General features: G+C 67.3%; 50 protein-coding genes (1 of these 50 running past the window's edge). 29 read left to right on the top strand and 21 right to left on the bottom strand.

Translation table 11 applies throughout. The annotated features are described in order from the left end of the window. Positions 1 to 165: 165 nt before the first annotated feature. The 5 genes from ACTOWY_RS22435 (at position 166) to ACTOWY_RS22415 (ending at position 9,313) form a co-directional block, all read left to right on the top strand. Positions 166 to 795 carry a hypothetical protein gene (locus ACTOWY_RS22435; protein WP_441311622.1) on the top strand — a complete coding sequence of 210 codons (630 nt, stop codon included), beginning with the start codon at positions 166 to 168 and terminating at the stop codon, positions 793 to 795. A gap of 46 nt (positions 796 to 841) precedes the next feature. After that, positions 842 to 2,104 carry an IS21 family transposase gene (gene istA, locus ACTOWY_RS22430; RefSeq protein WP_441311621.1) on the top strand — a complete coding sequence of 421 codons (1,263 nt, stop codon included), beginning with the start codon at positions 842 to 844 and terminating at the stop codon, positions 2,102 to 2,104. Then, a complete protein-coding gene (gene istB, locus ACTOWY_RS22425; protein ID WP_441311620.1) occupies positions 2,104 to 2,916 on the top strand; it encodes an IS21-like element helper ATPase IstB in 813 nt (270 codons plus the stop codon). Before istA ends, istB begins: the two co-directional genes overlap by 1 nt. A gap of 93 nt (positions 2,917 to 3,009) precedes the next feature. Beyond that, on the top strand, positions 3,010 to 8,634 hold the full coding sequence (locus ACTOWY_RS22420) for a hypothetical protein (RefSeq protein WP_441311619.1): 5,625 nt from the start codon (positions 3,010 to 3,012) through the stop codon (positions 8,632 to 8,634). Further along, positions 8,612 to 9,313 (top strand): hypothetical protein, encoded by a 702-nt coding sequence (locus ACTOWY_RS22415; protein ID WP_441311618.1) that lies wholly within the window; start codon positions 8,612 to 8,614, stop codon positions 9,311 to 9,313. The genes ACTOWY_RS22420 and ACTOWY_RS22415 overlap by 23 nt, the downstream gene beginning before the upstream one ends. A gap of 768 nt (positions 9,314 to 10,081) precedes the next feature. On the opposite strand, the gene ACTOWY_RS22410 is transcribed toward ACTOWY_RS22415, so the two are convergent. Beyond that, positions 10,082 to 11,731 carry a hypothetical protein gene (locus tag ACTOWY_RS22410; RefSeq protein WP_441311617.1) on the bottom strand — a complete coding sequence of 550 codons (1,650 nt, stop codon included), beginning with the start codon at positions 11,729 to 11,731 and terminating at the stop codon, positions 10,082 to 10,084. A gap of 266 nt (positions 11,732 to 11,997) precedes the next feature. Between ACTOWY_RS22410 and ACTOWY_RS22405 the strand changes: the two genes are divergently transcribed. The 4 genes from ACTOWY_RS22405 to ACTOWY_RS22390 all read left to right on the top strand — a co-directional run bounded on the left by ACTOWY_RS22405 (position 11,998) and on the right by ACTOWY_RS22390 (position 15,540). After that, positions 11,998 to 12,624, top strand: coding sequence for a hypothetical protein (locus ACTOWY_RS22405; protein WP_441311616.1), 627 nt, complete (start codon positions 11,998 to 12,000; stop codon positions 12,622 to 12,624). Next, positions 12,621 to 14,366 (top strand): hypothetical protein, encoded by a 1,746-nt coding sequence (locus ACTOWY_RS22400; RefSeq protein ID WP_441311615.1) that lies wholly within the window; start codon positions 12,621 to 12,623, stop codon positions 14,364 to 14,366. The genes ACTOWY_RS22405 and ACTOWY_RS22400 overlap by 4 nt, the downstream gene beginning before the upstream one ends. Before the next feature lie 125 nt (positions 14,367 to 14,491). Next, positions 14,492 to 14,821 carry a hypothetical protein gene (locus tag ACTOWY_RS22395; protein WP_441311614.1) on the top strand — a complete coding sequence of 110 codons (330 nt, stop codon included), beginning with the start codon at positions 14,492 to 14,494 and terminating at the stop codon, positions 14,819 to 14,821. Continuing rightward, positions 14,818 to 15,540, top strand: a complete 723-nt coding sequence (locus ACTOWY_RS22390) for a hypothetical protein (RefSeq protein WP_441311613.1) — start codon at positions 14,818 to 14,820, stop codon at positions 15,538 to 15,540. The genes ACTOWY_RS22395 and ACTOWY_RS22390 overlap by 4 nt, the downstream gene beginning before the upstream one ends. A 67-nt stretch (positions 15,541 to 15,607) precedes the next feature. Here ACTOWY_RS22390 and ACTOWY_RS22385 read toward each other — a convergent pair whose 3' ends face one another. From ACTOWY_RS22385 to ACTOWY_RS22370, 4 genes are all read right to left on the bottom strand, one after another. After that, entirely contained in the window at positions 15,608 to 17,236 is a 1,629-nt protein-coding gene (locus ACTOWY_RS22385) for a DNA polymerase (protein ID WP_441311612.1), read from the bottom strand. A 178-nt stretch (positions 17,237 to 17,414) separates the two neighbouring features. Beyond that, positions 17,415 to 18,500 carry a hypothetical protein gene (locus ACTOWY_RS22380; protein WP_441311611.1) on the bottom strand — a complete coding sequence of 362 codons (1,086 nt, stop codon included), beginning with the start codon at positions 18,498 to 18,500 and terminating at the stop codon, positions 17,415 to 17,417. Positions 18,501 to 18,807: 307 nt separating this feature from the next. After that, entirely contained in the window at positions 18,808 to 19,158 is a 351-nt protein-coding gene (locus tag ACTOWY_RS22375) for a hypothetical protein (protein WP_441311610.1), read from the bottom strand. Between the two features lie 79 nt (positions 19,159 to 19,237). Further along, the gene (locus tag ACTOWY_RS22370) at positions 19,238 to 19,492 is read right to left on the bottom strand and encodes a hypothetical protein (protein ID WP_441311609.1); all 255 of its coding nucleotides are present in this window, start codon (positions 19,490 to 19,492) and stop codon (positions 19,238 to 19,240) included. 87 nt (positions 19,493 to 19,579) lie between these two features. Here ACTOWY_RS22370 and ACTOWY_RS22365 point away from each other — a divergent pair, with 87 nt between their 5' ends. Next, the gene (locus ACTOWY_RS22365) at positions 19,580 to 19,879 is read left to right on the top strand and encodes a hypothetical protein (RefSeq protein ID WP_441311608.1); all 300 of its coding nucleotides are present in this window, start codon (positions 19,580 to 19,582) and stop codon (positions 19,877 to 19,879) included. A gap of 44 nt (positions 19,880 to 19,923) precedes the next feature. Continuing rightward, complete coding sequence (locus ACTOWY_RS22360) at positions 19,924 to 20,559, top strand: hypothetical protein (protein WP_441311607.1); 636 nt, start codon at positions 19,924 to 19,926, stop codon at positions 20,557 to 20,559. A gap of 23 nt (positions 20,560 to 20,582) precedes the next feature. On the opposite strand, the gene ACTOWY_RS22355 is transcribed toward ACTOWY_RS22360, so the two are convergent. The 9 genes from ACTOWY_RS22355 to ACTOWY_RS22315 all read right to left on the bottom strand — a co-directional run bounded on the left by ACTOWY_RS22355 (position 20,583) and on the right by ACTOWY_RS22315 (position 26,706). Then, positions 20,583 to 21,344, bottom strand: a complete 762-nt coding sequence (locus tag ACTOWY_RS22355; protein ID WP_441311606.1) for an ESX secretion-associated protein EspG — start codon at positions 21,342 to 21,344, stop codon at positions 20,583 to 20,585. Next, a complete protein-coding gene (locus tag ACTOWY_RS22350) occupies positions 21,341 to 22,522 on the bottom strand; it encodes a PPE domain-containing protein (RefSeq protein ID WP_441311605.1) in 1,182 nt (393 codons plus the stop codon). The genes ACTOWY_RS22355 and ACTOWY_RS22350 overlap by 4 nt, the downstream gene beginning before the upstream one ends. A 26-nt stretch (positions 22,523 to 22,548) precedes the next feature. Then, positions 22,549 to 23,139 carry a DUF3558 domain-containing protein gene (locus tag ACTOWY_RS22345; RefSeq protein ID WP_441311604.1) on the bottom strand — a complete coding sequence of 197 codons (591 nt, stop codon included), beginning with the start codon at positions 23,137 to 23,139 and terminating at the stop codon, positions 22,549 to 22,551. Then, on the bottom strand, positions 23,132 to 23,509 hold the full coding sequence (locus tag ACTOWY_RS22340) for a hypothetical protein (RefSeq protein ID WP_441311603.1): 378 nt from the start codon (positions 23,507 to 23,509) through the stop codon (positions 23,132 to 23,134). Before ACTOWY_RS22340 ends, ACTOWY_RS22345 begins: the two co-directional genes overlap by 8 nt. A gap of 100 nt (positions 23,510 to 23,609) precedes the next feature. Next, entirely contained in the window at positions 23,610 to 23,903 is a 294-nt protein-coding gene (locus tag ACTOWY_RS22335) for a hypothetical protein (protein ID WP_441311602.1), read from the bottom strand. A gap of 164 nt (positions 23,904 to 24,067) precedes the next feature. Beyond that, complete coding sequence (locus tag ACTOWY_RS22330) at positions 24,068 to 24,481, bottom strand: hypothetical protein (protein ID WP_441311601.1); 414 nt, start codon at positions 24,479 to 24,481, stop codon at positions 24,068 to 24,070. After that, positions 24,478 to 25,308, bottom strand: coding sequence for a hypothetical protein (locus tag ACTOWY_RS22325; RefSeq protein ID WP_441311600.1), 831 nt, complete (start codon positions 25,306 to 25,308; stop codon positions 24,478 to 24,480). Before ACTOWY_RS22325 ends, ACTOWY_RS22330 begins: the two co-directional genes overlap by 4 nt. After that, positions 25,305 to 25,754: an RNA polymerase-binding protein RbpA gene (locus ACTOWY_RS22320; RefSeq protein ID WP_441311599.1), complete on the bottom strand. Its 450-nt coding sequence runs from the start codon at positions 25,752 to 25,754 to the stop codon at positions 25,305 to 25,307. The genes ACTOWY_RS22325 and ACTOWY_RS22320 overlap by 4 nt, the downstream gene beginning before the upstream one ends. A gap of 283 nt (positions 25,755 to 26,037) precedes the next feature. Next, entirely contained in the window at positions 26,038 to 26,706 is a 669-nt protein-coding gene (locus ACTOWY_RS22315; protein ID WP_441311598.1) for a hypothetical protein, read from the bottom strand. Positions 26,707 to 27,510: 804 nt separating this feature from the next. Here ACTOWY_RS22315 and ACTOWY_RS22310 point away from each other — a divergent pair. Together ACTOWY_RS22310 and ACTOWY_RS22305 are read left to right on the top strand one after the other, a co-directional pair. Further along, on the top strand, positions 27,511 to 28,368 hold the full coding sequence (locus ACTOWY_RS22310) for a helix-turn-helix domain-containing protein (protein WP_441311597.1): 858 nt from the start codon (positions 27,511 to 27,513) through the stop codon (positions 28,366 to 28,368). Next, on the top strand, positions 28,365 to 28,550 hold the full coding sequence (locus ACTOWY_RS22305; protein ID WP_441311596.1) for a DUF397 domain-containing protein: 186 nt from the start codon (positions 28,365 to 28,367) through the stop codon (positions 28,548 to 28,550). The genes ACTOWY_RS22310 and ACTOWY_RS22305 overlap by 4 nt, the downstream gene beginning before the upstream one ends. 76 nt (positions 28,551 to 28,626) lie before the next feature. Here ACTOWY_RS22305 and ACTOWY_RS22300 read toward each other — a convergent pair whose 3' ends face one another. The 3 genes from ACTOWY_RS22300 to ACTOWY_RS22290 all read right to left on the bottom strand — a co-directional run bounded on the left by ACTOWY_RS22300 (position 28,627) and on the right by ACTOWY_RS22290 (position 31,361). Continuing rightward, positions 28,627 to 28,890, bottom strand: coding sequence for a DUF397 domain-containing protein (locus ACTOWY_RS22300; protein WP_441311595.1), 264 nt, complete (start codon positions 28,888 to 28,890; stop codon positions 28,627 to 28,629). 112 nt (positions 28,891 to 29,002) lie between these two features. Continuing rightward, the gene (locus tag ACTOWY_RS22295) at positions 29,003 to 29,833 is read right to left on the bottom strand and encodes an NYN domain-containing protein (RefSeq protein ID WP_441311594.1); all 831 of its coding nucleotides are present in this window, start codon (positions 29,831 to 29,833) and stop codon (positions 29,003 to 29,005) included. A gap of 442 nt (positions 29,834 to 30,275) precedes the next feature. Next, positions 30,276 to 31,361 carry a hypothetical protein gene (locus ACTOWY_RS22290; RefSeq protein ID WP_441311593.1) on the bottom strand — a complete coding sequence of 362 codons (1,086 nt, stop codon included), beginning with the start codon at positions 31,359 to 31,361 and terminating at the stop codon, positions 30,276 to 30,278. Positions 31,362 to 31,447: 86 nt separating this feature from the next. Between ACTOWY_RS22290 and ACTOWY_RS22285 the strand changes: the two genes are divergently transcribed. The 9 genes from ACTOWY_RS22285 (at position 31,448) to ACTOWY_RS22245 (ending at position 41,792) form a co-directional block, all read left to right on the top strand. Then, entirely contained in the window at positions 31,448 to 32,188 is a 741-nt protein-coding gene (locus ACTOWY_RS22285) for a ParA family protein (protein ID WP_441311592.1), read from the top strand. Then, entirely contained in the window at positions 32,185 to 33,198 is a 1,014-nt protein-coding gene (locus ACTOWY_RS22280) for a ParB/RepB/Spo0J family partition protein (RefSeq protein ID WP_441311591.1), read from the top strand. The genes ACTOWY_RS22285 and ACTOWY_RS22280 overlap by 4 nt, the downstream gene beginning before the upstream one ends. A gap of 334 nt (positions 33,199 to 33,532) precedes the next feature. Further along, complete coding sequence (locus tag ACTOWY_RS22275) at positions 33,533 to 34,312, top strand: Crp/Fnr family transcriptional regulator (RefSeq protein ID WP_441311590.1); 780 nt, start codon at positions 33,533 to 33,535, stop codon at positions 34,310 to 34,312. Between the two features lie 125 nt (positions 34,313 to 34,437). Next, positions 34,438 to 35,151 (top strand): Crp/Fnr family transcriptional regulator, encoded by a 714-nt coding sequence (locus ACTOWY_RS22270; protein WP_441311589.1) that lies wholly within the window; start codon positions 34,438 to 34,440, stop codon positions 35,149 to 35,151. A 162-nt stretch (positions 35,152 to 35,313) separates the two neighbouring features. After that, positions 35,314 to 35,889: a hypothetical protein gene (locus ACTOWY_RS22265; RefSeq protein WP_441311588.1), complete on the top strand. Its 576-nt coding sequence runs from the start codon at positions 35,314 to 35,316 to the stop codon at positions 35,887 to 35,889. Positions 35,890 to 35,960: 71 nt separating this feature from the next. Continuing rightward, positions 35,961 to 37,223 carry a hypothetical protein gene (locus ACTOWY_RS22260; protein WP_441311587.1) on the top strand — a complete coding sequence of 421 codons (1,263 nt, stop codon included), beginning with the start codon at positions 35,961 to 35,963 and terminating at the stop codon, positions 37,221 to 37,223. Between the two features lie 50 nt (positions 37,224 to 37,273). Next, positions 37,274 to 37,450, top strand: a complete 177-nt coding sequence (locus ACTOWY_RS22255; protein WP_441311586.1) for a hypothetical protein — start codon at positions 37,274 to 37,276, stop codon at positions 37,448 to 37,450. Next, positions 37,447 to 38,010 (top strand): hypothetical protein, encoded by a 564-nt coding sequence (locus ACTOWY_RS22250; protein ID WP_441311585.1) that lies wholly within the window; start codon positions 37,447 to 37,449, stop codon positions 38,008 to 38,010. Before ACTOWY_RS22255 ends, ACTOWY_RS22250 begins: the two co-directional genes overlap by 4 nt. 11 nt (positions 38,011 to 38,021) lie before the next feature. Continuing rightward, on the top strand, positions 38,022 to 41,792 hold the full coding sequence (locus ACTOWY_RS22245; protein ID WP_441311584.1) for a serine-rich protein: 3,771 nt from the start codon (positions 38,022 to 38,024) through the stop codon (positions 41,790 to 41,792). A 97-nt stretch (positions 41,793 to 41,889) separates the two neighbouring features. On the opposite strand, the gene ACTOWY_RS22240 is transcribed toward ACTOWY_RS22245, so the two are convergent. The 3 genes from ACTOWY_RS22240 to ACTOWY_RS22230 form a co-directional block, all read right to left on the bottom strand. Beyond that, on the bottom strand, positions 41,890 to 42,381 hold the full coding sequence (locus tag ACTOWY_RS22240) for a hypothetical protein (protein ID WP_441311583.1): 492 nt from the start codon (positions 42,379 to 42,381) through the stop codon (positions 41,890 to 41,892). A 160-nt stretch (positions 42,382 to 42,541) separates the two neighbouring features. Then, on the bottom strand, positions 42,542 to 43,084 hold the full coding sequence (locus ACTOWY_RS22235; RefSeq protein WP_441311582.1) for a hypothetical protein: 543 nt from the start codon (positions 43,082 to 43,084) through the stop codon (positions 42,542 to 42,544). Continuing rightward, the gene (locus ACTOWY_RS22230) at positions 43,081 to 46,848 is read right to left on the bottom strand and encodes an ALF repeat-containing protein (protein ID WP_441311581.1); all 3,768 of its coding nucleotides are present in this window, start codon (positions 46,846 to 46,848) and stop codon (positions 43,081 to 43,083) included. The genes ACTOWY_RS22235 and ACTOWY_RS22230 overlap by 4 nt, the downstream gene beginning before the upstream one ends. 182 nt (positions 46,849 to 47,030) lie before the next feature. On the opposite strand from ACTOWY_RS22230, the gene ACTOWY_RS22225 reads away from it, so the two are divergent. From ACTOWY_RS22225 to ACTOWY_RS22195, 7 genes are all read left to right on the top strand, one after another. Next, entirely contained in the window at positions 47,031 to 47,495 is a 465-nt protein-coding gene (locus ACTOWY_RS22225) for a hypothetical protein (RefSeq protein WP_441311580.1), read from the top strand. A 62-nt stretch (positions 47,496 to 47,557) separates the two neighbouring features. Further along, on the top strand, positions 47,558 to 49,249 hold the full coding sequence (locus ACTOWY_RS22220; RefSeq protein WP_441311579.1) for an AbfB domain-containing protein: 1,692 nt from the start codon (positions 47,558 to 47,560) through the stop codon (positions 49,247 to 49,249). Between the two features lie 132 nt (positions 49,250 to 49,381). After that, positions 49,382 to 49,837 (top strand): hypothetical protein, encoded by a 456-nt coding sequence (locus ACTOWY_RS22215; protein WP_441311578.1) that lies wholly within the window; start codon positions 49,382 to 49,384, stop codon positions 49,835 to 49,837. 1,169 nt (positions 49,838 to 51,006) lie between these two features. Then, the gene (locus ACTOWY_RS22210) at positions 51,007 to 51,807 is read left to right on the top strand and encodes a hypothetical protein (protein WP_441311577.1); all 801 of its coding nucleotides are present in this window, start codon (positions 51,007 to 51,009) and stop codon (positions 51,805 to 51,807) included. 128 nt (positions 51,808 to 51,935) lie between these two features. Next, on the top strand, positions 51,936 to 54,179 hold the full coding sequence (locus ACTOWY_RS22205; protein ID WP_441311762.1) for an ATP-binding protein: 2,244 nt from the start codon (positions 51,936 to 51,938) through the stop codon (positions 54,177 to 54,179). A 227-nt stretch (positions 54,180 to 54,406) separates the two neighbouring features. Then, positions 54,407 to 55,735: an AAA family ATPase gene (locus ACTOWY_RS22200; RefSeq protein ID WP_441311576.1), complete on the top strand. Its 1,329-nt coding sequence runs from the start codon at positions 54,407 to 54,409 to the stop codon at positions 55,733 to 55,735. After that, positions 55,732 to 57,129 carry a hypothetical protein gene (locus tag ACTOWY_RS22195; RefSeq protein ID WP_441311575.1) on the top strand — a complete coding sequence of 466 codons (1,398 nt, stop codon included), beginning with the start codon at positions 55,732 to 55,734 and terminating at the stop codon, positions 57,127 to 57,129. Before ACTOWY_RS22200 ends, ACTOWY_RS22195 begins: the two co-directional genes overlap by 4 nt. 84 nt (positions 57,130 to 57,213) lie before the next feature. Here the strand turns inward: ACTOWY_RS22195 and ACTOWY_RS22190 are convergent, their stop codons facing one another. Continuing rightward, positions 57,214 to 57,671, bottom strand: partial view of a hypothetical protein gene (locus ACTOWY_RS22190; RefSeq protein WP_441311574.1) — the 3' portion only. The gene runs 133 nt beyond the window's last position; the window shows 458 of its 591 coding nt (coding positions 134–591); its start codon lies off the right edge, out of view; its stop codon occupies positions 57,214 to 57,216.

Below are 57,671 nucleotides of genomic sequence, written 5' to 3'. Positions count from 1 at the left end.
CGCCCCGGCGGTGTGGCGGCGCACCACAGTCGACGAGCACACCCCGATCACCCAGGCACCACGCGGCCCACCTCAGACTGCCTGCGCGCCTCCCCGTCGGCGGCACCTCCGGTTGTAGTCTGCCCTGCACAGCTATGGGGCGCGTTTGCGAGAGGTCAGGCACAGATGGGGGCGTCGGAGTCAAACGCCGGGGATGATTTCCACTTCTGGTGGGCAGCCCGTCGAGCGCTGCAGTTGATCGCGCCAGGAGCCCATCTCAAACGGGTTGTTGTCGAGGGACTGGCCGCCGTTGACGACCCCGACGACCAGTACGAGATCGTCGACGTTGGGGAGTACTTCGGCGGCGGGGACTTCGACTCCGCCGACTCTGTCATTTTGTCGCAGCTCAAGTACAGCACCCGTGAACCCACCAAAGTCTGGACGAAGGCTCGCCTCACTGAGAAGCGCAGCCGCCGCTCCAGTGGTGCGGCGTCCGCAAAGTCTCCGAGGTCGCTGATCGCCGACCTGGCAAACACCTACAAATTGCTGGTGGACGAGCACGACCATGATGCAGTGTCGGACAAGGTGCGCATCCGGCTGGTAAGTAACCAGCCCGTGGACCGGCTCGTGGTGGAGACCGTCACCGCCGCGGCCAGTTGGGTACGGAGCAAGAATGGCGCAACCCTTCGGCTGGCCCACCTGCGCTCGGCGTTGTCGAGCGCCCACGTCGAGGTGATTGACGCGTTCCACAAGGCTGTCGGTCAACGTCTGAACAGCGCCCAATTCTGCGGCCTGTCGACAACTCCGCAAGACTGACCCCCAGGCAACTCGGGGAACTTGACCCCGCAACGATGCTAGGCGGGTGTTACAAGTGGAAAACTGGGCGGAAATCCGCCGCTTGCATCGGGCCGAAGGAATCCCGATCAAGGAGATCGCGAGAAGGCTCGGAGTAGCGCGCAACACCGTTCGGGCCGCACTGCGATCGGACCAGCCGCCAAAGTACGAACGAGCACCAGGCGGCCGTGTCACGGATGCATACGAGTCGGCGATCCGCGCATTATTGACAGAGTACCCGAGAATGCCGGGAACCGTCATCGCAGAGCGCATCAGCTGGCCCTACACGATGAACCCACTGCGGGAGTGCCTCCGGCGGATCCGACCGGAGTATCTCGGCGTGGACCCAGTAGACCGGGTGCACTATGAACCCGGCCAGATCGCCCAGTGTGATCTGTGGTTCCCCGAGACAAAGATTCCGGTCGCGGCGGGCCAAGACCGGGTGCTGCCCGTTCTGGTCATGACGCTGGGCTATTCGAGATTCCTGAGCGCGGTGATGCTGCCCTCTCGCCTGGGCGGGGATCTCCTGTCAGGAATGTGGACACTGATCTCCACTATCGGCCGAGTCCCCAAAACGCTCGTCTGGGATCGCGAGTCGGCGATCGGCGGGACCGGACGAGTCACCGCGCCGGCGGCGGCTTTCGCTGGAACACTCGCGACACGCATCAAACTGGCGCCACCGCGGGATCCGGAATTCAAGGGGATGGTCGAACGGGCAAACGGCTACCTGGAAACATCGTTCCTTCCCGGCCGCAGATTCACTTCACCTGCCGATTTCAACCAGCAACTGGCTGAATGGCTCGTCCGCGCGAACACCCGCACGGTCCGGTCCATTCACGCCCGGCCGGTTGACCTGCTGGAGACCGACTATCTGGCGATGATTCCGCTACCTCCGGTCGATCCACCGATCGGATTGAACAACCGGGTCCGACTGGCACGGGACTACTACGTCCGGGTGGACACCTGCGACTACTCGGTGGACCCGCGGTTGATCGGCCGGTTCGTTGACGTGACCGCCTCACCGGACCAGGTGGTGGTGTTCTGCGATGGCCAGGTCGCCGCACGGCATCACCGGTCCTGGGCCAAGCAGGAGGTCGTCACCGACCCCGAACATGTCGAGCTCGCCCGGCATCTGCGCCGGGACCTGGCCCAGCGAAGCCACCACCAGGCCAACGCCCCGGCCGGGCGACAGCACCCCGATGGACATGTCGTCCAGCTGCGCGCTCTGCCCGACTACGACGCCTTGTTCGGTGTCGACTTCACCGCACCATCAACGAAAGCGAGTGAATAATGACAGAGACCATCACGGCACGGCCCATTTCGGGATCGGGGGAAGGAATAGGGTCGATGCTGGCCTACCTGACTCGTGTGCTGAAAGTCCCGACGATCGCAGCCTGCTGGGAAGACCTCGCTGGACAGGCGCGGGATGAGAACTGGTCGCACGAGGAATACCTTGCCGCACTGCTGCAGCGGCAGGTCGCGGACCGGGAATCCAAGGGAACGGTCATGCGGATCCGCACCGCACATTTTCCGCAGGTGAAGACCCTGGAGGACTTCAATCTGGATCATCTGCCGTCGTTGCGCCGTGACCTCCTGGCTCATCTGGCCACGGGAATGTTCGTCGCGAAGGCAGAGAACGTGATCCTGTTGGGGCCACCCGGCCTCGGCAAGACACACCTGGCGATCGGCTTGGGTGTTAAAGCCGCACAGGCTGGCTACTCGGTGTTGTTCGACACCGCAAGTAACTGGATCGCCCGACTGACCGCCGCACATAGTGGCGGCCGACTTGATGACGAACTCAAGCGGATCCGTCGTTACAAGCTGATCATTATCGATGAAGTCGGCTACATTCCATTCGACCAAGACGCGGCCAACCTGTTCTTCCAGTTGATCGCGTCGCGTTACGAGCAGGGATCGGTGATGGTGACCTCGAACTTGCCATTCGGGCGTTGGGGAGAGACGTTCTCCGATGACGTGGTCGCCGCCGCGATGATCGACCGGCTCGTGCACCACGCCGAGGTTCTCACGCTGACTGGTGATTCCTATCGAACCCGTCAACGGCGGGAGTTGCTGTCCAAGGAAAATCGGGCTGCCAACAACTGAAGGCTACTCCAGGGGGTCAAAGTTGAGAAGTTGCCTGGGGGTTGAAGTTGCGGAGTTGTTGACAGCGGCCTCTTCGCAGTTCTTGACTTCTCGGTGAACGGCGCACACAACCGAGAGGCGCAGGCGCGTTCCGTCCGCGCCGGTGCCGCTGGCCTGACGCCGGATCGAGGCCAGGACACGGCCCTGCGCCTGTTCAACCTCGTTCGCCAACAAGCACTCCCCGGAGCTGACCGCGAAGGAATCACCGCGTCCACCGTGCTTGCCGAACTGGGCGTCGGTGACCCGAGCGCTCTCTACCCCGCACCCACCAGGCTCGCCGCGCTGCACGACCCGCTGCCCGCACCAGGAGCCCGTGTCGTCGCCGAGACTGCATTGAGCAACCTAGGCCGCATCGTCGTCGCACACGGCGCGGCCGGGGTCGGCAAGACGACGGCGCTGCGACAGCTCGACGCCCACCTTCCCTCCGGCTCGGTGACGCTGCTGTACGACTGTTACGGCGGTGGCGACTACCTCAGCTCGGGGATGGAAAGGCACACCCCACGCCGATTCGTGGTGCAGGTGGTCAACGCCTTGGCACAGCAGTGCGGAACCTCGTTGCTGCTTCACCCGCCCGCACACGAGGAGGATCTGTGGCGGCGGCTCTCCACCACCCTGGCCGAGGCGGTGGCGGCCCTTGACCCGGCTGCGGTCCTGGTCTTGGCCGTCGACGCCGCCGACAACAGCGCCGTAGCGGCCCACGAGCGGCACAGCACCAGTTTCCTTCCCGGCCTGCTGGGCCTATGCCTGCCGCCCCGGGTGGCCGTGGTCCTGTCTGCTCGGTGCCACCGCGTGGAGATGCTGGGCGCAGTGGACGCACCCGAGGTGGCGGTCACCCCATTCGACGCGGAGACCTCTGCTGCCCACCTCCGCCGCCACCGGCCGGAGGTTTCCGAGGCCGAGGCAGTGACGTTCCACCAGGAAACTGACGGAAATCCTCGTACCCAGTTCTACGCACTGGAGCAGGCGCAGTCGAACGGGTGGGATACGGCTAGGCTGCTCGCCGCTTGCGAACGCACCCCGGAGCCCCTGTTCGCCGACGTCGTGGCCTCCGCTCTCAAGGGCAGTGGCGCCGATGCCGATGGGCGGCGCTGGTTGGCTGCACTGCTTGCCCTGTCTAGGCCGGTCGATACGCAGGCGCTCGCTCAAGCCCTTGGAGTGGCTCCTGCCGCCGTGTCTGCGTTCGCCGGCGGGCTCACTCCCGGGGTAAGGGTCGTCAACGGTGCCATCCAGTTCCGCGACGAGGACTTCGAGACCTATGTACGTGACAAGGTGCCCGCTGCGGACATCGTGACCGCACACAGCAGGCTCTCAGACCTGTTCCTGGACATCCGCGCCGCGGATCCTGATGCTGCCGCCCACGTTGCCGACCACCTGTTCAGTGCGAACCGCCACGACGAACTGCTGCAGTTGTTCCTGGCTGAGACGTCGCCGAGTGGCATCCTGGACGGCCTGCGTCGCGAGGAGGTCCAGGACCGCCGCTTGGACCTGGCGCTGCTTGCGGTTGCAGCTGTCGACGGCCGAGCTGCCGCGGTCCAGGTTGCGGCTCGGGCGTGCGACATCGCATCCCGAACGCACACCCTGTCCCGGCTGGTCGAGACCCAGCTGGACCTCGTCGCCCAATACGCCGACATCGACCTGCTCCGCACCCACGCGCTCAAGCAGAGCCACCTCTCGTGGCTGGGCCCCGTTCATATGCGCCTCGCCGCGGCCCTGTCCAGAAACCCGGACCGGCACTCCGCTGCCCGCGACGAACTCGATCACGCCGACGCCTGGGTTCGGCGGTGGTCGACCCGGGGGGACGACGACCACTGGGACCTCGAAGCCGATGATGTTGCTGCCGTCGCCGAGGCGTACTTCCGGCTCGACGGCCCCGACGCCACGCTGACCTGGGTACGCCGCTGGCGTCCGATGTCCTTCGCGCTCGATGTCGCAGCACATCTCGCAGCCCGCGTCACCGGTGACCTTGGCCCGGACACCGCGCAGTCGGCACTTCGGAAAGCCCGGATTCCCACCCGCGCTCAAGCACCCTTCCTGGCGTACTCGGCATCGCCATCTGCGGAACCGGCCAAGGATTGGGTCGACGCTGTAGTCTCGACGCTCCTCGCCACCCCTCTTGGCGAACGGCGGTCGTGGCAGCCGCGCATGCTGGATGTGGCCGTCCGATACGGCGATCGACAGCTGGCGCAGAGGCTCGCGAACCACTGGAGCGGCTCCCTGTCCGAGTCCCTATGGGAGTTCAACTCCTCAGCTGCGGACAACGTCAGCGCTCTGCGATGTCACGCCGTCGCAGCCACCCTGGCCAACCACGCTCTCGACGTCGACGCGCTGGCTCCCCACTCGCTGCGTACTTCCGACGGCGACAACGGTCCCACTGATCACTCGCTGGCGCACCGCCGCAACGAATGGCTCGGCAGGATCCGGCCGCTCGCCGACATGACGGTTCTGGCCACACGAGCTGCCTTGGGCGATCCCGTTTCGGACGATGTGTTCGCACATGTGCGGGACGGACTTGCTACAAGAAACGCCACCGCCGCGCATCGATGGTTCAAGTACGACCGGTCATTCCGCGCGTGGGCCGCACTCGCCGCCGAGGCTGTGGCAGACGCCGGCTCTCCGGATCACCTGCTCGACAGTCTTGCCGACGCCGCATCGGATCTGCTCCGTGACGGCGCGCCTGGGTTGTGGCTCGACCTCGCTGAGATGCTGGTGGCACGACCGGGGCACGCCGCCCGAGCCATTGACTTGTGCGTGCGTGCTTCGGAGGCCGAACGAAGCGGTGACCGGTCTGCCCCCGATCGGCTGGATTTGCTGATCCGCGCGACCGCCATCGCCGGGACAGCGGCGCCAGAGATCGGCTACCACCTGTTCGCACACGCTGTCGATGTTGCGACGGGCATCAACGATGACGCCGCCCAGTTGCTCTCCGTCCACACCGGACTCGCCCGGCAGGCAGAGCTGCCCGCTGAAGACAAGCCACGAACGGCTGTTCGGCTACTCCGTGCGGCCGAGGAAGTCGCCCGCCACGTCACCCACCCAGACGTAGTGCCCTACAAGGAGATCGCCAGGGCAGCAACCCACCTCGACCCCGACATCGGGTTCGCCGGAGTGTGCCGTTGGGATGACCAGGACCAGGTGAGGCTGTCGCGCACCGCACCTGCCGCGTTGCTCGGCGCGGTGGACGGCGCCGAGCTCACGACCACCGAGGCCCTCAGTCTTGACCACTTCGTGGAGGACAACGACGCCCGCCTGAGCTTCCGCCTTGCGATGGTGGACCGCCTGTCCACCGGTGCGGCAGGAACCGCAGTGCGTCGGAAAGCGTTGAGGGAGACCGCCCAGTGGCTCCGTCTGCACGTTCCCGCACGCGACCAACCTGGCCTCGCGGCCAGACTGCTCGACGAAGCCGGACCGTATCTCGACGTCACCACTAGGGACGAGATGGTCCGAGTGCAAGCTCTCGAACGGCACACTGAGCAGTCCTACAGCCTCCGGTGGTTGAGCAAGGACCACCCACCGGAGGTCCAAGAATTGCTCGACGCCCCGGAGAAGCGAGACTGGACCTCGCTGCACGACGATGTCGCGAGCCTCGCGAAAGCCTACGTGCGCGGCGATCAACTGCGTGCTTTCGTGTCAGCAGTGCTGTTCAAGACCCCGCCCATGCAGCGTTCACAGTCGCTCGGCGTACTTGCCACGTTGCCTGGCTCCTCTGGCGCTGAGGTCGTGCTTCCTGTGCTTGCTGAGCTCGCCAGTACGTGGGTGACCTGGCCGGGCATCCCCGAGCAGGTAGGGGCTCTCCTGCCCCAAGTTGTCGCCCAGCACTTGGCACACTTGGTGATGTACGGGAACAGCGCGGCGACAGTGGTCGAGCAGCTCAGAGTTCTCGTCGACGACGATGCGATCCGCCGAGCGGTCCTCGCGGCGCTGCCTGTTGCCAAGCCGCAGCTGGCTGCGCACAGCTGGAAGAACGTGGCCGGAATCCTCGGCACGCTGTGCGGACCCACAGATGCCGCGCACGCCCTCGTCCAGCTGCTCGATGATCGAATCCCGGATGCCGTTGTCCCCGAACGGAACAGCTCCGGCGCGGAGCCGCTGGTCATGCTTCTGTGGAGCGCGTTCGGGCATCCGCGGCGCAGTGTCCGTTGGCGTGCCGCGCACGCCGTGCGCGACCTGCTGACCACCGCCGACCGCCCACGAGCGGTGAACCTGGTGAAGCAACTGATCGGCTGCCTGGAGCTGGCCGAAGTCGGGCACTACCGTGACTCCGACCTGCACTTCTACCGGTTGTCCGCAATGGCTACTTTGCTGAGCACACTGGGACGAGTCGCCGACAAGCCCGACCTGTTCGCGCCTCACCTGGAGACCTTGACGCGAATCGCCACCAGCCGCGAACTACCACACGCCCAGATCCGTCAGCTCGCCCGAGAGGTGGCTCTGGGAGCGGCTAAGCACCTCGGCGCTGATACTGACAAACTCGAACACGCGAACCAGCCACTGGCACACGACAACAGTCAAAGGCGCAGCCTTCACGGGAACGACCGGTTGGTATCCGACAACCTGCGGTACCGCTTCGACCAGACGGACACCATCCCCTACTGGTACGCGCCACTCGCCCAACTATTCGATGTCCCCGTGGACACAGTGGCCAAGCATGCCGAGCACTGGATCGTCGACCGATGGCAACTGGGCGAGCACGACTGGATGGTCGACCCCCGGGAACTTCGTGGAGAGCACTCCGCCGGGAACATGATGCACCGCCACGGCTCCATCCCCCAGGCCGAGAGCCTCCGCCTGTACCTGGAATACCATGGGATGATGCTAGCCGCGGGCGAACTCGTCGATGCCGGCCAGCGAGTACTGATGGACTACGGCAGCGACGAAGACGACCCCTGGGGCGAGTGGTTGGCTGAAGCGCTGCCCTTGTCCCCGGGCACGTGGCTCAGTGAACTTCGCAGCCCGGTTCCCATCGAAGCCGATCTGTTCGGCCACACCACACCGCTCGAAGAATGGCTCGACCCTGCACATGAGGATTACGACCGTGCTCTCGAACTCGTTGACGGCCAGCTCCCGGAGAAGGTCGTCGTGTCCGGCTACACCAGCCTCCACTGGGACGACGGCTACGAAACCCGACGGGCATCCTCCGCGCTGGTCACGCCAGACCACGCAGCAGATCTACAACGCGCACTCTGTGCCGCGTCCAACTCCATGGACTTCAAGCTGCCGCACGAGGGCGAAACGAACTTCGAGATCAACCACGGTCGGTTCGGCCTCCGCGGCTGGCTCAGCGATTCCGAACACACACTCACGACCCTGGACGAGCACGATGACTACGCGCACGACCTGCGCAGAGGCCGGGAACTTCCTGGCCTCCACTTCCGCCAGAGCGCCACGGTCTCGCCCGACCCCAGTGGTTTCCGCCTGCACAACGCCAACCAAGACGTCATTGCCGCTGCCGAGCAGTGGGCGGACCCAAGCACTGACGCCGAGCGTCATGTCACCTCCTCCGGCTTCCGCACCCGCGTCGGCCGCACCGAGCTTCTGCGCTACCTGCGCGACACCGACACAAACCTGATCGTGGAGGTCCAGATTGGCCGACAGCGACGCAGCGGAAGCAGCAACGACTACCGGCAGCCGCAAAGCCGCATCTACCTCATTGAGCCCAGTGGCCGAGTCACCGCACGCTGACCCGGTCACCCGCCTCGGCGAGCGCATCCTCGCCGAACTCGGCGACGACCGGACCACTAACACGCTTACCCGCTGGCTGACCCACCACGTCGCCAGCCTCATGGAGGCAGCCGATCGCGCCCGCGAAGATAGCGCACCAGATGCCGACGTCCGCGCCGCAGCAGCCCGCGAGGCCATCCTCGACCTGTGGAAGCACCGGGCGGGCTGGCCGAACGGCTGGCCGCCACCCGGTGCCGCAGCGATCGTCCGCCTCCTCAACGACCTCCCCGACATGACAGCCCGAACCTGGGGAGGGGCGACCGTCGTACAGCAGTTGCACGACCTCCACCATCACGTCTTGGGCGTCATCGCCGACCTGGTTGCCGTCTCCGGCACCGAGGTCGACCGAGGATGGCTGGACGCGTTTGGTGAGCAATTGACCGCGGACGAGACGTTGCTGTTGACCCGAGCGGCCAGCGCAGGCCACCGCATCGACGACTTGAAGTTGATGCGATCGTTGGCACGGGGCTATGGGTCCGACTCAGATGACGATGAGAACGACGCTGAGGCGTCAGGGAAGTCCGAAGGACAGACTCCTCAGCCCCATCCCCTCGTGTGGCTTGCCGACACCTACAGGGAAACCCTGCTGGAGCTGGTCGCCCGTCTGACCAAGTCGACCACAGGCAGCGCACCGGGTTGAGGTACTACTTAATTGTCGGAAGCTGACTCGCGAGCGGCCCATAGCGAGATCCATCAATGAACGTACCTCGACAGGCCCACCGCTGCTGATTCGGGGAGCACTACGGGGAGCGGAAAAGGGTATTGAATGGCCCTGAACTGCGTTCAGTGACTCTGGCTGGAATCGTGCTTGCCTACGGAAATCACATTTCCGTAGTTTAGGGCACAGTCTGTTCCTTGACATTCGCGGCAAGTCAGGACACCCAGTTACATGAAGTGCGACCTTGCCTCTGTCATTGAGGAACAAGAGCGCATTTGGGGGCAGCTTGTAGGTCTGGCTTACAGCCCCAAGGAGCATGTCTACCCAATTGTGCAATTCCGCCGGTGCGGTCCTGTTTGTAGTGGAGTAGTTGGCGGCGACCAGGTCGTCGAGTTCGGCTTGCATGCGGCCGGTCCGGAATTCCTGGACGAGTTCGGCGGGTAGCGGTGTTCGTTCCTGGCCCTGGAGAGGTTTGATCGCGCGGTAGAGCCGGTCTTCCAGCGGGTCGATTTTGCTGGGGGTCAGGTTCAGTGCGGTGGTGATCTTGTGGGTGAGGATGGTGGCGAGAGTTTGCGTGATGTCGTCGGGATCCACCGGACATCCACCCCCCGGACTCGGCGCAACTCGCCTGACGAGGGTAGCGGGCAAGAGGGTGGGGCGCCGCCCGTCACCCAGACCTCGACGGGGGAGGTCGTGGGAAACAGGCGGCGTCCATGGCGAGCTGTCCTTGAGCGACACAACAGAGGATGGTCAGGGTTTGACGGGGTCCGGCTGCCAGGCCGCGACCGCGGAGTCGACCGGCACCCACACCTCCCGCGCCACCACCAGTGTGCCGTCGACCTGTTCTGATGCGGGTGGGGCGATCACGTAGCTGGGCAGTGACCACAACCGGGTCACGTGCTCATCCGCCTGGTCCACCGGCACCTCCTCGACCAGTTCGGCTGCTGGCAGTTCGCGGGCGGGTGTGGGGTCGCCGGGGAACTCGAACTTGCCGCCGACGAAGCGCAACGTCAGTTGCCGGGTGGCCACCGAGCGGCCGGAGATCCGCAGGATCGCCTGTTCGGGCGGGTGGATGCGGCCTTCGTGGTCGCGGGCGAGCATGCAGAACACGCTCGCGGTTTCAAACGTCGAGCGAGCCCCGTTGACCTCGGTCGGGGCCGGGGGTTCCAGTGGTGGCCGGTGGGTGTGGCCGGTGCGCGGGTCGGTGGTGATTCGGGGTGTGGGTTCGCGGCGGGCGTTGACCTGCTCGCACACCATGACGTTGCTGGACAGGCCGGCCAGGGTGGTGAATTGGCGGCCGCCCAGGCCGAACCAGCCGGGGTCGAAGACCCGGAGGCTGGTGTCGGCGCCGCGGATGAACTCCTCGCAGACGGTGAAGTCGTTGCCGGAGGCCAGCATCGAGGTCAGGTAGTCCACGAAACAGGCCGCCAGCCAGCAGTCGGCGATGGGCAGGCCGTGGTGTTCGGACCAGCGGAGGTTGGCCACGGCGAAGCGGCGGATCTCGGCCTTGAACGCGGCCAGCCGCTTGGCCGGGTCACTGCCGGCGCGGGCGAAGAACTCCTTGCCGAACAACAGGAACCGCGGCCGCCCCAGCGGGGTCGGGGTGAAGACCTGCTCGGGGTCGGGCAGGTACTGCTGGAGTCGTCCGAGGAGTTCGGCTCGGGTCATCTCGGTGCAGAAGAACACCACCTGGGACTCCGGTGCCACCAGCGCGGCCGCCAGGACGAGGCGGGTTGCCCACCAGCAGGCCAGGGCGGTTTTGCCGACCTTGGTCCGTGCGCCCAGCAACACCAGCTCGCCCAGCCAATCGCTGCGTTGGTGCAGCAGGATGTCCAGCTCGGGGTGGACGGGGAAGCCGCGGCCGGTGCCGTGGACTTCCATTTCCTGTCGCAGGATCTCGGCGGCGTGTTCGGCGTAGGGGTCGGCGGCGACCCACTGGTCGTCGTCGGTGCGCACCACATCGAGCAGCTCGTGCACGGCTTCCCCGGCGCGGTCGTTGTCGCCGGAGCGGTAGTGGTGGGCGATCGTACGGATCAGCGCGTCGAAGCGGCGGTGCCGGGCGCGGCGGCTGACCAGCGCGGCCAGGACTTCCACCTCGTCGGGGCAGGCCGGCAGTTGCGGGTGGCGTTGTTCGGCCTCGCTGTCCCAGGCCGTCAGGGCCCGGTCGAGGTGTGGGTGCAGGCCGAGGTCGAGGTTGTAGCGGATGCCGACCGTGGCCAGGTGCGGGTGGGTCGACCGGATCTCGCGGAGGCGGTCGAAGGCCCGCCCGAGGCCGGGGTCGGCGAACTCCTCACTCCCGGAGACCACGAGCCCGGTCCGGCCATCCGCCAGCGAGGGATCTCGGACCAGGCAGGCGGTCAGCAGTAGTTCCTCGCGGTCACTGGCCGGGTCGGCGTCCATTTACTGTCTCCGTCTCGTGTGGACGGCCGGGACCGCGAAGCGGCCCATCTCGGCCGCGTCTCTGCTGTGTGGAGTTGCCAAAGGACAGTCCTGGGACCCGTGCGGGTCCACGTCGTGGCAGGTAACGCGCCGCGTGTTACCTGCCACGAGGTCCGACTGGTGGATGGCTGGGCGCTACCGCGCGCGGTCCGCCCCGGCCGGGTGGACTGCCGTGCGCCGCCTCGGGCGCCACCGACACGTGATCTGCGGAAAAGGGAAGGAGCGCCATGAGTCACAAGAACGTGCCCTCGTGGTCGCAACCCGGGGTGATCATCGGCGTGGGCAGCAAGCCGGAGGGCCGTGGTCACGGCAACTACTGGCTCAACAAGATCGGGCCACGGCACTGGCAGTGGATCGGGGTCAACCCGCGCCACGGCACCTACCACCACGGGGCCGCGTGGGCGGTCGCGGTCGGCAGCCTGCCGCCGCAGGCCGAACTCGACAGCACACGGCACGCGCTGTTCCTGCTGTGGGGCCGGCCCGAGCTGCGCGCGGGCGAACCGGTGGCTGCTGGCGACATCGACGAAGTCGAGGCCGTACTGGCCAAGCTCGCCCGGCAGGAGTCGGCGGTCCTGGATCCGGCCCGGCCCGAGATGGTGCCGGTGCTGGATGTGCTCTTCCGCGCCCAGTACGGCGGTGTGCACTCCTGGGTCTCGGCCCGGCACGGCGACCTCCTCGCCCTGCACCAGGTGGACGATTCTGGCCTGGCGCGGATCCGCACCCGGCTCGCCGAAGCGCACCTGCTGTGCGAGTGGGCGAGCGAGGACGGACTCAGATGGGCCCAGCCCGCCACTCGCATCGACGAGACCACCGCGGGCCTGGAGACCGCGGCCGTCGAGGGGAAACAGCCATGAGCGCGCCGACCGTCGGGTCCACTGTGGACAGGGCGGGGCTGGTGCGGTGTGTGGAGCGGGATCTGCGCGAGCTGGCCGAGCTGGACACCGTGGTGCACTCCGTCGGCAACCTGGTCCGCCAGTCCCAGGAGGAACCACCACGGGCGCGCAGCGCGATCAGGACGCTATGGGAGACCGCGACCGCGGCGCGCAAACGGGCGGCGCCCAACCGCCTACTGCTCACCAGGGTGCGTTCGGTGTTGAAGGACAGCCATTGCACGGTCTCAGCGGCGGCCACCGCCGCTGTCGTCCACGGCATCCTGCACGGCTCCATCCGGCCATCCGCGCTCACCCCCGCCAGCATCACCGCGCCACCGTTGCGGATTCCGCCCTCGGTCGGCGTGCGCCACGGTGCACTCGCCGACCTGCTGAGCACCACCGGCAACCTCGCGGACTCGGTGTGGAACCACGCCCACCGCAGCCGGGTCGACTTCGACGAGGACCTGCGCCGGCTGCGGACCTGGCTGGCGCAGGTGCCGGACCTCCGGGCCCCGGATCGCCTGGTGCCCGTGCTGGGCGAGGTGTCGGGGGAGTTCCAGGTGCATCGCCACCCACGACCGGTCCACCCGCGTGGGTCGGAGTTGGACACCCCGTCGATCAGCTACGAGGTGCTCTCCGCAGGGCAGCTTGATCTGCTGCACACCGCGATCCGGCAAGGTCTCCCGGTCAAGGTGGCCAGCATGATGGCCGGCACCAACGTGGAGCCGTTGTCGGCCGGTGCGGCCGTGGCGGCGGTGATGCGCTGCGGGGCCTGGCTGCGCAGGACCATCGACGAGAACAGTCTGCCGGTCGCGCGTTCCTCCTCCACCTCGCGGAGGATCTCGCCCAGCTGGCTGATCTCTGTGCCGGTCAAACGACACCGGGTGGTCCGGGCGTTCGCACGGCACTACACGCCCGAACTCGGCCGGTGGTATCAGATCCTGCGCGGGGACATCCCGGACCTGCGGGGACTCATGCCGATGCGCCAGGCGCATCATCTGGCGCTGGCCGCGCACGTGGCCGGTGGCGGGCGGCTCTCCGACTTCGCCGAGCACCAGGCCCGGCGGTACCGGGATGTCGTGCAGGCGTGGGACCGGATGACCGCCTTCACCACCGAACTCAGGACGGCCCGCCAAGCGGTGTTGGATGCCGTCGGTGATTGGCCGGCGGAGTACACCGAGGAGGGGAAACGGTCGCTGGCCGAGCTGGTGCAGACGGTGCGTACCGGGCTCGCCGAACTCGGTCGCCCGGCTGACCAGGAGATCGGTGCGGCCTACGGGCGGCTGATCAACTCCGGCTGTGTGGAAGAGGCGTTCGGGGCGTTGACCTCGGTGCTGACCGGACTCCGGAATGCGTTGTGGCGGACTACGGTGCCCGAGCCGACAGAGTGGGGTAGTGCGGAGTTCGCGTTGTTCCAACAGCGATATCCCGACACCGCTCCGCCGAACTTCGGCACATCGAGCCCGCGCGCACACGCGGTGGAGGTGATCCGCGCCGAGGTGCGGCGGTTGCTCGCGGCACGGTTGCCCGCGGTCCCGGCGACCGAGCTGGCCTTGCTCACCGAGCTGCACCGGGAGCTGAGTGCCGCTGTCCGCGAACAGCGCAGCCCTGGGCTGGCGTCGTATTGGCGGTTGTGGCTCACCCCCGGAGCGCCCGACGAGCACGTCTGGCGGGCGTTCCTGGAATGGCCGGACCTGATCACCCTGGCCACCACGGGCAAATAGTCCATCTGGGAGGGCACCGGTGATCCCGGTGTCCTCCCCTTCCCGCCTACACGACCACGGGCGTCGTCGCGCGTTACCTACGCGGGTGGCAAGCACCACCGCACCCAGCGAAAGGACCATCCGCGATGGCCACCCCCGTACCCTCCCGCGGCAAGCTCGATCCCGACTCACCGTTTGAACTCCACCTCCAGTTCCGGGTGCCGCTGTGGCGCCTGGATTCCGGGACCCGGCGAATTCAGGCCGCGTTGACCCAGCTGGGACTGACCAGCCCGCCGGTGGAGGTCGTTTTCGCCGACGACGTGCTGGTCACCGTCTCAATCTCCGCGGGCACCCTTGGGGACGCGATCCACGGCAGGGAGACCACGGTAGCCGGAATCCGCCATGCCCGTCGGCTCGCCGAGCTGTTGTGGGACTTGGACCCGGTACTGGTCAACTCACCCCAGGAGCGAACATGAACGCCGACACCGGCGACACCTGGTGGGTCGACGTGCCACTTAATCCCGCCGGACACCGCGACCTGACTGGGATTCCGCCCACTCGGCTGACCAGGTTGTTGGATCAGGCGATGGGATTGGCTCGGCATGCCATCCGCGCCCAGCAGGGACCACTGCGCGACCTGCTCGGCGGCATCGACGACCTCACCCAGCAACTACGGCTGTGGATCCTGGCTGCCGCCCGGACCTACGATCCCGACCGCGGACCGTGGACAGCGCATGTGACGCAACGGGTTCGGCAGCAGGCCGCCGACTACTGGCGGGCCACCGTCGGCTACACCGCCCTGCAGAAGGTCCGCGCCTTCCGATTCACGGACGGCAAGTCCCTCAGCGGCAAGGATCGACTCCAAGTCGCGCATGCCCTGTCCCTGCTCCCGGGTGGACAGTCCACTCTGGACGAATCAGACGATACCGTGGACACAGGTGAGAACTTTGAACACACCGTCGACAACCGTTCCGTCGCGACTTCGATCCTCCTTGCCTTGCTCCGTGCTCCCGAGACGGACGATCCGATTGCGGCACAGCGATTGTGCCGAGGTTTTGTGATGCACGTGCTGCGCCAAGTGTTTGGGGTGGCGCAGCGGCGAATCGCGGCCTGCGGAATCCACCACCGCACCGCGGCGGCGGTGGAGAACGAGCTACGCGCGCGGGTCCGAGAACTCCTCGACCCTGCCGGTTGAACTGCGAGCGAGGGAGTGGGGCAGGACGAGTTCAGCTTGTCCTGCCCCACAGATTCTCGTTGGCAAGTCAGGGTTTTGACCTTGCCCAGTCCATTCCTGAGTGGACGGACACGGGCAGCAGACCTGCATCCTGCCCCACCACTTTTGCCAGGCCCACCAGCACTGCGTGGCGCAGCAGGGGCTCGATCTCCCCGACAGCGTCCTCGGCGACCTCCACCACGAACTCGTCGTGCAGGAACGCGACCACACCGGCGTCCTCTCCCCGGAGGAGTGTTCGCAGTGCGGCCAGGGCAGCACAGCAGACCTCCGCCGCGGTGCCCTGCACCGGAAACGCGCGACCTCGGCGCCCGAACCGGGCGACCAGGGAACGCTGTTCCGTGGTTCGCCGAGTGGCGGTGGTCTCGATCGCGGACCAGGTCGGCTGATCAGGGCGCGGCAGGGTTCGGGCCAGCTCGGTGCGGACGGCGCCGCCATGCCGGGCGCGTTCCTCGGCCTCAGCCAGTAGTTCCATCGCCGCAGGGCAACTCCGCGTGAGTAGCTCCATGGCCGGACGCGCGACCCCGGATCGCCTGCCGTAGAGCGCGGCCAGCAGGGTGGTCTTGGCCACCGCCCGGTCCATGCCGAGCCTGCGACCCAACGCCTCGTACGGATCCTCGTGCTCGGCGAGGTTCAGCAGCGCCCGGTCTCCCGCCAGGTAGGCCAGGATCCCGGGCTCCAACTGGGAAATGTCCGCCACCAGCAACCGGCGTCCCGGTCGCGCTCGTACACAACTGCGCAGCGAATGTGGCAGCTGGAGACCGCCGCCATCGGCGGTCCAGCGTCCGGTTGAGGTCCCGGCTGGGTGGAACACCGGGAACCATCGATCCGCCTCCGTCCATCGCTTGGCCCAGTCGTAACCGAACTGGTTGGCCAGGGTGTCCAGGTGCCGCCACCTGGTCAGCAGCGGCACCGCTGGATGCGCCAGGTGCTCGATATCGCAGGTCCGCGATCCGTGGACCTCGATGCCTTCGCCGTCGAAGGCATCCGGCAGTTCGGTGCGCCACCGAAAGCGCGCGCCGCCGAAGCACTCGGCCACCTGTTCGTCCAGCTCGCTCAACCGCGGGTACCAGTCAGCCTGACTGGGCTGTCCCAGCAGGTCGGCCAGAACCTCGCGGTGCCGTTCGGCATCCCACGGGAGCCCGGCGGCGTTCAGCTCCGCGGCGGCCAGTGCGCTCGCCGAGTCCACGTCGATCAGCCGATCCAGCGCGCTACCGTGTGCGGTGGCGCCGATGTCGGCCTGGATCTGTTGGTACCGCTCGGAGAGCCCTGCACGGTCGCTCGGCGGGGTCGACTCGACGCGGTGGTAACCGTCCACGGCCCGCTGGGCCAAGGTGAGGCAGTATCCGAGCCGCAGGTGCACGCCTGCCTTGGCGAGGGCTGTGGCCGTGGTGCTCAGGTCCGCGGCGACCCACCTGATTCGCTGGGTGCGATCCATTGGTCCCAGTTGCCGGAGACCGTGCTCGTCAACCTCGGCGACGAGCACGGCCATGGTGCCGTTGAAGGGCTCGATGCGGAAATGCCAGGCACCTGGCCGACCGGAGAGTTCAAGTCCCAGCAGGTCCGCCGGGCCGGTCATCGGCGTGCCACGGCGAACGGTGTCCAGCAACTCCTCCCAGGTGAGGTGCCGAACGGGACGGGTGCTGGTGATGGACTGCATATCGGAACAAACCTCCTGAACTTCACGGACACGGCGCTGTCCCACGAGGTGGGGCCGGAAGCTCAGGTAACGCACCGCGGCGAACCCGGTCGGAACCGCGAAAGGAGGGGGCGGGTGGGGCGCGCTTGGGGGGTTGAGCGCGCCCCACCCTCTGGGGTGGCCGGTCCGTCGAAGTGACCTACTCGACGGGCTCCGGCAGGGCAACCGGCTCGGGCAGTTCGCCGGGCCGACCTTGCGACTGGAGGAGGACAAGGCAGTCGCTCAGGTCGAGGCCCGGGGGCAGCGGTAGCCGCTGGACCGTTGTGCGGAACGGTTCCAGTTGCTCGCGCCACAACCGCGCGCCGAGTTCGCCGGCGTCGTCGCCGTCGTGGCAGAGCACGACACGCCGTCCGGCGAGCAGGCGAAGCCACCAGGTGGCAATCGCCTGTGCCCCAGGCACCCCGATCGCGATCCGCCCGAGGCTGGCCAGGGCCAGCCAGTCGGTCGGACCTTCAGCCACATGGACTGGAACCGCGGGATCAGCGGAATGGAGCTGGTCAAGACCGAGCGGGACCAGGGTGATGCCGTTCAGTGAACGCCACCGCCACCGCTTGGCCACCGTCGGGTTGGTGGATCGTCCTTGCAGCCACACGACTTTCCCGTCGACACACGCCGGGAACAGCAGCCGGTGCCTCCGCAAGGTGAAAAGCCCGCGGTCATCGACCAGCCCGGCCTCAGCCACCAGGTTGTCCGGGTGGCTGCCGAGTAACCGTTGGATCCGGCCGAGCGCCAGGTTGGACACCCAGCGGACCCCGATCCCTTGCGCCACCAACGGGTTGATCGCCCGGCCTGTCAGGTAGGACGCGCCTGGTGTGTCAGGCAGGGGTTCGCAGCAGTCGAGCATGGCGGCGTACAGCTCCGCGAATGCCGCTCCGTCCCGGGGTGCGGTGGTACGGAGAACCCCGGGATCCACCGTGACCGGATGGTCCAGGCCCTGGGCCAGGATGAGCAGTTCCCGCCAGGTGGTCAGGAAATCAATCCGGCGAACCCTGGACCAGACACCGAAGACGTCCTCGTGCAACCCGCACGCGAAGCAGTGCACCGCGTCCATGTACACCGAGCAGGACGGATCAGCGTCGCGTCGGCGGTGTGCATTGTCGTTGACGCAGCGGATTCGTCCGTGCTGCAACGGGATTCCGAGCCTGGTCAGCACGAACGGCATCGGTAGCGCCCGCCGCAACGCTTCCTTCTCCCAACTTGACCAGTCGAGCACGTTGGCCAGCAACAGGTTCCGAGTGTCTGGAAAGGACAGTCCGGATGCCATGAGGTAGTTGACCTGATCGCCGCCACCGGCACACCTCGGGCAGTTCCACCGGCTGGCCCAGCCGGCCGGGAGGTGCTGCGCGCATCGCGGACAGCCCACCCGCATCGGCTGTAGGAAGCGGCCGATGTGGTTGGCCGCGGCGATGATGCTCAACCGGCCGAGCGCACGCCGTAGGTTCAGGTCGGCTGCCACCGTCGTCCACCTCCATAGTTCTGCCGGCATCTGCCTTCGCGGGCTCAGGTAACGCACTCGATTTCTTCGCAGGGCGCTACAGCGGCAGGCACTTGGCTGGCGTCTTGGCGAGGGTGATCGCCAAGGCCCACTTGCCACCGGAACCGGATAGCTCCCGGACGGTCAGGGGTTCGTTCGGGTAACGGCGGTTGACGAAGCCGCGCCGGTCGCCCCAGACGACCGTGCCGCCCTGGAGGTGGCCACTGGGCTCGGTGATGTCGAACTGCGAGCTGGCGAAGGTGGGAGCGCCGATCCCCTTCACCACGTACTCGCAGACGATCACCTGCGCCAGGTGGCGATGCAGCGGGGCGGTCGGCGCGGCCTCCGGCGGTGCTCCGGCAGCCAGGATCGACGCGGCCACCAGCGGGATGATTCTCAGCTTGCGCATGGTCCAGTCCTTCCGATGTGGACAGTCGTTACACGGACCTGGGTCCTGGTAACGCAGCCACGGAAGGGCTGGTGGAGCGTCAGAAGGCGCCGGAGTCGAAGCCGTGGGAGAAGTCGGTCAGCAGGTGCGCGCCGAAGTCGAACTCACGCTCGGTGGCCTCGAAGAGACTGGCCATGAACTCGGTGCCTCGCTGCTGATCGTCCCGCATCAGCTGTTCGCCGTGACGCCGAAAAGACTCCTCGCCGGCGCGGAAGCACTCGCGGTCGATGCCGAAGTAGCCGTCGCTGAAGGGGTGGAACTCGTTCTCCGGGTGCGGCCAGGCCACGGTGCTCAACTCCTTCCGCAACTCGCCGAGGGGTCGCTCACCAAGGTAACCCGCGGCAAGGCCGCGTGACCGGGTGAACCCGCGACCTCTCTGGGCATGAACTTCACAACTGCGTTCGCCGCGCCCGAGTACGCGCTGAGTCACTGGCTGCCGCCCGGACTCGTGCACGCGGCCCTCGGCACCTGCCGCGGTCTGCGGCCCTCGCCCACCACAGCACACCCGGCCTGGAACGGCCTGCTCGCCGCGCTGGGGCTGGCCACCGCGCGCCCCCGGAAACACCCACTGCCCCAGGTCCACCTGGTGGAAGTCCGGCTGACCACAGCCGAACACGCGTTGCTGGCCACCGTGGCCGGCCTTGTCCCTGAACTGGCCCACGTCTTGCGGGAGGAACAATGAGTCAGCAACAGTTCGTCGATGCCCTGCGGGCACGGTGGATACCGATGATGCGATCCCGAGGTTGGCACGCCGAACTCATCGACCCGGACAGCGCCGACCCGATTCTGCTCATCGACCACGACGAGCGGTTCGTGCGCGTGCCACTCAACGTCGTCGCGGGCGCCGATCTCACAGACGGGGCGGTAGACGCGACGCTGGAGCTGTGGGCCGACCTGGTCCCGGTTTCCGACCCCGAGGCCGCCGAGGCGGCGATGCCCTCGGTGGGGTGGGACTTCGCCGGCAGGCCGGGCTGGCAACTCGTCGTACGGCGCGCGCAACGCTGGATCTGCTGGGACACCGGCCCGCTGACCACCACGGCGATCGAAGGACGGTTGTGGAGCCGCGCGCTGCGCCGCGCCGCCGAACAAGACGTCCGCCTCGACGGCGACCGCCGGTGTGCTCGACTGCGGTGCACTCCCGGACCGGCCGCGGCCGCCTTCGCCTGGCCTGCCCGGCTGGAGCGAGCCGGAGCGGCCGGGCACGCGGCACTGGTGTGCGGGCCGGACGTCGTCTACCTCGGCGAAGCGTCACTGCTGCGGCGCTTGCGCAGCACCGAACTCCCGTACGGCATCCTGCTGCGGACCGCTCAACTGCACGCGATGTCCGCGCACCTCCGGGCACTGGCGCACGGCGGTAGGTGAGGCGCCACGTCCGGGGGCGGGCCTCACTGGTCGCCGAGCAGCCTCTTGAGCTGAGCGGTGAGCTGCGCCGGCCCGCCCGGGGTGACGGTCAGCCAGCCGTTGTTGCGCAGGTGCAGGAATTGGCCTTCCCGATTGGTGTGCCAGCCCACCGCCGTGTCCATCCGGCGCAACGTCCCGTCCCGATCGCAGCGGATGGCGGTGAACTGGCCCATCGCGTGCGCCTCACTCCAGGCGTGTGTGAGCGCGCGAGCCTGATCGGCCCGCTCACCCAGGTTCACCAGCTCGTGCGCCAGGGCCCGCACGTCGGTGCCTGCGCGGCCGGCCGCGGCCTCCAGCACGCGTTCCTGGATGTTGGCCGAGGCCACCCGCGGTGTCCGGGCGTCCCCGGTCAGCGCGACGAGCTGGCCGATCACCGCGTGATCCGGCATCGGCCACAACCCGATCCGGTCGGACTCCAGCACGGCCAACACCGCCCAGTCCCCGGACACGGCGCCCCGCACGTAGCGAGTGCGGGAGTCGGCGAACACCCGGGCGTCGACGGCCCACCGGAACCGGGCCAGCGTCGTCAACGCCTCCACCAGCTCCGGCACCAGCCCCCGGCGGTCTGCCAGGCCACGCGCCGTGAGGTCCGTGATCACCCCGTCGAGGATCTGCCGCCGTTCCGCCCAGGTGGCACCCGCGCTGGGAACGTCCAGCACGTAGGGCAGCTCGCCGAGCTGGAGGTGTTCCCAGCACGCCTCGAACTCGACCGCGGACAGTTCCTGGACGGTGGTCGCCCGGCTCACCCCGGTCCCTCGCCGAGCACCGGCGGAGCAGCCCGGCGCTCGTCGGCGAACAGGTCGTCGTCCTTGACCCAGAACTCGTTGACCCGCTCCACGTCGTCCTCGCCTCGCCCGGCGGCGGGCGCGGCCGGTTGGGTGAAGCCATGCCCCGCGGCACCAGGTCGACCGGCCGCGCCTGGTGTAGGAGTGGGGCGAGCTGCGCCAGGCTGGTTGCCCACACCCGGAGTGGGACCCGAGCCACGGCCGAGGGTTCCGCTGCCGGAACTGCCAGGTCCGCCGCCCGAGCCGGTGGGACCGAACCCACCCACAACACCGCCAGCAAAGCCGCCACCCGGTCCGCCGGGCAGGCCACCAGGCCCGCCGGGAACGTTGGGGCCGCCGATTGGGCCAGGGGATGTGGGTGGCTGTCCGGGGTTGAACAGACTTGGGTCGATCTGGTCGTTCGGCCGCGGTTCAGGCGGCAGTGGTTCCTGCTGCGGAAGCTGCGGATCGTGGGGGCGAGGCTGTCCCGGCTGTTGCTGGTGACCGGCCTGGCCCGGGTCGCGTTGCCGGATCGCGGGGTCTCGCCGTCGGCCGCCGGGCGGAACGATCGGGGGGTCCGCAGGTGGCGTTGGGGGTGGTTCCGGCGTGGCCGCCCCGGTCAGCTTCGGCGCCTCCGGCAACGGCTGGACCAAGGCCAGGTGCGACTCGGAAGACGACTTGTAGGCGTAGAGCGCCCGGTTGGCCGCGTTGTCGGCAGCCCGCTGCTTCTCGACTTCGCGGTCCATGTTGTTGGTCAACCCGATGAACGAGGTGAAGCCATCCTGCAGGGCGTCGCCGAAGGTGTATGTGACCGGCGGCTTCGGCGGCACCGCCGAGGTCACGGTGGACACCGCGTCGGCCTGCGCCTGCATCCGGCCTTGGGCCGTGGCCGCGGCGGTGCTGGAGTCACCGGCCCAGCTGGCGGCCCGGAACATCATCAACCCGGCCAGCGTCCCGGCCTCGGAATCCCACTCCGCCCCCAGCTTGGCAGCTGCGCGCCGAAGCCGGTCGTCGGCCTCGGTCAGGGCGTTGCCCAGCCGGGTCAGCCTGGCCTGCGCGCGGCTGAGTTCAACCGGCCCGTTGCCACCCTGCATCCAGCTGTGCTTCTTATCCAGCGGGACGCCCTCGAAACGATGGTCCCCGATCTGGTTGCTACTCATTTTCGTACTACCCCCTGTAACCCCGTTCAGCTCCGCGCGGACAGCGTCTGCATGACCATCTCGGCCGCCACCCGTGTCTTCTCACAGGTCTGGTCGGTGGTGAACACCCCTTGCGTGACCGCTGTCCCCATCACGTCCAGGCTCTGGCCAGGCGCTACGTCGACCACGACATGGCAGGTTGGCGCGTTGTCGGTGACGCGGGTTTCCACCGCGCCGAATCCCGCGGCTGCGACCTGCTTGACCTTCACGTTCCGTTCGCCCTTGAGCCACACGTCAGCGCCCTCCTGCGGGACCAAGGCGACGCGGAAGGTGAACCGCGGTGCCTTCTCCGCCTTGCTGAAGGCGCAGCTCCGGTTGCCGTGATGGTCGACCTGATCGGGGCCAGACAAGCGGGGCTTCTCGTCGACTTCGAGTTGACGCTGTTGATCGGAAGTCAGCGCCTGACACGGGTCCAGACCGGCGACCGGGATGTCCTTTGGCCGCTGCGGCAGCGCGGCGGCCGACGTCGTGGCCGTGGTCGAGGACGGACCTGGCGTGGCGGTGCCAGTAGTGGTGCAGCCCGCGAGGAGCAGGCTGGCCACCAACATTGCGGCAGGCAGGAACGGACGGTCACGCATTCGGGGTCCCCTCAGTGCCAAGCGCTGTCTTGATCTCCGTATCGGTGTAGCCGTAGGTCGCGGCGGCGGCCTTCATCTGCTCCACCGCGTCACGCAAGGTGCCGACGTACTCAAGGCCTCGATTGATGTAGGAGTCCGGGGCTCCGATGAACCTCTCGTTGAGCGCCCGCGCCATGTCCTGGCTCACTGGGTCCAGGCGAGCGGGCTCCATCCGAATGTCCTTGGCACAGGCGGCAACCTCGTCCTCAAGCCACCGGGCGGTGTCCAGGGTTTCCCTGGCCATCTGGAGCACGTTTTCCTTGTTGACCTTGAAACCAGGTCCGCTGGCGCCCCCGGGCGGCATTGATCCGCCCCCATCGATCACGTGCACTGTCGTATCCCCTCGTACCCGTCCCCGTACTGCCAGTAACCGTACCCGGTACCGGTCGGCGAGTGAGGGGTTCCCTCCGAACGGAGGACGAACGAGAAGGTCACACCGCCGGGGGAATGGGCTCGTCCTGGCCAGGCCAGCCGCCGAACGCCTCGCGGGCGGCCAGGTAGCGCTGACAGCTGTCGAAGTAGGCCTGCACCGCGGCGTGCAGGTCCGCCGCCGACTCCAGGTCAGCCCGGGTGACCGTTTGCGGATCGCTGGGGTGGAAACGCAGTTCGACGCCAGCGGCCACGATGACCAGCACGGGAACGCCGTTGTCCGTGTGGGTGCTGACCTCGGTTTCGCTGGACAGGGGAAAGGACAGCACCTCGGCGGGCGCGCTGTGGTCACTCATGATCAATCATCTCCTCACGTGGTCGGAACAGCGGACCGGACGACCCGCCTCCGGTGCGGGCGAGACCGGGCGCAGACCGGCCAGCGCGTGCTCGCCCGTGTGCTCTTGCCCGTCGGGCCGTTCTGCAGGAGCGCCCCAACCCAGGCCGCTCCTGCAGCTTGGTTTCACTTCGCGCCGCGGTCAGCGCTTGCGGCGTCCTTGCCGCCTTGCGACTCCGCGCCCGGGACCAGCGACCGAGCCGCGGATGGCGGCTCATCCGGGAACATCGCGTTCAGTTCGATCGCCTCGGCCTGAACCTTCGCTCCGTACGCCTCCAGAGCGTCCCCGTGCTCGTTCAGTGCCTGCGGAAGCCTGGTCAGGCAGTACCCAATCCGCTCGGCCTGCTCAACTGACGGCACACCGTCGGCAGTCATCAGCAGCAGTTTCTCCAGCGGGACGAACAGCCCGGCGAGCCTGTGCCGGGCGTCGGCCAGCTTCGCCTCCTCCGGTGACCCGCGGAGCGCGACCATGGCGTAGCCGAACATGACGTTCAGCAGAACCCGATCCTTCTCGGGCAGGTCGGCGAAGTGCCCGCTCATTCCGGCCGGCCTTCCTCAACGCCGTCCGGGGCTCCGCCGGCCTCGGACACGCCGCTGGCAGCGGCCAGCCGTGCACGTCCCGGCGCTCTGGCTTTCAGGTACCTGCTCACCGACTCACCTGCCTCGGTCACTCCCGCCAGCAACTCCGCCAACTTGGGGTCCTCGCCCACCGGCGCAGGCAGCCCCGGCGCTTCGGGGCGGGCATGGCGCCGGACCTGCTCGTCCAAGATCCGAACCTGGTCTTCGACGTGCCAGACCGACACGGCCAGACTGCGCAAACACTCCGAGAGGAAGCTCGCCGCATCCGCGAGGTTGTCGCAGACCTCCTCGTACCCCTCCTGGTAGGCGAACAGCCCGTCCAACGCCGCCCACCACGTCACGAACCTGCCCCACATCGAGGCCACCGGATCGACCTGTGCCAGCAGCGCGGCCTGCACGGCGCGCGCCTCGGCGACGTCTCCGGCAGCGGCACCGCGCGGCCCGGAGCCCTCGGAAGGTTGTGTCTCGGACGGGGCTGGGCCTGGCCCGTAGATGGTGCCGTAGCGCTCGGTGAGTTCAGCGTGCCGCTGATAGAAGTTGAGCGCCGCCACGGCATGCGCGCGGGCGAGGTCGGCGTGCGTCCGGAGTGCCTCCGCCAACTCCGCCGGGTCGGGACGCTGCGCGCGGCGCAGTTCCCGTAGCCGGACCTCGGCAGTGGTCAGCGCCATGGCGGCCTGCTGCACCAGGAACTCTTCCGGCTTGCCCCGCAATTCCTCGTCCGCGGAGACCATGGCCTCGACGCACACGGCCGGACTGAGATGGGTGGGCCATCCACCGAACTCGATCATGGTTTGTTCCGGTCGGCTGGGAAGGCGCGGACAGGTTTGCCGCGTAGTTCGGCCAGGCGGTACTGCACCAGCTTCTCCAACTCGGCGGGCGAGCGGCGCTCCAGGAGGTGTTCCCACGGGGTCTTGGGGGTCCAGTCCGGGTTGCCGCGCCGGGAAGAACGCCCGCTGCCCGCCTTCTGGTACTTCGCCAGCTGCGCCGGGTTCGAGGCCTTCTCGATCTCGGCCGCGGTCGGTGGCGGGTCGATGCGTTCAGCGGTGGTGCCGTGCGGGAGGCAGTCCCAGATCAACGGAATGTCGGTGGCCTCGGTCGACATCGGAACGACGACAACGCAGTCGGTGGCCGGGTGCGGGCAGAGGAAGCTCACCGGCATACGCGGGGCAAGGTCGTGGTCCCGGTCGACCTCGACCACCTGCGGTCCGGAATTGACTACGCGCAAGAACCTCACGTCGGGTCCTCAACTTCCCTGCGCGCGACGAAACGCTCCGCTTCCCGGTGCAATGCGGCGTTTCCCTCAAGAGTTCGGGGATCGAGGCGAGGCTGGAAACCAGTGCTGTCCTGCGTGGACGCGTCGGCTACGAGCCGGAGATGTCCCCGGCGTCCGGGTGGTTTGTCAGGCACAGCGCGGTCCTCCACATGGAGCTGATGATCAGGTAGAAGAGGTGTGGACCGGAGCAAGTCCGGAACTGTCCACGCTCCGGTGCGGGCCGGGCCCGCCGGATGCGATGTCGTCAGCACTGGCTGGCCTTGTCCCCGCCCGGCCCGGAACCGTGGCGGGACGTGGCATCCGGCGCCGGAATCACCGACGGCACCGGCTGATCGTGTGGGCTGCCAAGCGGTCCGTGCCGCTCGGCGTACGCGGCGACCGCGGCTGACAGCACGGCAAAGCGCTTGAACAACATCGACGTCGCGGTCCCCACCAGGGACAGCACGCACACAGCGAACACCGCCTGCGTCACCACCGCCGGCCAGCCAAACCTGAGCTGGCACACCAGGAGCACGGTCAGCGCGAGCACCGAGCCGAGGTTGGCGGCAATGGCCCAGTTCGTTTCACGCTCCGCCTTGCGGAATGTCGAGCTTTCCGCGCGCAGGCTCATCACCTGGATGCGTTGGGACCGTGCGGAGTAGGCGGCGTGCAGGTCGAGGAGTGGGCGCAAGGCCGGCGGCGCGGAGTGGTCCGGCGGGTGCACGGCGTAGGGCTGGCCGGGTAGGAAACGCAGGCTGCGGACGAAGTCGCACAGGCAGTGTTCGCAGCAGCACGCCGCGGCCACGAAACCGTTGTCGGGCAACACTTCGTCGGCCAGGTGGTAGGTGTGTCGTCCATCCTGGCACCGTGCGCACCGCGCCGAGCGAGGCTGTTCACCGGTGCGGCCGCGCAGCACCGCAAGGATCTTGCGCATGGGATTACCCCGCTTCCTGGACGTCGGATTGGCCAACTCGGCGGACGGGGTCCTGTGCCGGGGAAGGAACCACCGCCAGGTGCCGGAGTGGCGAGAGGGGGCGGGGTGTCGGCGCGCCCGTTCCCTTGGAAGGGCACTGCGGGGCCGGGCACGGTTTCCAGTACGGCGAGATGTTGCAGTTGGCCATGACCTCACCCTTGTTGTTGCAGGTGAAGCACCTGCGCGGATCAGCCATCGCGATCGCGCCCCCGCCCGTGGCCCTTGCGGTACGCGAACGCGACCGCCAACAGCACCGCGCCAAGGGTCAGCGCGACGGTGCCGAGTACGACGTGCCGTTCGTCCATGCCTGCCCCTTCGATTGCTGGGGACGGCGGAACACGGGGCTCGCGCGCCCGTGCCCCGCCGCGTGCACTGGCGAGCGGACGGGGCAGCGATCACACGGCGGTCCCTGCTGCCCCGTCCGCCCTGGTGAGCACGACCACCCGGCGGTTGCTATCGGGGAATAGCTGATCCGCCGAACCGTCTCGGTGACGGTTCATGCGTGGCGGGCGACCGTGCTCGCCTTCGGGGGTGGACAGGGTTGCCCTGCCACGGAACAAGCCCTGCCCACCCGTGCTGAGCCCGGACGCGGGCATGGCGTACTGCCGCTACCCGACTTGCCTGCGGCACTCCTTCTGCAGGAGCCGCGTCCGTACCAGCAAGCCGACGGTAACAGGTGAATATGCACTTTGACCGCTACCGATAGAGTGAATATTCACTCGACGTCAGGCGATAGTGTTGGCTCACCCAGGCGGAAGAGGACCCATGGCTACGACCCCGACCAGGCGCAAGCGCCGACTCGGCCAGTTCCTGTACGAGCTGCGCAAGCGCGCCGGCAAGAACGAACAGGACTTCACCAGCCTGACGCGCAAGTCCCAGGCCACGCTGTCCCGCATCGAGTCCGGCCGGACGCTACCTGGCTGGACGATGCTCGGCGCGATGCTGACCTTCTACGGCGCCACCGCCGAAGAGCGCAGCGAGGGTGAGTCGCTGTGGATCGAAGCGCAGCAGGACAGCAAGCGGATGGAACACGCCGGTGTCTACAACCCGAAGGCACGCGGTTTCATCCGCGGCGAGAGTGACGCCTCCGCTGAGCAGACGGTCGCCCCGCTGGTGATCCCGGGCGTGCTTCAGACGTTGGAGTACGCCCTCGCGCTGTACGCCGCGGCGCACCGATTCGTCACCCAGCCGTCCACTGACCGCGTGGTCGCCGCCCACGCCGCGCGGAGCCAGTTGCTTCGAGGTCCGAATGCGCTCAGCCTGCACGCACTCCTCGACGAGGCGTGCATCCGGCGCGTTGTCGGCGGCCCCGAGGTCATGGCCGCTCAACTGCGGTACTTGCTGAAACTTGGCGCACAGCCCAACGTCGACCTGCAGCTGATCCCCTTCGCGGCTGGGGCCTACGGCACGATGTCCGGCTCGATCATCCTTGGCTACGAGGACGACCAGGATCCCGACGCCGTCTATCTCGAAATCACTGGTGGCGGCGTGTGGGTGGAGAATGAGGTGGATGTCCGGAAGTACACATCGTCCTTCGCGGACATCGCGGAGAAGGCTGCGCTGCCGCCCGACAGAACAGCCGAAGTGATCAGCGAACAGGCTGCCAACCTGGAGAAGACATGACCCGAAAGACATGGCGTACCAGCAGTTACAGTCAACCGTCGAACGCGTGCGTCGAAGTAGCGACCAGTCCCACAACGGTGCACATCCGCGACACGAAGAACCGCGGCGGCGGCGAGCTGGCGTTTGCCGCCTCGGCCTTCAAGAGCTTCCTCGTCAAGTTCGCGAACAGCGAACATCGGTAGCCCGTACCAAGAACAGCTCGCGGGGCACCTGGTTATCCGGGTGCCCCGCTTGTTGTGCGCCCGGCGTGCCCAGCGTTCACCAAGGCTCGCCGAACTCGCCATCCCTTGCCCCGGCAAGGAAGGCGTCCCACTCACTGGTGGTGAAGACGAGGATCGGCCCGTCGGGTTGTGCGCTGTTCCGCATGCCGATGTAGGTGGTACCACCGGAGTCCACGAAGGCGATCTCGACCTTGCCGGTTCCCTCGGGATCGTCGCCGCTGAGCCAGGTGGAAGAGGAGAAGTCGAGCGAATCCCGGACGGCGGCCTTGTCGTCGTAGACCGGAACCCTGCTCTGATCCACCACACTCACCTCCGCCGGAAAGCCATCCGCCCGCGCCATTCGGTTGCCAGGCAAGGCAAAGCATACGTCGACAACCAGGCGGCGCGGTCGCCGACCGGTTGAGCAGGCGGACTCAGTGGTCCGCTTGCCTCGGCACGGTGCTGGCCGGGGCGGTCAGGATCAAGGTGATGTCGGAGCCAGAACGGCCGGCCACGGCCACCAAGGGGCAGGCGTCCAGGAAATCGCGGAAGCGGCGATAGCCGTAGTTGGCCTCATCGAAGGCTGGATCCAGGCTCCGCATACGGAGTTTGACCGCCGCTGCGGTCGGGGTGTCCGCCGGGACTTGCTCAATCGCCCGCACCAGCAGGGCATGCGCGGCGGCAAGGTCGAACACCGCGGGCGCCGACGGCGTTGTGGCTGCACCGGACGTGCCGACGGGGTCGGCCTGGCGGACCAGGGTGGGCCAGAATTTGTACTGAGAGCACACCGACACCAGCCGGGAACTGGCCGAGGTCTCGGTGCCCACACCGACGACGTGCTTGCCGAACTCTCGCAGCCGCTGCACCAGCGGGGTGAAGTCGGAATCACCGGTGATCAAGATGAACACCCCGATCTCGGGATGAGTGATCAGGGTCTCCATGGCGTCGACGGCCAGGCGGATGTCCGCGGCGTTCTTGTGACTGCCCGGGGTGAAGCGACCCATCTGCACCAGGTCCACGCCGTTGGTGGCCAGTGCCTTCTCGTAACGACCGAAGCGCACGTCGCGCCAGTCCGCGTAGGCGCGGCGAATCGAGGCGTTGCCGAACCCCCGGCACAACCATCGCAGTGCGGTGTCCGGGATCGGCTCCGGCCCAGGACCGCCAGCGCCGACACCCGCGCCGAGCACGAGGTTCTCGAAGTCCAGGAACACCGCGACCGCGCCGTCGGTCTCCCGGTAAGGCACCGGGTCGCCGGTTCGAGCCACCTCATCAACCACGTTCCGGATGTTCAACCTCCTCGTTCGGCGTAGCTGTCCATGCTGGCACCGGCCGGTGCCGCACCGGGGGATGCCACCGGTGGGTCAGCACGGCTCCCACGAGGCCGCGCCCGGCCAGAGGTGGACGGCGCCTGCACCGAGGCTCGCCGACATCAGCGATCAGGCTGGCCAGGGGGAACCTGGATCCGGCCGCCAGAACCACGTGCTCCACCACCCGTGGTCCGAGTATCGCCCCGCTGATTACCGAAAGTAGTCACGGGCGGGGGCGCGGCAAAATGCCGCGCCCCCGAAAAGCACGGCGACCAAGGCCGCCGAAAAAAAGATATGGGCCAAAGGCCCATATTACGATGAGTTTCACCAGCTCCAACTCGATCATTGACGCAGTTCAGGGCGCTGCTTCGACATTCATGCCTGGATAGTTCCGTAGTGGTCACCAGGGCGGTGGAATGGGCACCGCGTCGCCATCGATACCCCAGTCAAGGAGCTGACGAGGCAGGAGCACCGGGGTCGTGACCATGGCTTGGAAGCGATACGGGATCCCAGGCTCGGCGAGTGCGTCACTCAGCGCAGCCAGCCGTCCCGGAGTGCGGCGTGAGCACACCACGGCCACCTGCATCGTCTCGGCCGGGCAGAACTCGGCCAGCTGCCGCAACTGCCGGATGTGCCGGACCAGACCGTCGTAGCGCCCATGCCGTTCGGCCTCGATCACCAGCACCCGATCACCGTCCTCGCACCGGAATCCGACCGCTGCGTCGGGGACGATCCACCCCGGTCCGCCCAGCCCGGCCACGGGGCAGCGGCGGGCGATCCGGACCACGCCAACCAAGCCCGGACGCACCGCGAGGAGCCGACGGACCGTGTTGGTCAGCAGCCGATCGTGTTCCTCGTCCTGCTGACGCGGTCGGCGGGGCGAGGCCGTCCCAGTCGCGTGCGCGATTGAGCGAGCCGCTCGCCGGCCAAGTGAAGTCAGCAACCAACGCCCCGGAACTGGGGCGCCGTCGGTGAGCCAACCGGCGTTGCGCCACTCCTGGACCGCCGCCCGCACGTCCACGTCCCGGACCAAGCGGCTCCAGGACGCCGCCGCCTCGGCGGCCGAGCGGCACAGCGACGGGACCTCGGCCCAGCCGCGGACTGGCAGCGCAGCCGCCAAGGCCCGCCGGGCAACCTCGCTGTTCGACACCGTCCACGCCGGTGCACCCGCCGGGATCTCGCCGATCACCTCCAGGCCCTGCGGCGTGACCCGGACCGGCCGGGCCGGACGCCCCGGCGGTCGGTCGCGGACCAGCCATCCGATCCGGTACAGGCGCCGGACCAACCGGAGCGACGGAACCCTTGTTCCTGGACCTTGGCAGCGGTCAAGGCTGTCAAGCAGCGCGTCGTCGAGCCAGCCGAACTCGCCCAGCGCCCACCAGACCGGCCACCACTCGCCGCTGATGGCAGGCCGCGGTGCCGCTTCCACCAGCCCGAACCGGAGCGCGGTGCGCAGGGTCGCGCCGCGCCGGAGTGCTTCGCCCACGTCTTCGACAGTCGGGACTGCCGCGTTGGCCGCGGCAGTCCCGACCTCTCCAGGTGAGTCCGTGTCATCAAAGCCAAGGAGTCACCGTGAAGAACCCAAAGATCATCTTGATTGCGAAGTTCAAGGGCGGAGTGGGCGGGACCCACCTGTGCGCGTTGCTGGCCCACGGCCTGGCCGCCACCGAACCCACCCTGTTCGCCGATCTGGAACCGCAAGGAGACGGCGCCCAGATCTTGGCCGTGTCCACCCGGACAGCCGGGACCGTCAAGGACTTCCTGCTGGGCTCGCTGCCGCACCGCGAGGTGCTGTGCGAGGTGCCGACCTCCGCCCACTGCTACTACCTGGCACCCGATCGAGAACTCAACCGCCCCACCGGCCGGCCCCTCTTCGACCCGGACCGGATCCGGAAGGCCGCGGCAGGCGCCGGAATCCCCTGGGTGGTCGTTGACGCGGTCAAGCTGCCCGATCCACGAGCCCTCGACCTGCTCACACAGGCCGACCTCGTGTTGTGCGTCGTCGCCAACGCCTTCGGCGTACGTACCTTGCTCAGCGCCTACCAGCAGCTGACGCGGCTTGCCCGATGCGACGCCGTACACGTCGTGGTGAACCGGATCCGCAAGGACCGCAGCGAAATGATGCTGCTCAACCGCTTGATCGAGCACGAGGGCGCAGGGCGGCTCCAGCTCTGCCCCGTCCACATCGGACACGACGGGTGGGTCGCCAACGCGGTGCTCAACAGCCGCAGCCCCTTCGCCGTCGGCAACGCCCAGGCCACCCACCGCGCGTCGGCCGAACTGGCCGCGTGGGTCCGAGGCAGGCTGGCATGACCGACATGCTGAATGGCCTCGGCGCGGCTGACAACAGTTCGGCGCTAGGCGAGCTGGAAGACGGTGAACCGGAACGGGTCGCGGTTCCGATCCCGCTGTCCGCGATCACCCGGTGCGTGCAGGTGTGCGGTGTCGATGCCAAGCCGGAGGAGATCACCAGCCTGGCGGCCAACATCAAGGAATTCGGTCTGCTGCACCCCATCGAGGTCAACCCGAACGGCGACGACACCTACACCCTGATCAAAGGCAACAGCCGCAGGCTGGCCTTCCAGGAACTCGGACGGGAGACCATCCCCGCCTTCGTCGACGCCCGGACAGCCAACGACGAACTGATGGCCGTGTTCATCCGCGCCCAGGCGTCGGAGAACGCGCACCGCAAGCAGCTCACGATCCTGGAAACCCTCAACACCATAGGCAGGCTCGCCGACCCGCCGTGCTCGTGCAGCCGCAACGCGATCGGCCGGATCATGCGCCTGCCCGAAGCCACCCTGAAACGCTACTGGCGGGTGTACCGAACCGTGCGCGACCGCGGGATGAGCTGGCTGCCCGAGGTCGCCCAGTGGCTCAACACCCCGGCGGCCACCTGGGTGACGGCGAGCGCCTTCGCCCACGACCGCGAACTGGAACACCGCTTCGCCGAGACCGGCGAGCTGCCGAATCCGGCACCGACTCCACTCCCGGAGCCTGAACCAGAGCGCGAGCAGCCCGCCGGCGCCCCGCCCGCGGAAGCGAGGAAGGGGGGTCAATTGACCCCCCTCCACCCGCCCGCAGACAGTCCCGCGCCCGTCCGCGACGAGGTGGTGCCGGACAAGCCGCCGACTCCACCCGGTCGCCAGCTCTGGCGGCGCTTGTGTCGGAACCTTGAAGAACTGCACTCCGTTGTTGACGAGTTGACACCTGAACTCCGGCAGGAGATCGGGGCCGCACTTCAGGCCAGCGTCAAACGCGTCTTGCCCCAATCAGAGATTGAACCGTTGACACAAAAGGAAAAACGATGTTCGGAGTCCTAATTGGACTGATCATCCCTGGTGGCGCGCAGTGGCATGCCCACCGATTCTGGGCCGGCCTGCTGTTCCTGGGCTGCGCGGTCACCATCGCGCTGGTCGCCTTCCCTCGGTTCGGGTGGCCACCGCTGTTGATCGTTCCGCTCCTCGCTCTCGCCGAACAGTGGGCTTGGAGTCGTGGGCGAATCCAAGCAGGGCGCGGCCGTGTTACCTCCCCGCGTGTCCGCGACTGAACGCGGACCCGTACCCGCATACCTCCACAGCGTGCCCCGCGGCCCTCGGGTCGCTGCCCAATCCGCTTCCGGCCAGGGGAGCGTTCCACGATCGCGTCACAAAGGTGGTGGACATCCCTGGCAGCTTTGTGATCGCGGCCAGACCGCCACTCACGAAGCCCTGGCTCGCCGGGGAAACCATGCACGACAACAACACCCCGAACGAACCCGGCGGCCATGCGGTGCTGGGCGGATCACGCCTACTGCGCGGACTGTCCGCCAAGCAGGCACGGGCCTTCGCCGACGAACTGCCCCATACGCGGTTCCTGCCGGGAATCGTGATCCACCGGGAAGGCGATCCCCGTACCGACCTGCACGTGCTGTGCGACGGCAAGGTCAAGATCAGCCAGACGATTGGCGGTGACGTCCAGCAGTTGAAGGCTGTGGCCGGGCCGGGCGACCTGCTCGGCGGCGAGCCTTACCTCACGCCAGGTGTCCACACGACGACGGCGACCGCGGCGACCTTGGTCACCGTCGCCCGCATCTCCTGTGCGGCACTGGCTGATTGGGCCGGCCGCGAGCCCGCCATCAGCAGGGAGATCCAACATGATCACGCCGCCGCCATGGTCGCGGCCGAGCAACGACTCGCCGACCGCGTCTCGCTCAGTACCACAGGCAGGTTGGCAAAGTTGTTTCTCCTGCTGGCCCATCGTTTCGGCATTGCGGACAACGGGACGGTCAGGTTGAAGCACCACCTCGACCACACCGAACTCGGAGATCTGATCGGCGCCAGCCGCCAGGCTGTGCACGGAGCGCTGGCCGAGCTGACCCGCCTTGGGCTGCTCTCAACTCGCCGTCGCGGCGTAGTCCTGTTGGATTCCGAGGCATTGGCCCGCCGCATCCGCTGAACCCGGCCAACCCGCTCCACGCCAGGGGAGCAACCACGACCTCGTCCTGAAGGTGGTGAAGACCCCCTGGTGGCTCTATGGAACGGCACCGCCGTTCCATAGAGCCCTGGCGTGCCAGGGACAACATGAAGATCATCGACAACAGTGCGGCCGTGGCAACACCATTGAACTCCGAACTGGCCACTTCCTGCCTGTTCCGGCGACTTCGGCCGGAACAGGCGTCAGCACTACGGCGGGACATGTGGTTCCACACCTACGCACACGCCGAGCCGGTGTTCGGAGCCGGCGATGACGGCGACCGGCTGCAGATCATTCGCACGGGCAGGGTCAAGGTCAGTCGGCCGCTCGCCGACGGGACACCGTACCTGCTCACAGTGCTCGGTCCGGGCGACTTACTCGGCGTGCTGCCGGGCCTTGACACCGGCCCTCGCGAGGAAACCGCGATTGCGGTGACCCACGTGACAACCGGCAGTGTTCCCTATTCCGTGCTGCGGAAGTGGTGCATCGTCGTGCCCGCGATCGGCCTGGAACTGGCTCGTGAGCGCCAGGACCGCCTACGGGAACTTGAGCAGCGGCGGATCGACCAGGTACGTCTCGATGCCCCCGGCAGACTCGCCAAGCTGTTGCTGGGCTGGGCGGATCGCTTCGGAACCGCCGACGGTGATGCGATCACGGTCGATCACCGGCTCACCCAGCGTGAACTCGGTGAGTTGATCGGAACCAGCCGGGAGACTGTGTGCCTCGCCATGCGGCAGTTCGTCACCCGCGGCTGGATCCGAAACACCGACCGAGGAGTGCGGGTTCTGTACCGTGCGGAACTGGCACGGCGGGCACGCTGACGAACATCTGTCCATAGTGGACAAATGACTGAGGTCATGTTCACGAGGGTGCGGTTTGTGGGCATCGGAGCCGCCACCGGCGGCTCCGATGCCCCTCTCCCCGCGATGCGTTAGCTGAGCAGGATGTCCCCCTTTGACATCCGAGCCGACGAGGTAGTCCAGATGCCCACCGAGCCGCGACCACGTCGGGCCTGGTCGACGTTCCGTGCCCTGTGTTTCGCCGTGGCAGTCGCCGCCGCGGTCGGCGCGGTGGTCACCCGCGAACTCGACGGCCAGGCGCTCGTGCTGACCTCCCCGCAGTCCGGCAGCGCCGACTACATCAAGCGAATCGACGCCGTCGCCGAGGAGTTGCTGGGCAATGACACCGCGATGCGCGCCGTGCTCGGCCAGAACACCCGCAACCTCACCGCGGACCCGGTTCGCCGGTCGCTGGCCACGATGCGGCAACTGCTCGGCGCGACCGGCTCCGAGCTGACCAGGATGCGCGAGGAGAAGCGCGTCCCCGAGCCGTTCGGCGCCAGTCACGGCAAGCTCGCCACCGTCGTGGGCACGCTCAACCAGCACTACGAGGCGATGCAACGCGCCATCGCCGCCACCAACGCCGCCGACCAGCAACAGGCCCTGCTGGCCGCCCGCACCCTGGACACCCGCTACGCCGAGCTGCTCATGGACTACCTGCGCGACTACCAGCAACACCTCCGCATCGCGGGCTTCCGCCTGGACAAGGCACCCCGATGAACAGCGTCCCAGAACCCCCAGCCACCTTCCGGCACAACCCCGAATGCGTCGGGTGCCGTGACTACGCCCTGGTGCTCAATCGCGAGGTCCTCGCCCGCCGTGGCTTCTACGAGGCCAGCGTTTCCCATGCCGACGCGCTGGCCGCCTTCCGGCACGGCGTCATCGGCTACCTCAAGAGCCGCCACCCATTGCGCACCGAACGCCTCAAGAAGGACGGGTTTCCATTGGGCCCCAACACCACCGAGTCAACACTGCTCGCGGCCATGGCTCAGTGGGACCAGATGCGCGACGGCGAACTCCGCCACAGCGCCGAGCGCGCTGTCCAGGACGAGCTGACCGCGCTGCGCGCCCGCAACGCCGCGCTGGAAGCCGACCTGGCCAAGCACACCGAACAACGCAACGCCGACCAGGCGATCTACCTCGACCGGCTGCACCATTACGAGGAACAGGTGCAGAAGCTGACCGGCCAGCTCGGTGAATGCGCCAACGATCGCCGCGAACTCTCTCGCGGCGCGGTCCGGCTCGCCGACCACATCACGTCAGGCGACGGAGCGCTACCCACCTTGTTCCGCCGTCCGGACTGGTATCGCCGTTGGGCGGACATTGGCGTTGCGAAGCCACCGAAGAAGTCGACACCCGACATCCCTGCCGCGAAACCGAAACCCGCACCGCCCCTGACTGGCTCCCGTTGGCCGGAAGTGTCGCGGAGCTACCAGAAACGCTGGGGTGAAACAGTTCTACGAGATCTGTGGGGCGGTTCGCTCTGGACACGGTCACAGCTTGACCGGGACGGGATGACCGCGGAACGAAGTTGCCTGGTGGACAAGCTCGTCGAGCACCACCTCGTCACCCTGCATGACCCTGGACACGCCGAGGTGCTGACCGTCACTGACGAACTGGGCGCCTTCGCGACCGAGGTCGGCGCTCGACTCGGAAGCCGACGGCCGTCGGTTGCCCAGCGTGCACTTGACGCAATGAACCGGGCAAACGACGACCTCCGCCAGGCCGTTCTGCGTGTACTCGCACACGCTGGTCGTGATCACCACCTCCGCATCCATCCCGGCAGGCCAGACCAGGTGCCGCTGGTCAGCAGCCGACCCCTGACCGGTCCCAGGCTTCCGGCCCGCTGGTTGCTGCCCTGGCTGGCTGACCAACCGGAGCTGATGCGGGACCTGTTGGCCCGCGCCCGAGCCAAGGACGAGCAGTCCAGCCTGGTCGTGGCGGTGCATCGACGCGACGACGGCGCGGACGACGCGCTGTGGGGGCCACTCGTCAAGTCCGCCGGCTACGACCCGGCCGAGGTCAAGCGGATCTGGTTGCCGCCCAACGGCTAGCCGCCGCGTTACCTGCCCGGCCGACAACACGGCTCACAACGGAGGCGTCGATGCAGGCCGTCCACACCCTTGGTGTGCTGATCCTCAATGGGCTGCTCGCTGCCCTGCTACTGGCGCTCAACCACATCACCATCGTGGTTCTCGCAGCGAGCTGCATCGTGCTCGCGCGGCTGGACATCCAGGCCGCACGCCGGGCCGCCACCAAGGTCACATCGAGACGGACATGACTACCCCACGCCGCCCCAGCTCCGAGCTTGCACTGCGCCTGCTCGGCCGAGCGTTGCGTTCGACCGCTCGTGGACCCCACCAGGTCAAAACCGCGGTCAACGTCCCAGCAACCTGGATCAAGCACCTGGTGCTCGGCGCGGTGGTGTGGGCGGTCTCGGCGTTCACCAGCTCGCCGGCCGTGCTGCACGTCGCGCTGTACCTGCTGATCACCGGCATCGCCGCCTCTTGCCTGCTGGTCAACGCCGCGGCGGAGATCCGCCACGAGACCCGCTGCTGGGTAGCTGTGCTCTGCGCCGGAACTACCGCGGTCAAGCTGACCCTGGCCGTGATCGCCGGATCCGGCCCACGCGGCGTCAGCGAGGCCTTCGGCGCGGAGTTCTCCACCACCGCCGGGAACCTGCTCGGCGGCCACCTGCCCTCGCTGTTCGTCTACGCCGTCATCGCGGTGCCCTTCGGCTGGAGCCTGTGGCTGGTGCAGAAATGGCGCCTCTACGGCCGGACCCACCGCTACGAATCCCTCGTCCGCCACGCCCGCCGACAAGACCACTTCCAACCCTGAAGGAGAAACCCGTGACACACACGATCCGTTCCGGCGACGCGCTCGCCGAGTTCCCCGACATGCAACTACACTCCGCCGATGCCGTCCCCGACCGCGGCGACCCGAACGCGATCCACTACCTCGATTACCGACTCAGCGTCCGCGACCACAGCGACCCCGACTGGCGTCCGCTGATCAAGTCGGTGCGGTTTCTGCGCATCGTGCGCATGCCGGTCCTCAACCCGATGCTGCGTAAACGCGCCAACGAGTACGACGACCAGCGTGACCTCGTCCGAGCCCTGTGGTCCCAACAAATCCACTACGTCTGCGTGCTTGGCGACACCGGCACCGAAGGACACGGCGTACTCAACCTCATGGGAGTCCAAGGCGTCGGCACCACCCACGCCGAAGCCCGCGCACAAGCCGACCAGCACTTCGCCGCACTGTCCGCACAACTGACCGGCACCTACCCCCAGATCCGCTTCCGGGCCCTGACACCGCCGGAAGCGGAATGGTTGCTGCACAAGCAACAGCAGTGGTCACACGTCCTGCCCATCCGCGGTATTCCCATGCCCCGCCGGGACGTCGGCGAGGACCTGCGCGTGCCGCTGGCCGGCACCCACGAGTCCGGTGGCGAGTTCGAGGAGGGCATCGAGGAACTGATCCGCGGCCTGCTCGGCGGCCCCGGCTACCTCCTGGTCCTCATGGCCAGCCCCGTGTCCCTCGACCAGGTCACCTCCCGGCTGTCCGCCGCCGCGGAACAGCTCTCCACGGTGGCCTCCCAGGTGCACGGGCAGCGCAGTATCTCCGCGGGGGTCGGGCTGCCGATGATGTTCTCCACCGCCACCGGGGACGCCTACGGCAACGCGCACAGCTTCGGCGTGAACTCCGGCAGCACCGACAGCCTCTCCGCCACCCAGGGCACCACCGCGTCCACCACCCAGGGCGTGTCCGAGGCGGTGACCAACACCCGCGGCACCACCCACACCGAGGGCACCGGGCTCACCGACACCCGCGGCACCAGCGAGGGCCTCACCCACAACAAAGGGCTCTCCGGCGGCCAATCCGACACCCAGGGCGTGTCCACCCAACAGTCCCAGGGCAGCACCCGCGGCGTCTCCACCGGCACCAGCGACCAGCTCTCCCACAGCCAGAGCAACACTATCGGCCAGTCCCAGCAACACAGTGTCGGCAGCACCGGAAGCCTGACCGGCACCCGCAGCGACTCCATCGCCACGGGCACCAACGACTCCTACGGCGAATCCACCGGCCACACCACCGGCACCGCCGAATCCCGCGGGAAAACCTGGGGCGAAGGAACCAGCCAACAGGTCAGCTCGGGGACGAGCGCCTCACACGGCGAGAGTTCCTCCCGAGGACTGGGCGGTTCCTTGATCGTCAGCGTGGACACCAGCTCCGGCACAAGCGACCAGATTGGCTACAACACGGGTCAAAGCCATGGAACCTCGACCAACGTCGGTGGCAGTCAGGGAGTGACCGCGTCGGAATCACAGAACCGCGGCACCAGCACATCCCACGGAACCAACACCTCCTACACCGGCGGGAACTCCCTGGCCGCCAGCCAAGGCTGGAGCACCGGCGTCTCCGAGGGAACCAGCCAGCAGATCGGCAACACCATCGGCCGCATCCAAGGCACCACCACCGGCCAGAGCCTGTCCACATCGGACACCACCTCAGCCGGGCAGAACGCCACCACCGGCACCAACCGAGGCTGGACCGAAGGCCTCGGCCAGAACACCGGCAGCCAGCAGTCCACCGCGGCCTCCCGCACCCAGAGCGTGGCCAACCAGGAGGCCACCACCCACCAGAGCGGCCGCAACCACAGCATCGCCAACGGCACCACCGACAGCCTGGGCCGCAGCCTCGGCGACACCTACGGCCGCTCCGACGCCCTCTCCAACTCCGCCGCCCGCAACTCCCAGGTCGCCGGCAGCCTCTCCTTCGTCCCCACCCTCGGCATGGGCGCCTCCCGCCAAACCCTCGACGCCATGGCCGATCAGGTCAGCAAGATCTACACCGCCCAACTCCACCGCCTCGCCCTCGGCCTGGAAGAAGGAATGTGGCTCTCCCAGGGCTACATGCTCCTCCCCGACGCAGCGACCGCCGCAGCCGCGGCCGGTCTGCTCACCTCCAGCTTCTGGGGAACAGGCAAGAAAACCCCCGTCCCCCAACCTTTCTGCGTATCCACCACCCTCACCGTCACCCAGGCCGACCACCTCATCGAGCACGCTCGCGCGTTCTCGCCGTGCGCCCACGCCGACAGCCGCCCCCAAGTCATCGAACCCCACTACTACGGCACCGCCTTGCTCTCCAACGAAGTCGCCGTGCTCACCACCCCGCCCCGCATCGACGTGCCCGGCATCGTGGCCGCCTCCGCCACCCGCCTGCCCACCCTGGTCTACCCCCAAGCCCGCAACGGCCCCATCCACCTCGGCCACGTCGTGGACACCCAACGCGCCGTCGTCTCCCGGGAGAAGTTCTCCCTGCTCGTCGACGACGTGCACAACGACCTGCTGCACCCGCTGATCACCGGCTCCACCGGCCGCGGCAAAACCGAAACTGGCCTCCGTTTGGCCCACGAATGGCTGCACACCACCCAAAGCATCCGCGCCATCGACCACACCACCGGCCTGCCCACCCTCCGCCAGGTCCACCGTGGTGTGCTCGCCTTGGACCGCAAGAGCGACTGGCGCCGCCTGGCCCACAGCCTCCCGCCGGAGCAGGCCGGCCGGTTCCGCTTCTACGACCTCAGCAGTGAACCCCCACCCGGCCACCGCCCGACCGTCACCGGCACCGGCCCCTACCTGCGCTACAACCTGCTGCGCATCCCACCCGGTGTGCGCCCCAACGTCTACCGCGACGCCATCTGCGACACCATGGCCAAAGTCGGCTCCCTCGGTCCCCGCGGCCGCGGCATCCTCTGGCAAGCCCTGCACACCCTCTGGTCGGCCACCCGCCCAGACCCGGACCGCGGCGACACCGCCACCGTCTACGAACGCCCCGCACTGTCCCGCTTCGTCGGCATGGCCGACCTCGCCGAATGGGTCGACAACCATTTGGAAGCCATCTCCCGCCGATCCACCACCAGCAAAGAACTGGTCACCGGCTACAACGTCATCCAAAACCGGCTGCAGTTCTTCCACCGCGACGTCTACGGCTCCGGCATCTACCTACCCGACCCATCCGGGGCGGCCACCAGCGCCACCATCGAGGTCAGCGACCTGATGGGCCGTGGAGACTGCGTCGTGCTGGAGGCCGCCCACCTCGACGCCCAGTCCGGCGCGCTGGTGCTGGCCGCGGTGTTCACCGCCGCCTTCGCCTACGCCCGCGACAACGTCGGCACACTCTCCGAAACCATGGTGGTGCTGGAGGAAGCCAACGACTACCTGCCGGATGCCCGCGACCAGCAGGACGTTTCCGGCGTCACCCAAACCGTCTTCGACCAGACCCTGTCCATGGGCCGCTCACTCCGGTTGGCGCTGATGCTGGTGGTGCAAAGCCCGGAAAAGCTGTCCCAGCAGGCCATCAACTGCGCCGGACTCGTAGCGGTCCACTCAGCAGACAGCTACGAATCCAAACAACGGATGATGGCCAAGCTGGGCAAGGACGGCCGCTACGACCACCGCGACCTCTCCCAGTTCCTCTCCGAGATCCCGACCGGCTGGGCGATCATCAAACCCCGCCCCACCCGGGACTGGATCGACGGTGCACCGGTGCTGATCGCCATCGACCCCGTGGACTTTCCTCGACCCAGTGACGCCGAACTCGGTATCACCTGCTAAGGATTGGAGTGAGTGCGATTCTTCTTATGGAGATACAGAGCCGGACGGTGCCCTGCCTGCGGAAATTGCGGGCAGGGCACTGCGGCGGCATGCACAATCAATGGTATTCAATCAGCCTGTCTGCATCGATGACGGCAGCAGGAGAGTGGTACATCGAGTACACGTCGCCAACAGATTTTTCTTCACTCTGCGCGAACTCGGGATCCCTGATTACGGAAATGCCGACATTCGCTTCAGGGATCCACAGATTTTCCAGCTCTGCAAGCTTCTCGTCGGCAACTCGATAGATGGACAGGCTGGCCTCAACCAGAGCGCTCGTCAGGTTCTTGGCAACAACGCGTTTCGGAAAGGCGCCGTACCTGGCTCGGACGACTTCCGGCAACGGCTGCCAGCCCTCGATCGCCATGTCAAGCTTGTGAACTTGAAGGATGACGAGATGGCAAGCCCAAAGTTCATTTTCGCGACTGAAGTCGGCAACGACAAACCCGAAATCGCGAGATAGGCTGGATTCGAAGAGTCTGTTCTCGTCGAACTCGTTCCCAAGTGCCGTCACCCACTCTTCAGGTCGCGAGCCGATGCCTGCACCCATTACGTCGCCTCTGTGGGCGACAAAGTGGGTGTAGAATTTCAGGTAGGATATCAGCCGGGTTCCTTTTGTGGCCACAGCTCAGGGTTTCCCGGGAATTGCCAACCGGGAAACCCTGAGCTGCTAGGGAAACTGAAAGCGAGTGAACTGATTCTCCGAGCTATCAGTATGGGTGGAGTCGCTCCTCGTCGGCTTCCGAGGTGGAGTGGTGATGAATGGTGTAGATGTCACCCACCTGCTTTCCCCGGTCGCTGGCGAAATCTGGATCACGAACCATCCAGATTTCCACTCTGGTCTCTGGAATCCAGAGCGTCTCCAGCTCGGAAAGCTGGTCGCTTCGCACGCGAAGCAGAGTGAGGCCCATGCTGCTCAGCGGTTCAACCAGTGCATCGATGGAGACTCTGTCAGAGAACTTTCCGTAAGTATCGCTGAGAGCTTCGGGCACTGGATCCCAGCCTTCGATGTTCATGCCAAGCTTGTGAATCTTGAGGCTCACAAGGTCGCATGACCACTGGTCGGACGCAGGAAGAAAATCCAGACCTATGAACCCGAAGTCTCTGGACAGACTTTCCTCGGAAAATCGGTTCTCGTCGAACCTGTCACCAAGCTTCTGCGTCCACTCGTCAGGCTTGGAACCCACGCCAAGCCCGAGAACCTCGCCTGAGCTGGCGGCGAAATTCGCATAAAAATCAATCTCGGACATCATGAAAGCTTCATGAGGGCCGCGAGAGTTGCTGCAACCTCAGTGATACGGGATGCGTCATTCATCTTCCATGGGCCCTTCTTGGTGTCAAAACCGTGCCGCATTTCCTTAAGTGCCTCCTGTGCGACGGAGATCAGCTTAGCACGGTCTTTTGCGTTGGTCTTGACATGCTGAACGGCTGCTTCGATCGCTTTATCGTTGGGCACCCTGTTATTTGCCTTGATCGGAAATCCGATCAGGTTGCCCGATTTGTCGACCGTAATCTTGACTTCTGCCCCATCCTTCATGTGGATATGAAAACCCTTGCCAATCCAGTCGGGGTGCAGGACGGGCGTGTGATCAACTGTGAGGCAAGGCTTTCCCTTTCCTCTGGAAGCCGTGGTTGACATTGCGGCAGAAGAAGGGATTGCGCGAAGTGCTCCACCTTCTTCGATCAGGCAGTCGAGGACCTGTGGGCGCTTGCGCTCGCGGGCCTTGTCAATGATGTTGCGGGTTCGTTCGAGCAATTCCTTTGCAGTCTTACTGCGCTCAAGGAAAGAGCCGATACCATCGATGATTCGCTGGATCGCCTTGCCTGCCGAGAAAAATTTCACGAACCCCAGGGCTGCAGTGGCGGCATCAAGCAGCGCCCAGAAACAATCTTCGCCTGTAGTGGCACAACGGACGATGTTTTCAAGACCTAGTGCGCCAAGAAGGATCTTTCCACCGTTTTCGATGATCCAGTCCGCTACGCTCTTGCTGCCATCCGCCAACGCTTGCCGATACTGGTCAACCAGTTCCTGGCCGCCTTCTGCCAACAGGGCAGCCTCGTCGGCTGATGTCGACTCGCCTGCTTGCCGACGATCGGCGTTCTCCTGCCGAGTCGCTCCTTCTTCCAGCCGCTTCTTCTCCGCCGCGATCTGTGCCGCCTCGTTGGCTGCCGCAGAAGCCTCGTCACGAGACTTTCCCGCGGCAATCGCGTCGGCGCGGGCGCGTTCAGCATCGGCACGCGCCGCGGCGGCGTGTGCTTGAGCAGCCGATGCCGAGGCCGCCGCACGAGTTGAAGACCTCGCTGCTGCCGCTGCGTCACGGTTGGCTGCCTCGGCGGCCGCCTTGGCCCTTCGCGCGGAGTCGGCGGCTTGATTCGCCGACTGTTGTGCCTGATCCGCTGAGGATTTCGCCTCGTTTGCGAAGTCTCGTGCTTGGGCAGCGGATGCCTTGGCCTGCTCCGCCCAGCGACGAGCCTCCTCCGCGGCGTTCCGGGCGGTGGCAGCAGCGGCCTGCGCCTCGGCAGCGTTCTGGCGCGCTGTGGCGGCCGCCTGCGCGGCGCGCGCAAGGTGGGCGTTGATTTGCGCGACATGACTTGCCGTGTCGGCATCTCGCTGCTGCGCCTTGGGCAACCCAACCTGGAGGAACGCACGGCGATGCGAGGGAGGACCGCTCAGCGCCGCCTGCGCGGCGGCCTTCACTTCAGGTCCACCGGACGAGATCGCCTGGGTGACCAGGACCTGCTCGTCGTCCTCGCGGGCCTTGTGCTGACCGGTATCCAGGAATACCTGGACATCGGCGGCGGTGCCGTCCAGTGCCCTGCCCGCCGCGGCCTTCACGCCAGGGCCGCCGACGGTCATGATCTGTGTGACCCGGACCCGGTTGTCGTCGTCCTTGCCTGGATACCAGCGATACCGCAGAAATTCCTTCACCCGCGCGTAGCCGGTGAACAGCACGCCTTCTGCGACAAGACGTTCACCTGAGAACTCCGTGGTGTCGGCAATATGACCGACACTGGCACGGTCGTCCTGTTCGGTGGCGACACCCAGGCCGGTGCGAACGAAGTTCACGACGTCAGCATCGGCGCCCACCAGAGCCGCATCGGCTGCGGACCTAACCCAGCCGCCCCCGCTAAGCGCCAGCCGACCCGCCAACTTGCGGCCGTTGATCACCACGGTGACAGCATCGGCGGCAGGATCTTGAGCCGCGGTCAGCAGCCGCTGCGCCTCCGCGTCCAGCCGCGTGACCTCCCCGGCCTTCCACTTCGCATCGACCTGCTTGTCCGCTTCGGCCTGCTTGGCGTCCTCCGCCGCCGCTACGGCCTCGGCCTGTTGCTGGGTCAGGCGTTCGGCGTCGGCCCGCCGGGCGATCTCGGAGATCGTCCGTGCCTTGTCCACTGCGGCCTGGGAGTGATCGGCGGCCTGTTTGGCACCCTCCGCAGCAGCTTGGGCCCGGTCGGCGGCGCCTTCCGCCTCGCCTGCGTGCCGAGCCGCTTCCTCTGCCGCGGTCGCGGCGTTGTCGGCGTGCGCAGCGGCTTGGTAGGCCGCGTCCTTGGCTTCGCGGGCCGCACGGGCTGCTTCACCCGCGATCGACTGGGCTGCCTTGGCCGCGCGGGTGGCCTCAGCGGCTGACCGCTTGGCCTTCTCACTGGCCCGCTTGGCCTGGGCCGCGCTGGCACCGGCGCGCTTGGCGTGCTCGCCTGCCTGATCCGCGGCACCCGCCGCCTCACCGGCGTGCGAACCGGCCTGGCTGGCCGCCGCTGCCGCGTCTCCGGCCGCGGTCGCGGCCCTGCCAGCGGCGTCAGCTGCCTCGCCGGCCAGACGTGCGCTCTTGGCGACGTCGCGGGCCTCCTTGGCCGCCCTGGTCGCCGACTCGGCCTGACCACGGTCTGTCGCTGCCCCCGCCGCCGCGTTGCGTGCCTTTGCCGCGGCCTGCCCGGCCGCTGCCGCCGCCTGCGCTGCCTGGCTCGCCGCGCTGGCCGCGGCGCGGGCGGCCTGGTTGGCCACCGCAGCGGCATTGATCGCGTTCTGCGCCGCGCGAGCGGCCCGGTCAGCCGCATCCGCTGCCCGGCCCGCGGCCTGCGCGGCCTTGGTCGAGGACTCCTGTGCGGCCTTGGTCTCCTCGGCCGCCTTGAGCGCGGCCTCCTTGGCCAGCCGCGCGGCGTTCACCGCCTGGTCGGCGGCTTCTTTCGCGGCCTTGGTCTGTTCCGCGGCCTGGGCACCGGCAATCTGTGCCAGGTCGACGAGTTGGGTGACCGAGAGCGTCTCCTGGTCGCGGGCCGAGGCCACCTGATAGCCAGTGAGCAGGAACTCACGGACATCCTCGTAGCTGCCGTCGAGGGCACGCTGCGCCGCCTTGCGGACCTCGGGGCCACCGGTGCTCAGGATCTGGGTGACCCGGACCCGGTCGTCATCCCCGCGGGCATCGACCTGGCCGACGAGGAAGAACTTGCGCTTGTCCGCAAGGGATCCGTCGAGAGCTTTCTGCGCCGCGGCCTTCACCCCCGGGCCGCCCTCGGTCATGATCTGCAGGATCCGGACTTCGAGGTCGTCCTGGGATGGCTTGCGCCAGCCGGTCGTGACGAAGGCACGGACATCCTCGATGGAGCCGTCCAGGGCCTTCTGCGCCGCGGCCTTCACCCCGGGGCCGCCGGCGGACATCATCTGCACGGCCCGGACCCGCAGATCGTCCTCTTCGGCCTGCTGCTGACCGGTCCGGATGAAGGTCCGAACCTCGTCGTCGGATCCGGTAAGCGCGGCCTCGGCGGCACGGGCCACCCCCGGCCCGCCGGTCTTCATAAGCACCAGCGCCTGCCTGCGCGCTTCGCTGATGTTCGGGTCCGCGGTCTCGGCGCCGGCCGTGCCGGCCGCTCCAGCTCCCAGCGCCACCACTGTCAGCAATGTGATCATCGCTCGTGCTGCGGGCAGCACGAGGCGTCTGACATGCATGAAATTGCCCCCCTTGGCATATGCCTGTCGGCAAGCAATCAAAGTTGCTCGCCGGCAGACGTTGTACTGCATTGCCGGAGGGGACGCAAGGAAGACACTCTTTTGGCGGACAAGGGCGGTGTTACATGTCGTGACATAGGTCATAACGATTTGGTGAGCCGGGTGACTTCTGCCTAGATTGCTGCCGGGGAACCTGGTGGGGCCAGGTGGATCAGTTTTCTTATCGTTTCCACTTTTGCAGGGGGGATGGACCTGTGCGGTCCTTTGTTCGTCTGACTGTTCTTGTCCTGGTCGCCGGATCGGCGCTGGTCGGAGCGGGTTCTACCGCGCTGGCCGAGGACACTCCGCCGCCGATCGTGGAGGACTTCGCCTACCCGGACGCGGACAAGATCTTCCAGGAGAAGGGCCTGCGGCTGTACCGGGGTGACGGCAACATCATCCTGGTGGACTGCGCCGTCGGGGGTGACCCGGTGCGGGTCAAAAGCCGCAACCGCGACGAGTTCTGCTTCAAGGTCCTCGGCCCCAAGGGCAAGTTGACCATGGAACTCGACCAGACCTACGCGATCCGCGGAAACACCGCACACAACGTGAGCGCATTGGTGTGGGTAAACGGCGCGAGCAAGACGGTGACTGTTCCCAAGCGGGAGTGGATCGGAGTCGGCGAAGGCTCCGAACCCGGCAAGCTCGGCGTCCTGCTGGAGATCAACGCATCGGCGTGAGCCGAATAGGGCGTTCTTTCACCGCTTTCTCTTTTTGTAATTCAGTTCAGGGGGATAACTTCATGCCGCGTCCTTCGCAGGGCGGTGGTTGGGCTGCCGGTTCGTTGACGGTGGTCATCGCCACGATGCTGCTGGGTGCCACCGCCGCCAACGCGATCAGCAACGGAACCTCGGCCACGGACAGCGAGTACGCCTTCGCCGCCCGGGTGCACATCGGTGAACAGGCGTGCTCAGGCGCGCTGGTCGACCCGCAATGGGTGGTGACCGCGGCGAGCTGCTTCCCGGGGAACCCACAGGGCACCGGTGTGGCCGCGCCGGAGGGAACGACCGCGACCATCGGGCGGGCCAACCGATTCCAGACCACCGGCCAGGTCGTGCGAGTCACCGAACTCGCGCGGTATGCCGGCCGTGATCTTGTGCTGGCCAAGCTCGCCGACCCGGTCAACGGGATCGCCCCGCTTCGGCTCGCCACCACCGCACCGGTCGCAGGCGAGGTGCTGCGCGTGGCAGGATTCGGCCGCAGCGCGACCGAGTGGGTGCCCGAGCGCCTCCAGTCGGCGCGGTTCGCGGTCGGTGCGGTTGCCCCGGCCACCTTCTCGATCAGCGGGCACACCCCCGCCGAAGCCAGCACCTGCAAGGGTGACTCCGGGGGCCCGGCGTTCCGGGAACGCGACGGCCGGGCCGAGCTGGTCGGCATCAACAGCAACTCCTGGCAGCGGGGTTGCCTCGGCACCAGCACGACCAACAACGGCGCCACCGAGGTCCGCGTCGACGACATCGGCGGCTGGATCACCGAGCAGATCGACAAGGGAAGAAGAGTCCCCGGCGTTGTGCAGAACGCGATCGTGGACTTCCGCGGAGTGCACTCAGGCCGTTGCCTGGATGTGTACTTCGCCAGCTGGGAGAACGACGCCCGCACCGTGATCGCCAACTGCCATGGCCGGGCGAACCAGCAGTGGGAGGTCATCGAGCGCGGCCAGAACCGGTACTCGTTCAAGAGTGTCAACTCCAAGAAGTGCCTGGAGATCACCGGCGGCGCGGGCAACGAGGGCGCACCGGTAGGCCAGCACGAGTGTCGCGGTGACCTGACCCGTCAGGAGTGGGAGTTGTTGCCGGCCAAGGACGGCGCGACCGAACTCCGCAACCGGGCCACCGGCAAGGTCGTACAGCCTGCCGGCTCCGGCACGGGTGAGGGAACCTTTCTGGTCCAGGCGGAGAATCGGCACGCCAGCGACCAGCAGTGGACCGTGCGCGTGGTGAGCAAGGCCCGGCACGACCTGGTCACTCCCGCGCAGCCGAACCGGTCGCTGCGGGTCACCAACCAGGGTCTGCCCAACCGGTACGCCCGGCATGCTCGCGGTGAGGGCTGGATCGACCTGATCGAGGAAGGCAGCCCCGAGTTGGACAAGGCCGATGCCACCTGGCGGATCGTGCCGGGGCTCGCCGACGGCAACTGCTATTCCGTCGAGGCGGGCAACCTGCCCGGCAACTTCCTGCGCCACGCCCAGGGCCGGATCCGGCTGGACCGCAACGACGGCAGTGCGCAGCTCACCGCGGATGCCACCTGGTGCGCCCGGGACGGTCTGGACGGCCGAGGGGTGTCGTTGGAGTCCTGGAACCTGCCGGACCGGTTCATCCGGCACACCCAAGGGCAGTTGTGGTCGGCACGCAATGGTGGCGACCAGTGGTATGAGAACCCGAACTCCTTCGCCGCGGACACCACCTGGGACGTCGTGGAACCGCTCAAGAAGTAGGCTCGCACACGGAAACGAGGGCCCCGGCTACGTGAGCCGGGGCCCTCGTCGTAACTCCTGCGTCCCGCGTTACCTGCTCCGCCATGGCATTCCACGCCGGAGAGCCACTCGCCTTACGCGGAGGAGAAGGTCATGGACAACCAGCTGTACCCGCCCATGTCACCAGGATCGATTGCCGCCGTGCTGATCGGCACCATGATCGGCCTGGTCCTGCTCGCCGCCGCGGCGGTGCTGCTCTGGCGGGCCGTGCACGCCGACCGAGCTGCTCGCCGAACTCGCGAGCAGCTCGACCTGCAGGTGGCCCAGGACGCCTACGAGCGGGGACTGGCAACCGGTCGGATGGGGCAACGCGCACCCGATGACCACCAGTTCCAGTTCGGCAGGATCGTGGACGCGATCAACCAGCTCGGCCGGCAGCTCGACGACCAACAGCACCGGCTGGGACGGCAGGTCAGTGACTTGCAGACCCAGTTGAGCCGGACGGTGGTCCTGGCTGCGGGCAACTCGGCTCGGACCCCGGTACCGCCGCGGCCCGCTCCAGCACCGCAGCCACCGGCACCGACTGGTCCGCCGACCGCGAAATCCTGAACACGCACGATCGGGTGCGTGCCGCAGTTTCCTGCGGCACGCACCCTCCCTCCCCAACCAACCGAGCTGGTGCGCGTTATCTCCCGGGGCATGGAAACAACTCGTTCTCGACCACGCCATCGGACTCGATCACCACGCAGGGCCGGACGCATCGCTGCCTGTGTACTGCTTGTCACGGGTTGCGCCTCCAGCCCGACCACGACCACGCCAGTCACTCCGCACCCGAGCACCGACCCCACCACGCGAACAACATCGTCACCGACCCGCGACTCCGAGCAGATCGAGGGCGAGATCATCCGGCAGCCCCCATGCCCAGGGCGCCTTCACCCCGGGGCTGGAGTTCGTGGACGGAAGCCTGGTGGGCTGGCGTTCGCCGCCTGGCCGCGATCGAGCGCCCGATCGGCGCCGACGACGTCCTCAACGGCATCGCCGCGGTCCCGGACAGGAGCGACTTCCTGTTGACCGGCAAGCACTTCGGGCACCACTTTCTGCGTCCGCTGGCGACCACGAACAAGCTGACGCGACCAAACGGAGCAGAGCGCGTTACCTAGCCAGGCATGCACCGGTCCCTTTCACGTGCCGTCCTCGGCGTAGCCCTGTTACTTCTGCTCGGCTGCACGCCGCCACCATCGCCACAGGCTGTAGCCCGGGTTGTCTCCGACGGAGTGCATCAGCTTGGTTCCGTCGAAGCACGCCTGGCGGCCGCTGCCGCCAACGAGCCGCGTCGCATGGGTTCCGGTGCGGGCGCCTACTTCAGCGCCATCCTGCCCATCGCACAGGAAGGCTGGCGACTTGCGACCCAGCTACAGGAAACCTCGACCGAACACTCCCTGGCGACTGCGCCCGCACTTGATCAACTCGCGCGCGCATACGCCTCCCTGGAGGGTGCCGCGCGCGCAGCAGACCTCCTGGCCTCCCGCCAAGCTCGGCGGGAGATCGCCTCGGCCATGGTCGCCGTCCAGGCCGCAACCCCTCGACTCTCCGGAGCGTAACCAATGTCTACCATCGTCCGATTCCCTTGCCTCAGAACGCTTCTGCTCACTGCCGCCTTGTTGTTGCTGGCTATTGCCAGCCCGGCCGCCGCAGAAACGACAACCCCAGCCGGGCCTACAGTGACTGTGCCCCAACCAGTTCCGCCCGATCGGACTCCTGCGGCCAGCCTGCTGGAAATGCCACTGCCCAAAGTCGGGCTTGGAAACGACTTCGGTCGGTTCGCCGCGCAGCAGGAGGCATACCTGCAACTCATGGCCGCACGGTCCAGCACCGCGCGCCTGACCCCGTTGCTCAATGATGCCCTCCGCGGCCAGGACGCCCGCCGTGCGCAGTTCAACGGTGCGCTGGCCGGGTTCCAAGCCGAAACCGATCTCCTGCAACGCTCTGGTGTTGTCGGACCCGCGGATTCCGTTCTCTCCCAACAAGTCAGGCGCCAACAGTCCGCATCCGCGGATTCGTTGCTGGGCGCGCTGCCCTCCCTGCCTGCACCGAAACTGCCGACCGGCCGCGGTGCTCGGCTGGCCACCAACCTGCTCGCCATGCCGAACCTCGCCGAGTTCGCCAAGGGCCAGGCGATCAATCCGGCCGCGTTCGTCGCTGGCCGCGCTGCCGCGGTCGACGACTGCCGCGGCGCTATCACCGCCCGCGTGCAGGACACGGTGAACTCCGCGGGTAAGCCTGGTGCGGCCGGGCAATGCATGGGCAGCCCGGTCGGCATGGCCTACCGGGAAGCGACACCGCTCGACCCGAGCACCTATCAAAATCGGCTCGACCAGCTGGCGGCCGGGCCACCGCAGACCCTCCTCGACCGCCACCGCGAAGGCCAGGAGAAGGCGAAGCAGCCACCGGCCCCGCCGCGGTTGCCCGAGGAGCTGACCGAGTCGAACTCCTCTTGCCGCAGCCTCGACCAGACCATGGACTACGTGCCGCTGGTCGGGAACCTGGTCGAGCACCTCTGCTTGCTCGCCCTTGAGTGAACATCGACAACTTCGATGGACGTCACCCGATCGGCGAATCATGCCTAGTCAACCAAGTCCGGATGCCCTGTTCGACGTAGCTTCACTACCAGGGAGGGGAGGCCCGAGTGGGGGAGCATTACTCAAACATGCCCGGATCCGGATCGTTCGGAGCTGAGCTGCGTGCCTGGCGAGTCCGAAAAGGACTGTCACTGAGCCAACTGTCCACGTTGGTGCACTACGACAAAGGGCATCTGAGCCGAGTCGAGCGTGGGCTGATCCCGTCGGTCACCGCACTCGCCAAGGCATGTGACACGGCATTGAACGCCGACGGGAAGCTCTACCAGCTCCACGACATCGCTGAGGCCAAGCCGACCGCCGGACCGAAGCCGGCGCAACTTCCGGCCGCGCCAACGACGTTCGTCGGGCGGTCCTACCACCTGGGCCGGATGACCGGCCTGCTCGGAGACGACAAGCATCCTGGTTCGGTGACGGTCGTGGCCATCGACGGCACGCCGGGTGTCGGCAAGACCTCCCTCGCCCTGCGCTGGGCGCACAGCGTCCGCGACCGTTTTCCAGACGGTGTCCTGTTCGCCGCGCTGGACGGGTACGGCCCCGATGCGAGCCCAGCCGCGTCATACGACGTTCTCGAAGGCTTTCTTCGCGCGCTTGGTGTTGCTCCCGACCGAATCCCGGCCGAAGAAAGCCATCGCGCCGCGCTGTACCGCTCCCTGCTGCACCAACGGCGGATGCTCGTCGTGCTGGACAACGCCGTCGACTCGCGACAAGTGCGACCGCTGCTGCCTGGTTCGGAAAGCTGCGTCGTGGTGACCACCAGTCGGCACCGGCTTTCCGGGCTCGTCATCGCCGATGCGGCGGTCTGCCTCACCCTCAACCCACTCAGCGTGGACGAAGCCGCCGAACTCATTCGCTCGATCATCGGTCCCCGCCGCGCCGACACCGATCCCGGCGCCGTGGCCAGCATCACCCAGCGCTGCTCCTACCTGCCCTTGGCGCTGAGGATCGCCGCCGAGCGCCTCGTCGCCCATCCCCAGCTCGCCGTTTCCGAACTGGCCACGGACCTGATCGGAGAGGCTGACCGGCTCAACGTCCTCACCGCTGGTGACGATGACACCCTCGCGCTTCGTGCGGTGTTTTCCTGGTCCTACCGCGCCCTCGACGACAGCGAAGCACGCCTGTTCCGGCTGCTGAGCCTGCACCGTGGTCCGTTCCTGAGCACCGAGGCCGTGGCGGCCTTGTCCGGCGACACCGTGGCCCGCACCCGCAGGCTGTTGACTCGACTGGTCGAAGCCCACCTCGTCGAACAAGCCGGCCCCGGTGCCTACCGACTCCTGGGCTTGCTCCGGCTGTACGCCACCGACCTGGTCGAGGACACCGACACCCACGAGGTCCGCGCGACCGCGGTCAGCCGGCTCGTCCGCTGGTATCTGCATTCGGCCCACTCGGCGTTCCGTGTGCTGACCCCGCATTGCCCGCACCTGAATCTGGGGCCGCCGCGCGACGGACTATGCCCCTGGCGTTTCGCCGACTACAACGAGGCGACGGCCTGGTGCGAGGCTGAACTGCCCAACTTTACCTCCATCCTGCAGGCTGCCCGCCAGGCTGGACTGAACACCGAATGCTGGCAGTTGGCCGTCGCGCTTTTCGGCTTCTTCCTACTGCGGAAGCCATGGGGCATCTGGTTGTCCACCCAGTTGGTCGGGGTGGAGGCCGCGCGTGCGGCCGGCAACGAACTCGCCGAATCGTGGGTGTTGACCAACCTCGGTGAGGCTTGTCGCCAGCAACACCAACTCGACGAGGCGCAGGGCCACTTCGACCGCGCGCTGAACCTCAGCCGTGCCCACCCTGGATCCATCGGATATTGCTGGGGATTGGCGGGCATCGGCTACGTAGCCATGGACCGGAAACAGTACGCCGCGGCATCTAATGCGCTGGCCGAAGCAGTCATGCGCTTCCGGGCCAGCGGCTACACCTACGGTGAGGCGACCGCGCTCGCCGCGCTTGGTGATGCCCACCGTGGCCAAAGCGATCTCGACCGGGCGATGGTCTTCGGCAAGCAAGCGCTGGAACTGTTCCGCTCCCTAGATGACCGCAAGGCCCAAGGTGACACCCTCATCCGGCTGGTCCGCACCGCCACCGCTTGCGGCGAGTTCGCCCAGGCACACGTCTACTGCGCCGATGCCCTGGCCGCCCACCGCGAATGCGGAGACCGCTGGAGCGAGGCCGACGACATCCAGGAAAAAGGCAACATTCTCTATCTGGGAGACGACGATCTACTCGGCGCCCAGAAATGCTGGCGGGCCGCACTGGAAATCTTCGAGGACATCGATAGGTTCAAGGCAACTCAACTGCGAGAGCTGCTGTCGCAATAGACAGCGACGCGCTGCCACACAGTTTCGACTTGTCAGCGGTGCTTGACCTGTTCGGCGCCTGCAGGTCCCCGCACGTGCATTCTGTGGGTGCCCGCCCAGAATCTTGCCGTTGCATTCGATGTGCAACAGTACAACCCTGTCGCAACCGCGCAAAGTTCTAGATAGTTGTCATATGCGTTATCCAGTGCTTCTTCGAGTCAGCAGCCTTGATTCGGCGGAGGATCACCATGAGTGATATCCGCCTGGTTGTCTGCGGCTTGCCCAGCGAGATGGTCGTTATTGGTCTCCAATATTCCAACTTGGAGTGTTACCTCGAACCGGTTGCCGAAAACACCGACCAACTCCGCCTCATGACTGAGGGCGCCGATCCGCTCATTCGGGGCGGCAGACCTTTGGTGTTCGTCATCACCGACTCCGCTGGTCCTCCCGCGGACGTCACCGCCTGGCTGAGCACGATGTCCGCCCAGCCCCCGGAGCACGTGGCGGTTGTGCTCGTGGACACCGGCAAGGGTCGGGACTTCGCCCTGTCGGCTCTTGAGGATCGCGTCACCGTCCACGACTGGGCGGGCGCGGATGCTGAGCCACGCAGCATGTTCGAGACCGTGGCGCACGTCCTCGCCGCCCTGCCTGGAGGTCCTGACTCCGCTCCCACACGTGTCGCGGAGCCGCATGTTCTGGTTGTGGCCGGGACTCGGGGCGGGGTGGGCTGTTCCACCGTCGCGTTCTCGCTCGCGGCCTACCTCGGCACCGAGGCCACCGCGGGCAGGAAGGTCTGCCTCGTCGACCTCGACCTGAGCTGCCCGGCGCTCGCCACCATGACCAACCCGCCGACGAGCAGCCGTCGATCGTTGTTGCTCGAACAGTGCATCACCCTGAATACGATCAGCCAACACGTCACTCCGCTGCCCGCATGGCGAATCGACCTCGTGCCTGGCGCCACCGCGCCGCTGGAGTCCCGGTTCGTCCCGCCGGCCGCGGTAGCGGCGACACTCGACCGTCTCGCCGAGCACTACGACCTGGTCGTGGTGGACGCCGGACGCCTGCGCTGGGACCTTGACGGCCCGGAACGCGCCATCATCGAGTGCGCCAGCCAGATCCTGCTCGTGGCCGACCCAGCACGCGGCCAGGCCAACGGGCTCGCCGACCTTCCCGACACGCTGTGCGGAGCCGCCGGGCATGGCTTCCCGCCCCGGCACGTCGGCCTGGTCTGGAACCGCGTCTCCGTCGCTGACGCCCCGTTCGAGATTCCCACCCTGGACGGCCTCGGATTCGTCGACCTCCAACGTCTGCCGGACATCGGTGACGCCCACGTCCGCGCCGTCGCCGCGGGGGACGCCGCGAGTGTGTTGCACGACAACGCCTCCTGGGCCGCCAGGATCCACCTTCTCGGGGAAGCCGTCGTCGGTCCCGGACACATCACGCCGATCAATTCGGATGTCGCCGATCTCCTACCGACGCTGCACCGCAACGGAACGCCGCGCACGGAGACCAGAGCACGCCGGAAGTTCCTGGCCCGCATCGGGTTCGTGGCACGGGCGTCCGGGGCGGCGTCATGACCGGGACAGTCAACAGCATTGGCCTGACCGAGGTCCGACGGTTGTGCTCAGAGCACGGCGAACTCAACAGGGAGGCGCTCACCGCGTTGGCTCCGATCGCCGCCGACGGCCACCGCGCCCACCTCGTTCTCTACATCGCCGCCCACGCCGCGGACTGGCGTGCCGGCCGCGGCAAACCGCCGGGGTTCGTCATGTTCTCCAAACACACCAAGGAACTCGACTGGGACCTAGCGAAGCGGGCTGCCGACGACCCGGTACAGCGAGCCGAACTCCAGCTGCGCCGGAAGGCCGGGGACTGCGCGACCGCGCATCTGGTGCAGTTGGCCGAGCCGCTCATCGGCCTTGTCACCTGGCAGGTGGCCCGCCCGATGGCAGACCGCACCACGGTGGTCGACCTGGGCGACCTCCGCAACGTCGCCCGCGCCGCCGTCGTCCAGGGCATCTGGGCCTACGACCCGGATCGTTCCTCCGGACCGCGCTACCTCCGGCAGTGGATCGAGGAACACATCCGCCGCGAACTCGCCCCGGCGCAGTACCAGGTCAGCCTGCCGACCCGCGCCTACCAGAAGTTCCAGCGCATCAGCGCCATCCGCGCCACCCTGGCCGAGCAGCACGGCCGGGAGCCCGCTGACGCCGAGCTACTCGCCCACCCGGACGCGAACTTCACCCAGTGCGATTTGGACAACGAACGTACGACCCGCCCGCGCCGCTGCCGGACCGGCCTCGGCCTCAACCTCCCTGCCATAGACGGTGTCCCCGCCATTTCCGAGGCGGCGCCACTCGCAACCCATGACCGCACCGACTCCGAACCCGACGACCCGGAAACCCAGGTGCTCAACACACTCACCGAGTCGCCAACGACGAGCGCCGTCGGCTGGCGTGCCGCTGCGCAGATCCTCCAGCTGGGCGCACAGCAATCGGAGATCCTGGCCCAGCACTTCGGGCTCCCACCCCACGATTCCCTCAACGCCGCCGACCGCTCCGAACAATCCATCGCCACCCGCATGGATCTGGAACAGGCGACGATCCACGTGGTGCTTCTGGAGATCCGGCACCAGTTGGCCGCGCCGGGAGGCCGCCTGCACCACGTCCTGCATCAGCTTCCCGCCGACGCAGTCGAGGAACTGGAGCTGGTCAACTTCAAACAGGCGCTTGGCGACTTGCCCACCGATGCGCGGCCGCCTGGTCCGATGCCCAGAGTGCTCACGATGCGGTTGCCGATCGATCTGCCTGTTCCCAGGGCAGAAGACCAGCACGACAAGCAGATGCTGGTCGTTCGGTACCTGTGCTGGCACTGCGGGTGGACCGGGCGGGAGACCGCATGGCGACGGCGTTTCGTGCTACCGCAGTTGCTATGCCCGGATTGCAGCCGAATCGCCGAGGCCGAACGGTAGAGGCTCTGCTCCACCCAATGATGGGGTCGCCCGACCGGCAGCGCACCAGCGGCAAGGCCCGGCCGCTAACGCGCTGCGGACGGATCAGCGTGGCTGGACCGCGTCGTACAACGACTTGGCCAACTTGCGCAGCGGCCCTCGGCACTGTTCCGACTTCGGATCAAGCGGAGTTTCGCCCGCCCGATAGCGGAAACGGAGTACGGCGTTGCCGTCGAGGATCGTCAGATAGCAGCCGTCGTCGTTGCTGGGACGCTGCCACTTCGCCTGCTCGCCGAACCCCAGATCCCGCACCGCCCCATCGGTGACGAGGTCGGTGTCTTTGGTGAACCTATCCTGGGCAGCGCGCTGGCCCGAGATCACATCGGGTGGGAGCCTGGGATCGTTCGGAACGCTTTGCCACGAGGTCAGTTCCACCGACACCGACGAACCTGTGGGAGGAGTGGCGAATTCGCAGCTCACACCCCGGTAGCCGCCTGCGGAGACATCCTTGTTGTACCGCACGGGCGGCAGGTTGGGAACTTTTCGGGCCAGTTCCTGACAGT

The organism is Crossiella sp. CA198, assembly GCF_052078295.1.
Taxonomy (GTDB): Bacteria; Actinomycetota; Actinomycetes; order Mycobacteriales; family Pseudonocardiaceae; genus Crossiella.
Note: the sequence above shows the minus strand (reverse complement) of the source record. Positions and strands in the feature narration are given on the sequence as shown.

Excerpts from the sequence above, each read along its gene's own strand:
- ACTOWY_RS22235 (WP_441311582.1), bottom strand. The coding sequence starts at position 43,084 with ATGATGTCCGAGATTGATTTTTATGCGAATTTCGCCGCCAGCTCAGGC.
- ACTOWY_RS22200 (WP_441311576.1), top strand. The coding sequence starts at position 54,407 with ATGAGTGATATCCGCCTGGTTGTCTGCGGCTTGCCCAGCGAGATGGTC.
- ACTOWY_RS22345 (WP_441311604.1), bottom strand. The coding sequence starts at position 23,139 with ATGCGTGACCGTCCGTTCCTGCCTGCCGCAATGTTGGTGGCCAGCCTG.
- ACTOWY_RS22240 (WP_441311583.1), bottom strand. The coding sequence starts at position 42,381 with ATGGGTGCAGGCATCGGCTCGCGACCTGAAGAGTGGGTGACGGCACTT.
- ACTOWY_RS22365 (WP_441311608.1), top strand. The coding sequence starts at position 19,580 with ATGAACTTCACAACTGCGTTCGCCGCGCCCGAGTACGCGCTGAGTCAC.
- ACTOWY_RS22215 (WP_441311578.1), top strand. The coding sequence starts at position 49,382 with ATGGACAACCAGCTGTACCCGCCCATGTCACCAGGATCGATTGCCGCC.
- ACTOWY_RS22205 (WP_441311762.1), top strand. The coding sequence starts at position 51,936 with ATGCCCGGATCCGGATCGTTCGGAGCTGAGCTGCGTGCCTGGCGAGTC.
- ACTOWY_RS22220 (WP_441311579.1), top strand. The coding sequence starts at position 47,558 with ATGCCGCGTCCTTCGCAGGGCGGTGGTTGGGCTGCCGGTTCGTTGACG.
- ACTOWY_RS22390 (WP_441311613.1), top strand. The coding sequence starts at position 14,818 with ATGAACGCCGACACCGGCGACACCTGGTGGGTCGACGTGCCACTTAAT.
- ACTOWY_RS22195 (WP_441311575.1), top strand. The coding sequence starts at position 55,732 with ATGACCGGGACAGTCAACAGCATTGGCCTGACCGAGGTCCGACGGTTG.
- istB (WP_441311620.1), top strand. The coding sequence starts at position 2,104 with ATGACAGAGACCATCACGGCACGGCCCATTTCGGGATCGGGGGAAGGA.
- ACTOWY_RS22270 (WP_441311589.1), top strand. The coding sequence starts at position 34,438 with ATGAAGATCATCGACAACAGTGCGGCCGTGGCAACACCATTGAACTCC.
- ACTOWY_RS22435 (WP_441311622.1), top strand. The coding sequence starts at position 166 with ATGGGGGCGTCGGAGTCAAACGCCGGGGATGATTTCCACTTCTGGTGG.
- ACTOWY_RS22360 (WP_441311607.1), top strand. The coding sequence starts at position 19,924 with ATGATGCGATCCCGAGGTTGGCACGCCGAACTCATCGACCCGGACAGC.
- ACTOWY_RS22315 (WP_441311598.1), bottom strand. The coding sequence starts at position 26,706 with ATGCGCAAGATCCTTGCGGTGCTGCGCGGCCGCACCGGTGAACAGCCT.
- ACTOWY_RS22325 (WP_441311600.1), bottom strand. The coding sequence starts at position 25,308 with ATGATCGAGTTCGGTGGATGGCCCACCCATCTCAGTCCGGCCGTGTGC.
- ACTOWY_RS22230 (WP_441311581.1), bottom strand. The coding sequence starts at position 46,848 with ATGCAGTACAACGTCTGCCGGCGAGCAACTTTGATTGCTTGCCGACAG.
- ACTOWY_RS22305 (WP_441311596.1), top strand. The coding sequence starts at position 28,365 with ATGACCCGAAAGACATGGCGTACCAGCAGTTACAGTCAACCGTCGAAC.
- ACTOWY_RS22255 (WP_441311586.1), top strand. The coding sequence starts at position 37,274 with ATGCAGGCCGTCCACACCCTTGGTGTGCTGATCCTCAATGGGCTGCTC.
- ACTOWY_RS22250 (WP_441311585.1), top strand. The coding sequence starts at position 37,447 with ATGACTACCCCACGCCGCCCCAGCTCCGAGCTTGCACTGCGCCTGCTC.
- ACTOWY_RS22385 (WP_441311612.1), bottom strand. The coding sequence starts at position 17,236 with ATGCAGTCCATCACCAGCACCCGTCCCGTTCGGCACCTCACCTGGGAG.
- ACTOWY_RS22210 (WP_441311577.1), top strand. The coding sequence starts at position 51,007 with ATGCCACTGCCCAAAGTCGGGCTTGGAAACGACTTCGGTCGGTTCGCC.
- ACTOWY_RS22375 (WP_441311610.1), bottom strand. The coding sequence starts at position 19,158 with ATGCGCAAGCTGAGAATCATCCCGCTGGTGGCCGCGTCGATCCTGGCT.
- ACTOWY_RS22395 (WP_441311614.1), top strand. The coding sequence starts at position 14,492 with ATGGCCACCCCCGTACCCTCCCGCGGCAAGCTCGATCCCGACTCACCG.
- ACTOWY_RS22350 (WP_441311605.1), bottom strand. The coding sequence starts at position 22,522 with ATGAGTAGCAACCAGATCGGGGACCATCGTTTCGAGGGCGTCCCGCTG.
- ACTOWY_RS22400 (WP_441311615.1), top strand. The coding sequence starts at position 12,621 with ATGAGCGCGCCGACCGTCGGGTCCACTGTGGACAGGGCGGGGCTGGTG.
- ACTOWY_RS22335 (WP_441311602.1), bottom strand. The coding sequence starts at position 23,903 with ATGAGTGACCACAGCGCGCCCGCCGAGGTGCTGTCCTTTCCCCTGTCC.
- ACTOWY_RS22410 (WP_441311617.1), bottom strand. The coding sequence starts at position 11,731 with ATGGACGCCGACCCGGCCAGTGACCGCGAGGAACTACTGCTGACCGCC.
- ACTOWY_RS22310 (WP_441311597.1), top strand. The coding sequence starts at position 27,511 with ATGGCTACGACCCCGACCAGGCGCAAGCGCCGACTCGGCCAGTTCCTG.
- ACTOWY_RS22265 (WP_441311588.1), top strand. The coding sequence starts at position 35,314 with ATGCCCACCGAGCCGCGACCACGTCGGGCCTGGTCGACGTTCCGTGCC.
- ACTOWY_RS22280 (WP_441311591.1), top strand. The coding sequence starts at position 32,185 with ATGACCGACATGCTGAATGGCCTCGGCGCGGCTGACAACAGTTCGGCG.
- ACTOWY_RS22330 (WP_441311601.1), bottom strand. The coding sequence starts at position 24,481 with ATGAGCGGGCACTTCGCCGACCTGCCCGAGAAGGATCGGGTTCTGCTG.
- ACTOWY_RS22405 (WP_441311616.1), top strand. The coding sequence starts at position 11,998 with ATGAGTCACAAGAACGTGCCCTCGTGGTCGCAACCCGGGGTGATCATC.